Source organism: Alteromonas naphthalenivorans (genome assembly GCF_000213655.1).
GTDB classification, from domain to species: domain Bacteria; phylum Pseudomonadota; class Gammaproteobacteria; order Enterobacterales; family Alteromonadaceae; genus Alteromonas; species Alteromonas naphthalenivorans.
In genome coordinates this window covers 4,440,710-4,498,380 of sequence record NC_015554.1, presented here as the reverse complement: position 1 = coordinate 4,498,380, position 57,671 = coordinate 4,440,710, and the positions used below count along the sequence as shown (strand labels likewise).

56 protein-coding genes (1 of these 56 cut by a window edge) are annotated in these 57,671 nt (G+C 44.6%); 38 read left to right on the top strand and 18 right to left on the bottom strand.

Annotated features, from left to right (window positions below; genetic code table 11):
* Positions 1–657, top strand: the 3' end of a protein-coding gene (locus AMBT_RS19620) for a methyl-accepting chemotaxis protein (protein WP_013786401.1). 924 nt of this gene lie to the left of the window's left edge; only the last 657 of its 1,581 coding nucleotides appear in the window; its start codon lies off the left edge, out of view; the stop codon is at positions 655–657.
* Between the two features lie 88 nt (positions 658–745).
* On the opposite strand, the gene AMBT_RS19615 is transcribed toward AMBT_RS19620, so the two are convergent.
* Positions 746–1,033 carry a YebG family protein gene (locus tag AMBT_RS19615; protein ID WP_013786400.1) on the bottom strand — a complete coding sequence of 96 codons (288 nt, stop codon included), beginning with the start codon at positions 1,031–1,033 and terminating at the stop codon, positions 746–748.
* A gap of 344 nt (positions 1,034–1,377) precedes the next feature.
* Here AMBT_RS19615 and AMBT_RS19610 point away from each other — a divergent pair, with 344 nt between their 5' ends.
* From AMBT_RS19610 to AMBT_RS19585, 6 genes are all read left to right on the top strand, one after another.
* Positions 1,378–2,550 carry a GAF domain-containing sensor histidine kinase gene (locus AMBT_RS19610; protein ID WP_013786399.1) on the top strand — a complete coding sequence of 391 codons (1,173 nt, stop codon included), beginning with the start codon at positions 1,378–1,380 and terminating at the stop codon, positions 2,548–2,550.
* A gap of 242 nt (positions 2,551–2,792) precedes the next feature.
* A complete protein-coding gene (gene rpsF, locus AMBT_RS19605; RefSeq protein WP_013786398.1) occupies positions 2,793–3,191 on the top strand; it encodes a 30S ribosomal protein S6 in 399 nt (132 codons plus the stop codon).
* Between the two features lie 11 nt (positions 3,192–3,202).
* A complete protein-coding gene (rpsR, locus tag AMBT_RS19600; protein WP_013786397.1) occupies positions 3,203–3,430 on the top strand; it encodes a 30S ribosomal protein S18 in 228 nt (75 codons plus the stop codon).
* 26 nt (positions 3,431–3,456) lie between these two features.
* On the top strand, positions 3,457–3,909 hold the full coding sequence (rplI, locus tag AMBT_RS19595) for a 50S ribosomal protein L9 (RefSeq protein ID WP_013786396.1): 453 nt from the start codon (positions 3,457–3,459) through the stop codon (positions 3,907–3,909).
* Positions 3,910–4,323: 414 nt separating this feature from the next.
* Positions 4,324–7,464 (top strand): efflux RND transporter permease subunit, encoded by a 3,141-nt coding sequence (locus AMBT_RS19590; RefSeq protein WP_013786395.1) that lies wholly within the window; start codon positions 4,324–4,326, stop codon positions 7,462–7,464.
* A 14-nt stretch (positions 7,465–7,478) separates the two neighbouring features.
* Positions 7,479–8,555: an efflux RND transporter periplasmic adaptor subunit gene (locus AMBT_RS19585; protein ID WP_013786394.1), complete on the top strand. Its 1,077-nt coding sequence runs from the start codon at positions 7,479–7,481 to the stop codon at positions 8,553–8,555.
* Here AMBT_RS19585 and AMBT_RS19580 read toward each other — a convergent pair.
* A complete protein-coding gene (locus AMBT_RS19580) occupies positions 8,552–9,193 on the bottom strand; it encodes an MOSC domain-containing protein (RefSeq protein ID WP_013786393.1) in 642 nt (213 codons plus the stop codon). The two genes, AMBT_RS19585 and AMBT_RS19580, sit on opposite strands and share 4 nt — an antisense overlap.
* 130 nt (positions 9,194–9,323) lie before the next feature.
* Between AMBT_RS19580 and AMBT_RS19575 the strand changes: the two genes are divergently transcribed.
* From AMBT_RS19575 to dnaB, 5 genes are all read left to right on the top strand, one after another.
* A complete protein-coding gene (locus AMBT_RS19575; protein WP_013786392.1) occupies positions 9,324–9,899 on the top strand; it encodes an RNA polymerase sigma factor in 576 nt (191 codons plus the stop codon).
* On the top strand, positions 9,892–10,467 hold the full coding sequence (locus tag AMBT_RS19570; RefSeq protein WP_013786391.1) for a hypothetical protein: 576 nt from the start codon (positions 9,892–9,894) through the stop codon (positions 10,465–10,467). Before AMBT_RS19575 ends, AMBT_RS19570 begins: the two co-directional genes overlap by 8 nt.
* Before the next feature lie 11 nt (positions 10,468–10,478).
* A complete protein-coding gene (locus AMBT_RS19565; RefSeq protein WP_013786390.1) occupies positions 10,479–11,459 on the top strand; it encodes a DUF4097 family beta strand repeat-containing protein in 981 nt (326 codons plus the stop codon).
* 282 nt (positions 11,460–11,741) lie between these two features.
* On the top strand, positions 11,742–12,212 hold the full coding sequence (locus AMBT_RS19560; protein WP_013786389.1) for a hypothetical protein: 471 nt from the start codon (positions 11,742–11,744) through the stop codon (positions 12,210–12,212).
* 189 nt (positions 12,213–12,401) lie between these two features.
* The gene (dnaB, locus tag AMBT_RS19555; RefSeq protein ID WP_013786388.1) at positions 12,402–13,787 is read left to right on the top strand and encodes a replicative DNA helicase; all 1,386 of its coding nucleotides are present in this window, start codon (positions 12,402–12,404) and stop codon (positions 13,785–13,787) included.
* 117 nt (positions 13,788–13,904) lie between these two features.
* Here the strand turns inward: dnaB and AMBT_RS19550 are convergent, their stop codons facing one another.
* From AMBT_RS19550 to rsd, 5 genes are all read right to left on the bottom strand, one after another.
* On the bottom strand, positions 13,905–15,086 hold the full coding sequence (locus AMBT_RS19550; protein ID WP_013786387.1) for an OmpA family protein: 1,182 nt from the start codon (positions 15,084–15,086) through the stop codon (positions 13,905–13,907).
* Positions 15,087–15,176: 90 nt separating this feature from the next.
* Entirely contained in the window at positions 15,177–15,623 is a 447-nt protein-coding gene (locus AMBT_RS19545) for a secondary thiamine-phosphate synthase enzyme YjbQ (RefSeq protein WP_013786386.1), read from the bottom strand.
* Positions 15,613–16,077, bottom strand: coding sequence for a chemotaxis protein CheX (locus tag AMBT_RS19540; RefSeq protein ID WP_013786385.1), 465 nt, complete (start codon positions 16,075–16,077; stop codon positions 15,613–15,615). Before AMBT_RS19540 ends, AMBT_RS19545 begins: the two co-directional genes overlap by 11 nt.
* The gene (locus AMBT_RS19535; protein WP_013786384.1) at positions 16,067–16,540 is read right to left on the bottom strand and encodes a transcriptional repressor; all 474 of its coding nucleotides are present in this window, start codon (positions 16,538–16,540) and stop codon (positions 16,067–16,069) included. The genes AMBT_RS19540 and AMBT_RS19535 overlap by 11 nt, the downstream gene beginning before the upstream one ends.
* 74 nt (positions 16,541–16,614) lie before the next feature.
* Positions 16,615–17,061 (bottom strand): sigma D regulator, encoded by a 447-nt coding sequence (gene rsd, locus AMBT_RS19530; protein ID WP_013786383.1) that lies wholly within the window; start codon positions 17,059–17,061, stop codon positions 16,615–16,617.
* A gap of 171 nt (positions 17,062–17,232) precedes the next feature.
* On the opposite strand from rsd, the gene nudC reads away from it, so the two are divergent.
* From nudC to AMBT_RS19515, 3 genes are all read left to right on the top strand, one after another.
* Positions 17,233–18,066: an NAD(+) diphosphatase gene (gene nudC / locus AMBT_RS19525; protein ID WP_013786382.1), complete on the top strand. Its 834-nt coding sequence runs from the start codon at positions 17,233–17,235 to the stop codon at positions 18,064–18,066.
* A gap of 243 nt (positions 18,067–18,309) precedes the next feature.
* The gene (gene hemE, locus AMBT_RS19520) at positions 18,310–19,401 is read left to right on the top strand and encodes a uroporphyrinogen decarboxylase (protein ID WP_013786381.1); all 1,092 of its coding nucleotides are present in this window, start codon (positions 18,310–18,312) and stop codon (positions 19,399–19,401) included.
* 56 nt (positions 19,402–19,457) lie between these two features.
* On the top strand, positions 19,458–19,988 hold the full coding sequence (locus AMBT_RS19515) for a hypothetical protein (protein WP_013786380.1): 531 nt from the start codon (positions 19,458–19,460) through the stop codon (positions 19,986–19,988).
* A 46-nt stretch (positions 19,989–20,034) separates the two neighbouring features.
* Here the strand turns inward: AMBT_RS19515 and queG are convergent, their stop codons facing one another.
* Entirely contained in the window at positions 20,035–21,186 is a 1,152-nt protein-coding gene (gene queG, locus AMBT_RS19510; protein WP_013786379.1) for a tRNA epoxyqueuosine(34) reductase QueG, read from the bottom strand.
* Between the two features lie 6 nt (positions 21,187–21,192).
* On the opposite strand from queG, the gene AMBT_RS19505 reads away from it, so the two are divergent.
* The 14 genes from AMBT_RS19505 to AMBT_RS19440 all read left to right on the top strand — a co-directional run bounded on the left by AMBT_RS19505 (position 21,193) and on the right by AMBT_RS19440 (position 37,982).
* On the top strand, positions 21,193–22,692 hold the full coding sequence (locus AMBT_RS19505) for a bifunctional ADP-dependent NAD(P)H-hydrate dehydratase/NAD(P)H-hydrate epimerase (protein ID WP_013786378.1): 1,500 nt from the start codon (positions 21,193–21,195) through the stop codon (positions 22,690–22,692).
* A gap of 74 nt (positions 22,693–22,766) precedes the next feature.
* Entirely contained in the window at positions 22,767–23,249 is a 483-nt protein-coding gene (gene tsaE / locus AMBT_RS19500) for a tRNA (adenosine(37)-N6)-threonylcarbamoyltransferase complex ATPase subunit type 1 TsaE (RefSeq protein WP_013786377.1), read from the top strand.
* Between the two features lie 65 nt (positions 23,250–23,314).
* The gene (locus tag AMBT_RS19495) at positions 23,315–24,694 is read left to right on the top strand and encodes an N-acetylmuramoyl-L-alanine amidase (RefSeq protein ID WP_013786376.1); all 1,380 of its coding nucleotides are present in this window, start codon (positions 23,315–23,317) and stop codon (positions 24,692–24,694) included.
* A gap of 35 nt (positions 24,695–24,729) precedes the next feature.
* Positions 24,730–26,499, top strand: a complete 1,770-nt coding sequence (mutL, locus tag AMBT_RS19490) for a DNA mismatch repair endonuclease MutL (protein WP_013786375.1) — start codon at positions 24,730–24,732, stop codon at positions 26,497–26,499.
* Positions 26,492–27,451 carry a tRNA (adenosine(37)-N6)-dimethylallyltransferase MiaA gene (gene miaA, locus AMBT_RS19485; RefSeq protein ID WP_013786374.1) on the top strand — a complete coding sequence of 320 codons (960 nt, stop codon included), beginning with the start codon at positions 26,492–26,494 and terminating at the stop codon, positions 27,449–27,451. Before mutL ends, miaA begins: the two co-directional genes overlap by 8 nt.
* 74 nt (positions 27,452–27,525) lie before the next feature.
* Positions 27,526–27,777 carry an RNA chaperone Hfq gene (gene hfq, locus AMBT_RS19480; RefSeq protein WP_013786373.1) on the top strand — a complete coding sequence of 84 codons (252 nt, stop codon included), beginning with the start codon at positions 27,526–27,528 and terminating at the stop codon, positions 27,775–27,777.
* A gap of 17 nt (positions 27,778–27,794) precedes the next feature.
* Positions 27,795–29,084, top strand: coding sequence for a ribosome rescue GTPase HflX (hflX, locus tag AMBT_RS19475; protein ID WP_013786372.1), 1,290 nt, complete (start codon positions 27,795–27,797; stop codon positions 29,082–29,084).
* A 71-nt stretch (positions 29,085–29,155) separates the two neighbouring features.
* A complete protein-coding gene (gene hflK / locus AMBT_RS19470) occupies positions 29,156–30,307 on the top strand; it encodes an FtsH protease activity modulator HflK (RefSeq protein ID WP_013786371.1) in 1,152 nt (383 codons plus the stop codon).
* 5 nt (positions 30,308–30,312) lie between these two features.
* The gene (gene hflC / locus AMBT_RS19465) at positions 30,313–31,194 is read left to right on the top strand and encodes a protease modulator HflC (RefSeq protein WP_013786370.1); all 882 of its coding nucleotides are present in this window, start codon (positions 30,313–30,315) and stop codon (positions 31,192–31,194) included.
* A gap of 287 nt (positions 31,195–31,481) precedes the next feature.
* Positions 31,482–33,083, top strand: a complete 1,602-nt coding sequence (locus AMBT_RS19460) for an AbgT family transporter (protein WP_013786369.1) — start codon at positions 31,482–31,484, stop codon at positions 33,081–33,083.
* Between the two features lie 157 nt (positions 33,084–33,240).
* A complete protein-coding gene (gene hemH / locus AMBT_RS19455; protein ID WP_013786368.1) occupies positions 33,241–34,320 on the top strand; it encodes a ferrochelatase in 1,080 nt (359 codons plus the stop codon).
* A gap of 36 nt (positions 34,321–34,356) precedes the next feature.
* Complete coding sequence (locus AMBT_RS19450) at positions 34,357–34,770, top strand: DUF4112 domain-containing protein (protein WP_013786367.1); 414 nt, start codon at positions 34,357–34,359, stop codon at positions 34,768–34,770.
* Positions 34,771–34,901: 131 nt separating this feature from the next.
* Positions 34,902–36,542, top strand: a complete 1,641-nt coding sequence (locus tag AMBT_RS19445) for an acetolactate synthase large subunit (RefSeq protein WP_013786366.1) — start codon at positions 34,902–34,904, stop codon at positions 36,540–36,542.
* 9 nt (positions 36,543–36,551) lie between these two features.
* Positions 36,552–37,982 carry an aldehyde dehydrogenase family protein gene (locus AMBT_RS19440; RefSeq protein ID WP_013786365.1) on the top strand — a complete coding sequence of 477 codons (1,431 nt, stop codon included), beginning with the start codon at positions 36,552–36,554 and terminating at the stop codon, positions 37,980–37,982.
* A 76-nt stretch (positions 37,983–38,058) separates the two neighbouring features.
* On the opposite strand, the gene AMBT_RS19435 is transcribed toward AMBT_RS19440, so the two are convergent.
* Positions 38,059–38,418: a DUF2237 family protein gene (locus AMBT_RS19435; protein WP_041452628.1), complete on the bottom strand. Its 360-nt coding sequence runs from the start codon at positions 38,416–38,418 to the stop codon at positions 38,059–38,061.
* A gap of 168 nt (positions 38,419–38,586) precedes the next feature.
* On the opposite strand from AMBT_RS19435, the gene ubiG reads away from it, so the two are divergent.
* The 5 genes from ubiG to AMBT_RS19410 all read left to right on the top strand — a co-directional run bounded on the left by ubiG (position 38,587) and on the right by AMBT_RS19410 (position 43,045).
* Entirely contained in the window at positions 38,587–39,396 is an 810-nt protein-coding gene (gene ubiG, locus AMBT_RS19430) for a bifunctional 2-polyprenyl-6-hydroxyphenol methylase/3-demethylubiquinol 3-O-methyltransferase UbiG (protein ID WP_013786363.1), read from the top strand.
* Between the two features lie 316 nt (positions 39,397–39,712).
* Complete coding sequence (locus AMBT_RS19425) at positions 39,713–40,654, top strand: esterase/lipase family protein (protein WP_013786362.1); 942 nt, start codon at positions 39,713–39,715, stop codon at positions 40,652–40,654.
* 17 nt (positions 40,655–40,671) lie between these two features.
* A complete protein-coding gene (locus AMBT_RS19420; protein ID WP_013786361.1) occupies positions 40,672–41,655 on the top strand; it encodes a lipase chaperone family protein in 984 nt (327 codons plus the stop codon).
* Positions 41,656–41,768: 113 nt separating this feature from the next.
* The gene (locus AMBT_RS19415; RefSeq protein ID WP_013786360.1) at positions 41,769–42,386 is read left to right on the top strand and encodes a glutathione S-transferase family protein; all 618 of its coding nucleotides are present in this window, start codon (positions 41,769–41,771) and stop codon (positions 42,384–42,386) included.
* Entirely contained in the window at positions 42,386–43,045 is a 660-nt protein-coding gene (locus AMBT_RS19410; protein WP_013786359.1) for a glutathione S-transferase family protein, read from the top strand. The genes AMBT_RS19415 and AMBT_RS19410 overlap by 1 nt, the downstream gene beginning before the upstream one ends.
* A gap of 39 nt (positions 43,046–43,084) precedes the next feature.
* Here the strand turns inward: AMBT_RS19410 and AMBT_RS19405 are convergent, their stop codons facing one another.
* Positions 43,085–44,035 (bottom strand): homocysteine S-methyltransferase family protein, encoded by a 951-nt coding sequence (locus AMBT_RS19405; protein WP_013786358.1) that lies wholly within the window; start codon positions 44,033–44,035, stop codon positions 43,085–43,087.
* 31 nt (positions 44,036–44,066) lie between these two features.
* Positions 44,067–45,290 carry an ROK family transcriptional regulator gene (locus tag AMBT_RS19400; protein WP_013786357.1) on the bottom strand — a complete coding sequence of 408 codons (1,224 nt, stop codon included), beginning with the start codon at positions 45,288–45,290 and terminating at the stop codon, positions 44,067–44,069.
* 340 nt (positions 45,291–45,630) lie between these two features.
* Here AMBT_RS19400 and AMBT_RS19395 point away from each other — a divergent pair, with 340 nt between their 5' ends.
* Positions 45,631–46,596: a carbohydrate kinase family protein gene (locus tag AMBT_RS19395; protein ID WP_013786356.1), complete on the top strand. Its 966-nt coding sequence runs from the start codon at positions 45,631–45,633 to the stop codon at positions 46,594–46,596.
* A gap of 107 nt (positions 46,597–46,703) precedes the next feature.
* Here AMBT_RS19395 and AMBT_RS19390 read toward each other — a convergent pair whose 3' ends face one another.
* The 3 genes from AMBT_RS19390 to AMBT_RS19380 all read right to left on the bottom strand — a co-directional run bounded on the left by AMBT_RS19390 (position 46,704) and on the right by AMBT_RS19380 (position 50,355).
* Entirely contained in the window at positions 46,704–47,498 is a 795-nt protein-coding gene (locus tag AMBT_RS19390) for a metallopeptidase domain-containing protein (RefSeq protein WP_013786355.1), read from the bottom strand.
* Positions 47,499–47,653: 155 nt separating this feature from the next.
* Entirely contained in the window at positions 47,654–49,255 is a 1,602-nt protein-coding gene (locus tag AMBT_RS19385; RefSeq protein WP_013786354.1) for a cisplatin damage response ATP-dependent DNA ligase, read from the bottom strand.
* Between the two features lie 2 nt (positions 49,256–49,257).
* Positions 49,258–50,355 carry a ligase-associated DNA damage response exonuclease gene (locus tag AMBT_RS19380; protein WP_013786353.1) on the bottom strand — a complete coding sequence of 366 codons (1,098 nt, stop codon included), beginning with the start codon at positions 50,353–50,355 and terminating at the stop codon, positions 49,258–49,260.
* 192 nt (positions 50,356–50,547) lie between these two features.
* On the opposite strand from AMBT_RS19380, the gene AMBT_RS19375 reads away from it, so the two are divergent.
* Positions 50,548–53,061 carry a ligase-associated DNA damage response DEXH box helicase gene (locus tag AMBT_RS19375; RefSeq protein ID WP_013786352.1) on the top strand — a complete coding sequence of 838 codons (2,514 nt, stop codon included), beginning with the start codon at positions 50,548–50,550 and terminating at the stop codon, positions 53,059–53,061.
* Between the two features lie 5 nt (positions 53,062–53,066).
* Here AMBT_RS19375 and AMBT_RS22515 read toward each other — a convergent pair whose 3' ends face one another.
* Complete coding sequence (locus AMBT_RS22515) at positions 53,067–53,270, bottom strand: hypothetical protein (RefSeq protein ID WP_126873289.1); 204 nt, start codon at positions 53,268–53,270, stop codon at positions 53,067–53,069.
* Positions 53,271–53,359: 89 nt separating this feature from the next.
* On the opposite strand from AMBT_RS22515, the gene pdeM reads away from it, so the two are divergent.
* Positions 53,360–54,094: a ligase-associated DNA damage response endonuclease PdeM gene (gene pdeM, locus AMBT_RS19370; protein WP_013786351.1), complete on the top strand. Its 735-nt coding sequence runs from the start codon at positions 53,360–53,362 to the stop codon at positions 54,092–54,094.
* 101 nt (positions 54,095–54,195) lie between these two features.
* Here the strand turns inward: pdeM and AMBT_RS19365 are convergent, their stop codons facing one another.
* Complete coding sequence (locus AMBT_RS19365; protein ID WP_013786350.1) at positions 54,196–55,089, bottom strand: carbon-nitrogen hydrolase; 894 nt, start codon at positions 55,087–55,089, stop codon at positions 54,196–54,198.
* Positions 55,076–56,140, bottom strand: a complete 1,065-nt coding sequence (locus tag AMBT_RS19360) for an agmatine deiminase family protein (protein ID WP_013786349.1) — start codon at positions 56,138–56,140, stop codon at positions 55,076–55,078. The genes AMBT_RS19365 and AMBT_RS19360 overlap by 14 nt, the downstream gene beginning before the upstream one ends.
* Before the next feature lie 471 nt (positions 56,141–56,611).
* On the opposite strand from AMBT_RS19360, the gene folE reads away from it, so the two are divergent.
* Entirely contained in the window at positions 56,612–57,295 is a 684-nt protein-coding gene (gene folE, locus AMBT_RS19355) for a GTP cyclohydrolase I FolE (RefSeq protein WP_013786348.1), read from the top strand.
* 79 nt (positions 57,296–57,374) lie between these two features.
* Here folE and AMBT_RS19350 read toward each other — a convergent pair whose 3' ends face one another.
* The gene (locus AMBT_RS19350) at positions 57,375–57,563 is read right to left on the bottom strand and encodes a CPXCG motif-containing cysteine-rich protein (protein WP_013786347.1); all 189 of its coding nucleotides are present in this window, start codon (positions 57,561–57,563) and stop codon (positions 57,375–57,377) included.
* Positions 57,564–57,671 lie beyond the last annotated feature (108 nt).

Here is a 57,671-nt window from a genome sequence, read left to right as displayed (position 1 = left end):
GCCGCAACTAACGTACAAATGGGTAACGACAAAGCTGAAGAAGCGATGCAGGCTATACTGTCATTAAAAGGCGCGGTGGAGTCGATTTCCGATACGGTTACCGAGCTTGCCCAATCCACCAGTGATATAGGCGAAGCCGCTAGCATCATTTCTAGCATCGCTGATCAAACAAACCTGCTAGCACTTAATGCCGCTATAGAAGCCGCCCGCGCTGGCGAGCAGGGACGCGGTTTTGCTGTTGTTGCCGATGAAGTTCGTACCTTGGCTTCTAAAACCCGGGTGTCCACCGATAAAATTCACAATATCATTCAAGAACTTGTTGATAGAACAGAACGGGCCGTAAAGGTATCTTCAGAAGGGTTGGTGTCTGCTGAACACGGTAGTGCCATTGTTGAAGAAACCCGAGGCGCGCTACAAGAAATCAATAATGCGGTAAGTGGTATTGCCTCAGCTACCGTAGAAATGTCTTCTGCTGTAGAAGAACAAAGTACCGTGGCTGAGCATATTAATCAGCAGCTGGTCGATGTTGCTGATAGTGCAGAAGAAACGCAGAAGTCTTCAGAAGCCTCGCTCAAAGTGGGTCGAGATCTTCGTGACACCGTAAATCAAGTTAACGGGTTAATTGCTCGTTTTAACACGGATAAACGCACAGGATAATCTGTGCTGTTTATTTTTTAGCGTGCTTTGAACCATTTTCTATTTACGTTCGTTCCACTTAAAAGCACGCCGAGCTTTTCTGCTATGCTTATCCGTTGGCTTTAAGCTTTACTACGTCGGCACTCTCATCTTCTAGTACACTCTGTGCTGTCGCGCCTTTAAAAATCTTGCTCACCTTGTCTTTATTTTTCGACAACATAATTGTGAGTTCTTCAACAATGCTATCGTCAATGCCTAAGCCCTTTGCTTGAATGTATTCAGCAAGGTTGTCGGCAGCGTCGAGCATCTTATCGTACTGATCTGCTTCTTTTTTATCGGTAGTTACCAATTTTTCTACCCCTTTGTGCGTGACAACATACTGTGTGGTAATGGCCATGGTAGGTCCCCTTAAATGAATAGACAATAAAACTGTACAATATTTAACTGGATAAATAAACAGTATTTAAAGTTTTTTGATATTATTTTTTTACAACTTAAGTATAGTGACCAAGTACGCTTGGATGTATTTTAAAACGTACGTTGGAAAACAGCTTTCACATCGTCATGTCTATATTCAAAAATTTACCGGTTTCGTTCACATTGGTTGCAGCCTGTAGCTAGTTAAACAGCCACGAAGAACAGTAAATTTATCACTAGGCACAAGAGTCTTTCTTGCTAGAGCGGGAAATCGAGTGCCGACAGTCGGCGTGATATGGGTGACTTAGATACAAAGAGGAAGTAATGAGTTCTTCAATTGAGCGTGATATTCGCACTATTCAATCGATAGAAGCTGTACCACATATAATGAAAATGTTATCAGATGTCACTGGTCTTCGCTTTATCTGCGTAGCCAGAGTGACAGAAGATAACTGGACAATGTGCGCAGTATATGACCAAGTGAACTTCAATTTAATTCCGGGCGATCAACTCGATATCAAAACAACGTTTTGTAGCCAAGTCAGAAAATCTACAAAAGCCATCGTCATTGAACACGCAAAGAAAGATGATGTTTATCGCCAAAGTGAAATTCCTAAGATGTATGGCTTTGAAAGTTACTTTTCATTTCCCATTTACAACCAAAACGGCGATTTTTTTGGAACATTATGCGGCTTAGATCCACGTCCTGCAGTTTTAAAAACAGATAAGATTGAAAGTCAAATTAAGTCGTTTGCTGAGTTAATATCGAGGCAAATGGAAGTTGACGATCGTTTAGCTGCGGTTGAAACCGATCTCATCAGCGAGCAAGCTGCCGCTAAATTGCGAGAGCAATATATCGCCATTTTAGGCCACGATTTAAGAACACCTTTGTCGGCACTTAAAATGGGGGTCGACTTTCTTGTTGATCACGCCAGCGATGCGACTTCCCAAAAAGTACTGGCCCGAATGGATAATAGCGCTAAACGTATGACGCGGCTCATTAGTGGCGTGATGGACTTTACGCATGGTCAAATGGGCAAAGGTATTCAATTAAACGTTAAACCAGCAAGTGATTTAAAAAGTGTACTAGTACACACCGTAAGTGAACTTTCGGGCCTGCATCCAGACCGAGAGATACTTGCGGATATCATTATAGACGGCACATTTTCATGTGACCCAGAGCGTATCAGCCAGTTGCTGTCTAACTTGCTGATTAATGCGATAGTGCATGGCGATGCAGCGCAACCTATCAAAGTCATGGCGAATATCGAAGAAGAAACACTGACATTAAGCGTATCTAACGGAGGCACTCCAATAAGTGCGGATGTCATAGATAAGCTATTTCATCCATTTTGGCGAAACGAAAAAAACAAAAAGACCGGTGGATTAGGTCTAGGATTGTTTATCGCCTCGCAAATTGCGGAAGCCCATAAGGGGAGTCTGATGGTGCATTCAGATGAAAATGAAACCGTGTTTTCATTTAAGGCAGCATTGTAAGCATGAAGGTTAAGCCTCGCGCTTAGCCTTTTTTAACGTCCATGAACCCCGCTACCCCATCATTTAGCGTATCTAGCTAAATTTCATCAAAACACGTACAAATGTAAAATTTTCCGGTGATTAATGCTTGTACAAAAGCGGGTATGTGCGTATAATCCGCGCCCTTACAGCCACCCTAACTAGGTTCCTTGTCTCTATACAGTCTGGCTGTACTGTCGAGGCTACAACCGTAAGGAGCAATAATGCGTCATTACGAAATCGTATTTATGGTTCACCCTGATCAGAGTGAACAAGTACCTGGTATGATCGAACGTTATACCACTATTCTTAAGCAAAACGATGGTCAGATTCATCGTTTAGAAGATTGGGGCCGTCGTCAATTGGCATACCCAATTGAAAAGCTGCACAAAGCCCACTATGTATTGATCAATGCTGAAGCGACTGCTGAAGCTGTTGACGAGCTGGAAAATGCTTTCCGCTACAACGACGTTATCTTACGTAACATGGTAATGCGCACTAAAAACGCTGTAACCGAGCCTTCTCCTATGACTAAAGAAGAGCGTCGTGAGCGTCGTGACGATTCTGCACCTCGTACAGAGCGCGCAGAAAGAAGACCTGAATCCACTGAAGATAACGCTTAAGGAGATCACCCATGGCTCGTTTTTTCAGACGTCGTAAATTCTGCCGTTTCACTGCAGATGGTGTGACTGAAATCGATTATAAAGATATCGCTACTCTTAAGAATTATATCACAGAGAGCGGTAAGATTGTCCCTAGCCGTATCACTGGTACAAGCGCAAAATATCAGCGTCAGCTGTCTTCTGCGATTAAGCGCGCACGTTTTCTTGCGTTGCTTCCGTACACTGATTCACACAAGTAATTTGGCGTAATTAAGGGGTAGTTAAGATGAACATCATCCTACTAGATAAAGTCGCCAATCTTGGCGGTCTGGGCGACCAAGTAGCTGTTAAAGCTGGTTACGCTCGTAATTTCCTGTTTCCACAGGGTAAAGCAGTTCCTGCAACTAAAGCGAACGTTGAAAAGTTTGAAGCACGTCGTGCTGAACTTGAAGCGAAAATCGCTGAGCAGCTTGATGCTGCTAATGCACGTGCTGAAAAACTAAATGAACTTGCAGAAGTAACTCTTGCGGCGCCAGCTGGCGACGAAGGTAAACTTTTCGGTTCTATCGGTACGCGTGACATTGCTGATGCAATCACTGCAGCTGGTGTTGAAGTAGCTAAAGCGGAAGTTAAACTTCCTACTGGCACACTTCGCGACACTGGCGAATATGACATCGACTTACAACTTCATTCTGATGTAACCACTTCTATTAAAGTGATCATCATTGCTGAAGCATAAGCGCTGACGTATACGAAAAACCGCTCTTATGAGCGGTTTTTTTATATCTGCACGTTTTATATCTACATGCACTTCAACGCTATTCATACCGTATACTTTTTTTTGTAAAAACTCACCGTACTTTTCATGTTTACCATATTTGTCGTTTTCAAGATTTGCTACGTCTTCCACGTTTTATCTTTTTCACCAATATGATCTTCACCCACATCCTTTGATAAAATGTAACTATTTGTTATTTTTTTCGTTAAATTAATGATAAATCACGACCGTTGGTCGTCGACAAGCTGCTGTTTTTTTCAGCATTCAGCGAAAATGTCGGTTAACCCATAAATTGTTCTTAATATAGCTTTAAACTTTTCCTGTCATCCTTGCGACCTATAGTAATCCAAACAACAAAAAGCATAGTGCTTCATTATGGACATTACACGTGCAGCAATAAAAAATGCGTCTGGGGTGGGAATTGGCATCGCAATATTGGTTTTTCTTGGGCTATATAGCTTATTCAATTTGCCAGTTCAGCTTTTCCCAGACATTGAACGCCCTAATATCAATATTCAAACTTCTTGGCGAGCTGCGTCTCCTCAAGAAATTGAGTCGGAAATAATAGAGCCACAAGAAGAAGTGCTTCAGGGGATCCCTGGGTTGGTCTCGATGAATGCGTGGTCGAATCAAGGGAATGCATGGATAAATCTCGAATTTAGTTTGGGTACAGACATGCAGAGAACCCTTATTGAAGTGATAAGCCGCATGAACAGAGTGCCGCCATTACCTAGAGATGCACTGTCGCCCAATATTATGCTGGCAGGCAGTGGGGGTGATGCCCCTGCGCTAACTTACTTTTTCATGCAGCGTCTGCCTGGCAATCCCAACGAAATAAACACCTACGTTACTTACTTCTCAGATGTAATTAAACCTCAGCTTGAGTCTATCCCCGGCGTCGCCCGAGCAAGGATGGAAAGTGGAGTAGGTGGCGAAGAGGAATTCCAAATTGTTTTCGACCCTTTTAAGGCCGCTCAACTTGGTATTGATTTAACTGCAATCACTACCGCATTGGGGCAAGCTAACGATGTTTCTGGCGGGTTTGTGGATGTAGGGCGCCGCCGATATACGCTGCGTTTTGAGGGGCGTTACGAGCCGCAAAAAATGGGCGAAATGATTTTAGAGTGGCGAGATGGCAGCCCCATTACCCTAAGTGATATTGCAGAGATTACAATTACCCGCGCAGATGGGGCTAATTTTAGCGTGCAAAACGGCAACCCTGCTATTTCTATTCGCGTTGATAGACGTAACGACGCCAATGTTCTCGCCACCTTAGATGCGGTAAAGAAAAAAGTCGCCGAGATAAACAAAACCCACCTTGAAGCAGAGCAACTGGTAATGGTTCAGTCCTTTGATGCTTCTATATTCATTAAGCGCGCGGTGCAATTGGTGACCAGTAATCTGTTCATCGGGGTTATGCTAGCTATCGGCATCTTGTGGTTGTTTATGCGCCAACTTAAAGCCACGCTCATTGTCGCCCTTGCTATTCCTATTTCTTTACTTAGCACGTTTGTTGTACTTCAAATCACGGGGCGTTCGCTGAACATTATTTCTCTTGCGGGCTTAGCCTTTGCTGTAGGAATGGTATTGGATGCCGCCATTGTGGTGCTAGAGAATATTGTTCGCTTGAACAAAAAGGCTATGTGTAGGCAGGAAAGTGCTTATATAGCTACTAAAGAAGTCTTCGGGGCCTTAATGGCATCGACAGCCACCACGGTTGCTATTTTTATTCCTGTGATGTTTTTAAATGATGTTGAAGGGCAGCTTTTTGCAGATTTAGCCTTAACCATCGCTATTGCTGTATGTATGTCATTAGTGGTGGCGGTAACGGTTTTACCTGTTGTGGCTAGCCGTTGGCTTACAGAAGATGTACCCGAAGACAAATTATTGCCAGTGTGGAAAGCCATCACAGATAAAATTATGACCTTATCATCAACAGGTATACGTCGAATTATAGTGATGGTGGCTTTGATGGGTGTGCCTATCACAGGCAGTTATTTGCTTATGCCATCTATGGATTATTTACCACCTGTTAAACGAGATGCGGTAGATGCTTTCTTAATGCTACCCGCAGGTGCGAGTGAAAATTTTGTCGCTGAAGAGGTATTGCCAGTTATTGTTAAGCGATTAAAACCCTACATGGAGGGCGAAAAACTCCCTGCGCTTAAAAACTACTACATCATCACATGGCCCAATGGCGGCACCTTAGGGGTAAGGGCGAAAGATCAGTCTCAAGTAAAAGCATTAGAAGCTATTGTCCGCGATGAGGTACTTAAAGATTTACCCGATACTCAAGCCTTCGCGCAACAAGGTAACTTGTTTGGTGGCTTTGGTAACGGACGCTCTATTGATATTCATTTACAGGGTACTAACCAAGCCATGCTGAGCGTAGCGGCGCAAGCGGGCATTGATAAATTAAGAGATATTTTCCCCACCGCCAATGCGCGGGCAAATCCTCCGTTAGAACAGTCTGAGCCTGAACTGCAATTTTATCCCAACGACAGCCGATTAGTCGAAGTAGGGTTAAGTCGCGGGAGTATGGCGGGCCTAGTGCGCGCAATGGGCGATGGAATGTATGTGGGCGAGTACTTTAATGGTACAAAGCGGATGAATATTATTTTTCGCTCAGAACCATGGTCAACCCCAGAAGAGTTAAGTGCTACGCCAATAATGACCCCCATGGGTGAAGTGGTGCAATTAGGTGAGCTTGTCGAGATGAAGCGAGCAGTAGGGCCTAGTCGCATTCAGCGTATTGATGGTAAGCGCACCCTTACGCTCAATTTTAATCCGCCTGACGGTATGAGTTTAGAAGATGCCATGACAGTGATAAAAGCCGATGTTGAACCGGCGATTATGGCGATGATGCCAACTGATGGGGCAATTCACTATGGCGGCAGTGCGGATAGCTTAAAAGGGGCAATTGCCTCAATGGCAGATAACTTCTTGTTTGCCATGTTGTTGCTCCTTTTGTTAATGGCAGGGCTATTTAAATCGCTTAAAGACAGTGTCTTAGTCGTGTTGTCTATTCCACTGGCCACAGTGGGCGGTGTAGCAGCCATTAAAATCATGAACAGTTTTACCTTTCAGCCGATGGATTTACTGACCATGATTGGTTTCATTATTCTGCTTGGGCTTGTGGTGAATAATGCCATTTTGTTAGTGCATCAAACCCGGTTGGGTCAAGCCAATGGTCTTAACCGCAACGACGCGGTAGAGCAGGCTATTCAGTTACGACTTCGTCCTATTTTTATGAGCACACTCACGTCTATTTTCGGCATGCTCCCTCTTTTATTACTTCCTGGCGCTGGCAGTGTTATCTATCGCGGGTTAGCAGCGGTCATTGTAGGGGGCATGTCTATTAGTACGGTGTTTACCTTAGTATTGCTGCCCACTCTGCTTAGAATGACAAGAGCCGACTTTGGCTTCAAAGAAAAAGCAAAAGTCTCCCTAGTTGGAACACCAGGCGGCTTACCAACAAAAACCGTAAAGCTAAGCAAGTTTTCAGATCTACATTAAAGGATGCAACCACCATGAATAAAAAAATAGGTCTAGTAGGCATAAGCGTGTGTTGTTTGTCGCTGAATCTTGCTGCACAAGAAGTCGACAAAACGCCTCCTCCTATCTTGGTTCAAGTTGACGAAGCCAAAGAAGAGGCGATAACAGCATTAACCTGGGTGCCTGGCACCGTAATGAGTCAAACTGATTCAGATGTCGCCTCTGAGGTTGATGGCCGAATCACGTGGATGGCGAATGTAGGAGATAGTGTCGCTGCGGGTGAGGTTTTAGCAAAAATTGATGATACCCGATTGCAAATCACGCTGAGTCAAAATCAATCTAATATTGCTCGGTGGCGTGCTCAGGTAACTTTATTTGAAAAGCGCTTGGCCCGTTATGAAAACTTGGAAGCCAGTAAAAATACGTCGCGGGGCGAGCTGGAAACCGTAGTGGCTGATTTAGAGAACGCGCGTCAGGAGCTAGAGCAAGCCACGTTGGCAAAAAATTTAACCGAATATCACATTCGCCAAAGTAGTGTAAAAGCCCCCTTTACCGCCTTGGTGGTCGACCGCATACAAGCCCCTGGAGAATACACCAGTATTGGCCAAACCCTGATTAGAGTAGTTAACCCTAACAATATAGAGGTGCAGGTAAAGGCGCCGCTTTCCGTATTGCCTTTCATTGAGAGTGGAATGCAGGTTAATGTGCTAAGTAAAACCCACGGGGTAATGGAGTCGGTGCGGGCTATCGTTCCTGTGGGCAATGAAAATTCTCGCATGATGGAAATGCGTATCGCGCTAAAGCCTGGAGACTTTCCTATTGGAAGTGCAGTAAGGGTGGCAGTGCCTAGCAGTGAAGAGCACGGTGGCGTGACCATTCCTAGGGATGCTCTCGTTTTGAGAAAATCCGGTACGTATATTTATCAACTCAATCAAGATAATGAGGCCCAGCAGGTTAAAGTTGAAACGGGGGTAGGTATGGGGAGTAGAATTGAAGTATTTGGTGAAGTAGACCCCACGCAACTGGTTGTTGTTCGTGGGGCAGAACGTTTAAAGCAAGGACAAAAGGTGCGTCACGAGTGGACGGGGGATAGCCTGACAGCGCTCAACTAGCCTTTTCGGCTTATTCGTGCGCACTTATCCCGCCATTCATCATCGATAATGGCTAAGTGTGACAGTTTGGTCGCTAATTCGACATCGGTTTTAGTATGTGCGCAGCGCATAAGTGTATGCACATTAACGGTGTCGTCCTCTCTGCTAACCAAGGTTACCGAATCGCCTACACTAATTACACCGGTTTCAAGCACGCGGTAATACCAACCCGTTATCCCTCGCTCGCCAACAAACCTGTCTAGGTTTTTAATATTAAAACGTTGGGATATTTTACTGCAGGGTGCTCGCGGCGCACTGACTTGCAGTACAACCTCACCGAACTTCCATACATCTCCAATATAAACCGTGGCATCATCCATACCATCCACGCTGATATTTTCACCAATACTGCCAGGCTCAAACTCACCGTCTGGAAAATGCTTACGTAGCGTAAAGTAATGAAGGGGGCTAAATTGATGCAAAACCTTTTCGGGGCCGCCATGAAGTTTCTTGTTTGATTGTTGATCTTCGTCGGTACAATCAAGGTGGACGGTTAGCTGTGAAACTGCGCTTTTTACAATACTACTCGGCGCACCTCGTGGGCCAAGTGGTTGGGGCTGCCCTGCGAATAACGCGTCAACTTTTAAGGGGGAAGACATACAAACTCCAAAAATAAGTTTTGCTAATTTAAACCTTTATCACATAGGGTACGACTAACCTTTTAAGAATAACAAGATGGTAAACCAAAAATGTTGAAAAAATCGGTTTACGAAAAAAAATGAGATTGTGATGGAGCGCACTTTAGCAAAGGTTTCCAACCTGACTAGCGATGATGAAAGCCAGCGTGAAGCCGCGGTGATTCTCGCAGCTAAGCAGGGTGATAAAGTGGCCTACAAAACCTTGTATCATAACCATGTCGGGCGAGTGTACGCATTATGCTTGCGTCTAACAGGCGACCGTGGTCTCGCCGAAGACGCCACACAAGAAGTATTTATTCAGTTATGGTCAAAGTTAGACAGATTCGATGGACAAAGTCAGTTTTCAACTTGGTTACATAGTGTGTCAGCCAATGTGACCGTGTCGTATTTGCGTAAACAGCGCAACTGGGTTCAACGTATGTTTAATATTGAAACCAGTCCAGCGATGGAAATGCCAGCAGAGGAAGACAGCGGCCAAGTCGATTTAGAAGCGTTAGTGGTTAGATTGCCACAAAGAGCTCGAATGGTATTCGTACTGCACGCTATTGAAGGCTATAGGCATGAAGAAATTGCACAAATGTTAGACATGGCAGTAGGCACCAGTAAAGCGCAATTTCATCGCGCTAAACAACTGCTAAAAACCTGGATGGGGTGTGAAGATGAATAAGTTTGATAAAGCCTTAGCGGCTGAGATTCAACGCCTACCTAAAACCCGTGAGCCTGAAAGAGATTTATGGCGGGGTATTGAATTGTCACTACACAGCCAAGTAAGCGGCAAAGCCGATGTAAATGGGCGACACGAAAATGGGCTACATAAGCAACCCTTAGGCCAAGAGAAGCGCGGCACAGTTGCTCGCTTATCTACCACACCATGGTTGGCCATGGCAGCGAGTGCCATGCTGGTCAGTGTTATTTGGTTTTTCTCGCCTGTTTTTACCAACGGTGAAACGAGCGGTGAGCAACCTAAGCTCGCAGGTTATGCGTTAGTTGATGCACTGAGTGAGCAGCAAGATGAACAGATGGCCACTTTGCTAGCGAGTTACGACAGTGCACCAGAATTAAGTGAAAACTGGCAAGCGCAATTAAAAGAATTAGACGACGCTGCTGTTGTGATAAAAGCAGCATTAAAAGATGATCCTAACAATCGAGCACTATTAAAGATGCTAAAACACGTATATCAACAGCAAATCACATTAATTGAGCGAGTGCACGCGCCCAAATGGCAACAAATTTAAGGAGTTTTATTATGACTATCATTCGCAAAACCTTAGCTAGTGTACTCTTTCATGGTGTACTTTTAAGTAGCACAATGCTGGCCTTTACCGCATATGCGGGCGAGAAAATAGACCGAACACTAGATGTCCCAAATAGCGTTAAAATTGATATAGAGCACGTCAACGGTGACGCTCAAATCAAAGGTTGGGATAAACCTCAAGTACACGTTACCGGTGAACTGGGTGAGAACACCGACGAGTTTGTCTTTGAACAACGTGGCAATGTTATCGTTATTCATGTTGAAGTGAAGCGTAGCGGCAAGCACTGGTGGAAAAACAAAGATGAAGGGGATGACCTGGTAATTTTTGTGCCTAAATCTAGCGATGTAAACTACACCGCGATTAATGCTGATGTGCAAATAAATGACATCGTCCAAAGTGTAAATGTTGAAGTGGTAAACGGAGATGTAGAGCTCACCAATATTGGTAATCGCGTTAAAGTAGAGTCGGTAAACGGTGACATTGCGTTGAACAATGTTAAAGGCAAACTTGATGTAGAAACAGTGAATGGCGATGTGGAAGCTGTTCATTCAGGAAAGGATGGTGTGTCTTTTGTTGCCGTTAATGGTGACCTGAGGTTAAGTACATCTAGCCCTGACGTAGCGGTTGAAACCGTTAATGGAGGCATTGATTTAACCCTAGAGAAAATAGATTCTCTTAGTGTGACCACTGTGAATGGTGCCACGAATGCGCGCTTGCACTTAAACGAGAACGGGCGACTGAAAGCCAGTTCGGTAGGTGGAAAGCTACGTTTTAGCTTTCAACCTAAAGTATCTGCACAATTTGACATTGAGACGCATGCAGGTGGCAAAATCATTAATAACGTAAGTAGCGATGCAGTTAAAAAGCCAAAATATGGCCCTAGCAGCTGGCTGCGATTTATCAACAATGGTGGTTCTGCGAATGTTGATATCTCAACGGTAAATGGGCGTATCACCTTAGATTCGCAGTAGTGACAAGGGTTGAGGAAATTTAAGCATTGGCGTTTTTGCTTGAAAAAAGCACTAACGCCCCTATATATAGATTAAGTTAGGGCAGGTTGTTATCACGTTTGTATAAGATTGTGACATGGCGTCACGCGCAAATTGCACATAATTAATACGCAACGAATCTGTCCGCCGCAGTTTTGTGTCTATTTACCCCACGCTAGTGAACGTAACGTTTCTCCCCACGTCGAAATAGCTAAGTCAATATCCGCAAATAGCGCTAAATAATCAATAATTAGGGAAAGAGCTTTGAATATTCTTAGCCATTTAAAACGCTTTTGGCGCTTTCACGGCCTGATAGCCGGCGCGATAAGCATTAGCGTATTAACATTAGGATGCGCAGTACAAGATCCGGCCTTCTTTGAAGGTACTTGGGTGGTAACTAAAGCGTACCAGCCTGGAATCTCAGCACAAAGCGCCACAGAAGCTAAAGAGGTATTAGGTAGTTCATTGGTTTACCATTCAGATAGTGCGCAACTGAATCAACAGGCATGTGAGTCTCCTACGTATACAGAGAAGAAAGTCGATTCCGACGAACTAGCTGCTAGCTTTAAAATAGCGGGAAACGCGTTAGGTTTCGATGACGGTAAAATTACGCAGGTAGAGCTTTCTTGTGCAAATGGCCCTCAGGCGTTAGGTTCAGTACTGTTGTTTCAAGAGCATAAGGTTGCTTATACCGTTTTTGATGGCACCTTTTTTCGCATTGAAAAAACGCTATAAGTCAACCGTATTGTGGTGAAGTGGTTGGAGTAGCCCTTACAAGATAAGCGCTTCACGAAGGTTTGCATTCCGCGAGTCGTTAATAATTTTTATTAACCTTCATTTATGATCTCATCCTCCATTGTTCAACGATGCGCAAAAGCGCATAATAGTGGGCCGTGCTTCAAGTAAACAGAGTAGGTAGTGTAAGTGGTATCCCCTCCAAAAGGCGATAATAATGTAGAGAAGTTGAAAGTTCCTCCTCATAGTATTGAGGCCGAACAGTCTGTTCTTGGCAGTATGCTTATTGATCCAGAAAGTTGGGACAAAGTAGCGGAGCTTGTTACTGATACCGACTTTTACAACCGCTCGCATCAAACCATTTATAGCGCCATTACGCGTTTGCTAAATAGAAGCGCACCGGTCGACCTCATCACCGTTTCAGAAGAGCTTGAAAAGCACGATGAACTTGAAAACGCTGGTGGTTTCGCTTATCTCGGTGAACTCGCTAAAAATACGCCAAGTTCTGCGAACGTGGTGTCATATGCACAGATTATAAGTGAACGTGCAATTACACGGGAGCTTATTGGTGTAGCTCATGAAATCGCAGAAGTTGGGTATAATCCCGAAGGCCGTGACAGTGCAGACATTCTCGACTTAGCTGAAAGCAAAGTATTTGAAATTGCAGAGCGTCGCACCGGTGAAAATGAAGGCCCCCGGGATGTAGAAGCGGTGCTGGGTAAAACCATCGACCGTCTTGAAGTCTTGGTTAAAACCAATAAAGAAGTGACCGGTGTTACTACAGGTTTCACCGACTTGGATAAAAAGACCAGTGGTCTACAGCCTTCAGATTTAATTATCGTGGCGGCTCGTCCCTCAATGGGTAAAACCACCTTTGCGATGAACTTGGTTGAAAATGCCATGATGTCCGAGGAAAAGCCGGTCTTAGTGTTTAGTTTAGAGATGCCTTCTGAACAAATCATGATGCGTATGCTGGCATCGCTTAGTCGAGTGGATCAAACCAAAATTCGTACCGCTCAGTTGGATGACGAAGATTGGGCACGCATTTCCAACACCATGGCGATGCTCAAAGACAAAGACAGATTATTTGTTGATGATTCATCTGGCCTTACCCCCATGGATGTGAGAAGCCGAGCGCGTAAACTCGCTCGCGAACGTGGTGGTATAAGCTTGATCATGATTGATTACCTTCAACTTATGCGTGTGCCCTCACTCAGTGACAACAGAACCTTGGAAATTGCTGAAATTTCCCGCTCACTCAAAGCATTGGCAAAAGAATTAGAAGTGCCAGTAGTTGCCCTATCGCAGCTTAACCGAAGTCTAGAGCAACGAGCAGATAAACGCCCAGTAAACTCAGACTTGCGTGAGTCGGGCTCTATCGAGCAGGATGCCGACCTTATTATGTTTATCTATCGTGATGAGGTTTATCATGAGAACAGTGAAGAGAAGGGCGTAGCAGAGATTATTATAGGTAAACAGCGTAATGGTCCTATCGGAACCAGTCGCCTTACCTTCCAAGGTCAGTTCTCTCGTTTTGACAATTATGCCGGTCCAGCAATGCCTGACGAATATTAAGCGCATATAAGCGTTTGCTATCCATTCGCGGTGATAAAGCTAAGTGTTGAAGTGAGCAGAAATAACGAGCAATAAAAAAGGCGCCAATCAGGCGCCTTTTTCGTGTCTGAAAGAAGCTTACTTCTCTTCAGGAACCTTAACAGTATCTTTAACAGTCACAGAGATGCGACGGTTAACACGATGTGCTTCGGCATTTTTAGCTGTATCTAGTAAACGAGTCTCACCGTAACCAACAGTTTCTAAACGGCTAGCGTCGATATCGTACATGTCTACCATTACTTCTTTGAAAGATGCAGCACGGTCTTCTGAAAGATCCATGTTGTATGCTTCAGAACCTGGTGCAGAAGTGTGACCTTCAATTACCGCAGTAGTGTTAGTGTACTGCTTCATGAATTCAGCAAATTCAGAGATTTCTGGGTCACGAGGCGCTTTAACAACAGAGCTCTCGTTGTCGAAAAGAACGCGTAGTGTAATTTCTACTGTTTCTTCGTCAAACACTGTACAACCTTTAGCGTCAACTTTAACGCCTGCAGCTGTGTCTGGGCACATGTCTTTCGCATCTACAACACCGTCGTTGTCGGCATCTTTAAGTGCACAACCTTTAGCATCAACAACAGTACCTGCTGGAGTATTAGGGCACTGGTCTACACTGTTAAGCACGCCATCGTTGTCGTTATCAATGCTACAACCAGTTGCATCAACACGAACACCAGCTGGAGTCATAGGACACTGGTCTTTGCTATCGATTACGCCATCATTGTCACCGTCTTTAGGTGCAGAAGGAGTAGATTTACCGAAAGGAATCGCTAAACCAAGTTTTACGCTGTAATCGTTATAGTCTTCACCAAAGTCATGGTAAGTAGCAATCTCTGTAACAATCTTAACAGATTCAGCGATATCCCAGTGTTTACCAATACCGATGTTACCTAGCGTGGTTGATTCGCCTACTGATTGACGTTTAACACCACCGAATAAGTACCATGCATCGTTAGGCATGAAGTAAAGTGCATCAACACCTACCATTTCGCCATCATCGCTAGAACCACCAACGTAGTCTAGTTCTAAAGCAGTGAATTCAACACGTGCTGCCCAGCTTTGAGTGAAGCGGAATCCGTACTCGAATGATACGCCTTGGCCGTCATCTAGTACTTCAGTAGTAGGACGTTCAACGTCAGTATTGTAATAAAGACCAGAAATACCAAACCAGTTTTTATATTCTGGCTCAGAAGAATCTTGTGCAAAGGCAGTTGATGAAAGTACGGCAAGCGAAAGTGCCGCTAATTTAAAGTGTTTTTTCATAGTCACATCCTGTTAAACGTTGAGTGATTATCGATTTATGATAATTCTAGCTTGTGCTTAGTTGTTCTAAGCAATTAATATGCCATTTTGTTATATGGGCGATGTCGCTAGCCCTTGTAATGTGGCAATAATCGTTCGTTGGCCGCCAATATCTCGGTGCTCGCCTAGCATGATGCCCTGCCAAGTACCAAGTTGTAGCCTCCCTTTCTCCACCGGTATTGAAACCTGACACCCCAGCAGACTTGATTTCAAGTGAGCCGGCATATCATCACTACCTTCGTAAGTATGCCGGAAAAAGGGCAAGTTTTCTTTTACACTATAGTTAAAGAAGGCCTCCATATCCGACCTGACAGTCGGATCTGCATTTTCATTTATTGTAAGGCTAGCACTGGTGTGCTTAAGCCATAAATGAAGAAGACCTACCTCAATGTGTTGCAGCATGGGTAAAGCGCTAATTATATACTCTGTTACTAGATGAAAGCCACGAGGAAATTCAGGTAGTGTAATTTTTTCAGAGTACCAGGAATTATTTGTCAAAGCAGATCTCTAAATGCGCCAATCCTTCATCGCACATAAACGGAAGGATGATTTTCGCGCCGCTGACCTGATGGCTAATGGTATGCTGCTTACCAGACACAACAATAGGTGTCGCCATTCCAAATTCAAATCCGCGATCTGCAAGGTCGCGTTTTGCCGCTCCGCATATCATGTTAGTGACTTCGCCAACCATATCTCCAACTTCTGCATCAAGTTTTTCAGGGCGTTCGCCAACCATGCGTTCCATAATGGTAAGGGCAAGAGATTCTTCAAAGGTAATGGACATAGAGCCACGCACACTTGGGCCTACCATGCCAATCAACCCAGACACATCGCCTTTAGCTACATCGCCTTGCTTGCGTTTGGGTTTACCAGGCGTAAGTTTGGTTTGCGCCATGGTTTCTAATACATTGAGTAAACCAGAAATAAACGGATTAACGAACTCAGCATTCATGAGTGTGCTCCTTTGCAACGGTATTTTCCGTTTGTTGACAATCAGCACAAAGACCATGCGCCTCTATTGTTTGTTTAGATACTTTGAAGCCATTGGCCTCTGCCTGACTATCTAATGTTTCTTTCAAACCTTCAGACTGTATCTCTGCAACGTCACCACAACTGTCGCAAATAAGAAACTGTACAGGGTGGTTGCAACCAAAATGATAACAGGCTACGAATGCATTGGTCGACTCAAGGCGATGAATAAAACCGAAATCGAGTAAAAAATCGAGGGCTCGGTAAACGGTGGCAGGTTTTGCACCGGATTCAGTCTCTTTTAGCGCATCTAGCAATTCATAGGCCCCCATTGGGCCGTGCTTAGCGACTAATATTTCGTACACTTTCTCTCGAAGAGGGGTAAATCTAGCGCCTCTTTGCTCGCAGTATGCGCGAGCTTTGTGGATAAGCGTGGCTTTATTCATTTATTGCTACCGTGGCTATTTTACTAATTATATTGGTAATGACGTCATTAATGACAGATGTTTACCCGCTTTATTTACTCTACGTTGGCGTACATGTGTGCAATTAATTGGTCCTCTAAAGCAAAGCGCTCTTCAAGAGTTTCACCAATATTCGCAAGCTCACTGTCAAAAACGGCCGCTTGTTCAATAGTAAATGCCTCTGCGAATTTATCATTAAATTGTAAGGCTGAGTCAGTGGTTTGCGTAAGTTTTGGGTAAAGACGCTGCTTTAACGCTTTACCTTCTGCTTCATCGTCAACCAACATATCAAAGACCTCGAAGTGCCCAGCGGAAAGGTAATCCATTAGGTTTTCACAAAAATTAGCGATGTCATTTGCTTCAGGTAATGACTCGCCTTGCTGGTCTAAACCGGCTAAATGGCAATAGGACACAAGCAGCGACTGTCTGGCTAACAGCCAATTATCGACAGTGTCACTTTTGCCACCCCATTTAACTTTTACCTTCTCTAACTGCTGTAACATTTCATGATCCTTTCAATCAGCGCTTTCTATTAATCCAGCACCTGCTATTTTCCAGCATTCCATCCTAGTATAACACTCAGCCTATACGACACAAATTGAACCCACTGAGTTGTCGTAATTAAATATATGTTATCTTATCTTGTATATCTTTAATGGGTGGATAACAGTTTTATGATGATAAAGCGCAGCGATTGTGAAATCGAGACTGAGATTGGACAGTGGATCATTTTTACCAAAGGTCGGATTGTCATTCGTAAAGGCGAAATAAATGTTCCTTTAGCGCATATTAATGAATTTACCTTTCTCGAAAATTATCGCGAAGAGGTTCATCAACTTCCCCCACTACATGAATCTGCCCAGAAAAGCCCCCCCGTCTTTGTCGTCGATCTCGGTGCTGAAACAATAGAAGACGAACAATGGGACTCGGTGTCATTACGCCATTTATTGTTCGAACAACAAGATATCGGTTTTTCAGTCGTAGGTAGGGCTTGGCAATATGTCCATTTTTTAAGAACGCATCAGTTTTGTGGCCAATGTGGTTCGCATACCGAAAGAGTAAATTGGGAAATGGCCGTGCATTGCCATCGCTGCCATCACAGAAGTTATCCCCGTGTATCGCCTTGCATTATTGTTTCAATACACAACAATGAAAAGTTGCTATTGGCAAAAGGGGTTAGGCACAAAGAAGCAAATATGTATTCTACTCTTGCTGGATTTGTCGAAAGCGGCGAAAGCTTAGAAGAAGCCGTCCATCGGGAAGTATTTGAAGAGGTGGGGGTAAAAGTAAAGAACTTACGTTACATCGATAGCCAGCCCTGGCCATTCCCGCATTCTATAATGGTTGGCTTTATTGCTGAATATGAAAGTGGTGAAATTCGGTGTCAGGAGAATGAAATTGATGATGCTCAGTGGTTTAGTGTGGATGCACTGCCAACCATTCCACCGCCATTTTCGATTGCAGGGCAACTCATCGCCAAAACCCTGTCGCAATTAGCAGACAAATAAAAAACCCTGCCGAAGCAGGGTTTCAATGAGTTTAGCACGGTCCCTTTGCGGGCTTCTTTGTCGTAGCTGTATATATTAGTAGCAAACACTTACTAGTAGCGCAAGCCCCTTTTTCAAGTATTGTTCGTCGTATTATTAGGTGTAAGTATCGCAAGTTGCCAAATTAAGACAGCTTTTTAGCACAAAATGAAACGAATGCTGGTATAATTTCGCCGTTTTATTTTTCTAATTTCAGGTGAATATATGTCGCAAAAAGCTACCAGTGCTGCTAAACCCGCTTTAAAGAATGATCGTTACCTACGGGCGTTATCAAAGCAACCTGTCGATGTCACACCTGTATGGATGATGCGACAAGCTGGCCGCTATTTACCTGAATACAAAGCAACCCGTGCCGTTGCTGGCGACTTTATGTCTTTGTGCAAAAATGCCGAGCTTGCCTGTGAGGTTACTTTACAGCCGCTTCGTCGTTTTCCCTTAGATGCTGCTATTTTATTTTCAGACATTCTAACGATTCCTGATGCAATGGGCTTAGAGCTTTATTTTGAAACCGGCGAAGGCCCGCGTTTTAAAAAGCCGATTACGTGCAAAGCCGACGTAGATAAAATTGGTTTGCCAGACCCAGAAGGCGAGCTGCAGTATGTAATGAATGCAGTGCGCACCATCCGTCGTGAACTAAATGGCGACGTGCCGTTAATTGGTTTTTCTGGGAGCCCATGGACGCTCGCTACTTATATGGTAGAAGGTGGCTCGAGTAAGGCCTTTACTAAAATCAAAAAAATGGCGTTTGCTGAACCCGCTATATTGCATGCTCTATTAGAGAAGCTGGCCGATTCCGTAACGGAATACCTTAATGCCCAAATAGCTGCAGGTGCGCAATCAGTCATGATTTTCGATACTTGGGGCGGTGTGTTGTCACCACGTGATTATAAAGACTTTTCATTGCAATATATGGCGCGTATTGTTGATGGACTTACCCGTGAAGCCGATGGCAGAAAAGTACCGGTTACTTTGTTTACTAAAAACGGCGGCATGTGGTTAGAGTCAATTGCGGCTACTGGTTGCGATGCAGTAGGCCTTGATTGGACTATTGATATCGCAGAAGCCCGCGCGCGCATTGGCGACAAGGTAGCGTTACAAGGCAATATGGACCCTTCCATGCTTTATGCCTCGCCTGAAAGAATTCGTGAAGAAGTTGGCACTATCTTATCGGGCTATGGCGAAGGATCTGGCCATGTATTCAATCTAGGTCATGGTATTCACTTAGATGTACCACCAGAAAATGCAGGTGTGTTTGTGAATTCAGTTCACGAACTCAGTGCGCCTTATCATAAGTAGTCATATTCGTAGCTAAATAATTAGCTACGACTCGCCAGCAAGCTGGTAAGGAAATCATGAAACCCTGGGTTGTTATTGTACTCATCCTCTTTATTGCCGTGACAGGTTATCAGTTCGGCTTTTACCACGGTAAGTTGGCTAGTTCCAACGTGGAAAAAGAGCGTTTGAATACTGTGCTGGAGCGTTCGCGCACCACTGCAAGTAGCAACCTCAGGGTGATTAAAGCTACCCCTCAAATGTCTGGTGAAGCACACGTACAGACCTCTGACGGTGCTCACACACTTACTACGAATGAAGCACTTTCAGACCTTCAGGTTCAAAACGAAATAACGGAATTTTTAGCGTTTCACCCGAGTGGGCAAAAACTTACCCTGAATACGTTTGAATGCACGCAAACAGAATGTGAGTTTACTGGGGAATACTCTGGCAGTCATGCGGGGTTCAAACGAATGCTTAACGACTTAAAAGCGCAGTCGTGGTGGCATTTTGGTGAAATGCTTGAAGTGAGCAATATCGAAGAGGGAAACCCCCAAATTGGTGTTAAGTTTTCTTCTAGGCCCGTGCTTATCAGCGATGCAACGACCTAGTCAGATCTAATAAACTAGGCTTTATTTAACGAGTACTTTGGTTTTGTTAAGCGTCTCGTGGTAACCCTTTCTCTACTGCTCGGGTTAATCTTTTTTGTTGTCTGTTTGCTTTCTCTTCTAATGCTAAGCCCGCTTTTTTATTTTCTTGTTGTGCTAATGCCCACGAAATGTGTCGGTCCACTTTATCGCTCACTTTTCCAAGGTTTGTCTGAAGGGCATTAACAGTTTGTTCGCTGTAGTTGGCATTTCCCAATGCGACGGCAATATTACGTTGCCATTTTTCAAATCCAATCCGGCGAATAGGCGACCCTTCTGTGTTGTTCAAAAAGGTAGCTTCGTCCCATGAAAAGAGCGTTGTTAGGCTCTGTCCATGCAAAACCTTTCTGGGGTGAAAGTCTTCTTCTTCAGTAATATCAGCATAACGATTCCATGGGCAAATAAGCTGGCAATCGTCGCAACCATAAATTCGATTACCCATTAAAGGGCGAAGATCCTCGGGAATATCTTTATCTGATTCAATAGTAAGATAAGAAATACAGCGTCTAGCATCTACTTTGTAGGGGGCAACGATGGCGTTGGTTGGGCATATAGTCAAACATGCCGTACACGTACCGCAGCCCTCTTCTAGGGGTGAATCAATCGGTAAGGGTAAGTTAATAAAAAGCTCACCTAAAAAGAACCAAGACCCAGCCTCTTTATTAATGGTCAAACTGTGTTTACCAGTCCAACCTATTCCTGCTTTTTCTGCAATAGCGTGCTCTAAAACAGGCGCTGAATCGACAAAAGGGCGGTATTCAGTGTTGCTCAGCGCGCCGGTGATTTTTTCACCCAGTTGCTTCAATCGCTTTCGCAGCACCTTATGATAATCGCGACCAAGTGCATAACGACTGATATAACCTGTGTCTGGTTGACTTAGATGTTTTGCGAAAGAGGCATCAGGCGGAAGGTAGTTCATACGCACACTAATTACGCGCAGTGTGCCTGGCACAAGTTCATCGGGGCGGGCGCGCTTCATGCCATGGTTAGCCATAAAAGCCATGTCGCCGTGATAGTCGTTCTCTAACCATTGCGTTAAATGGGCTTCATGCTGATGTAAATCAATATCACTAATACCAACTTGTTGAAAGCCTAGCGCGCGGCCCCAAGCCTTGATATCTTGGGTTAATTGAATTAGGTCGATAGAATTAATAGTGGACATGTACTTATGCTAGATACTCAACTCACCTCAAGTTTATCATACAAACTGTTTCGGGCCGATCAGGTCAGAGAAAATGAAGCCGAAGCGGCTGCTCAGTCTGGCTGTGACATGTTCACGTTAATGCAACGCGCCGGTGGTGCTGTATTTGAGCAGTGCCAGAGTTTGTTCGCTAACTCTGATGTGTATTTAATTCTACTAGGCCAAGGTAACAATGCTGGCGACGGTTACATTACCGCATTAAATGCAAAAAAAGCAGGTAAAAAAGTGCATGTTTGCGCGATTGAGCCAGACCGTTTGTTAGACGGCGACGCGGGCACTGCACAAAAGCAGTGGGTAGATGCTGGTGGTAGTATAAAACCTTTCGATGTTGCCTTGATTGAAAAAGCCGACGTAGTAATCGATGCGCTATTAGGTACAGGAATTAACAGCTACATTCGCAATGAGTTCGCCGACGTTATCGATGCCATCAATGATTCATCAACCCCCGTGGTCAGTATTGATGTACCTTCAGGGTTAGATGCGAACACAGGCCAGAGTTTAGGACGCTGCGTACAAGCGGATGTTACCGTTACTTTTGTGGGTATCAAACCGGGTTTGGTTACCGGTGCAGGTAAACAGTCTTGCGGTAAATTAGTGTATGCAGATTTGGGGGTAGGAAAGGCCTTTCAAACACTAGCAAAAGCCAGCGCGACTTTATTGAATATTGATCATTTCAAGGGTATGGGCCCCCGCGATGTGCACAGCCATAAAGGCACCTATGGAAGGTTGTTATGTGTGGGAGGGAATCGGGGAACGGCCGGTGCTATTAGGCTAGCCGGCGAAGCGGCTCTACGAAGTGGTGCCGGAATGGTACGAGTTTATACCCACGAGGCGTCTACTATTCAAGTGAGTGCAGGCCGCCCTGAATTGATGGTGACATCAAGCCATTTAGATGATGCTTTAGCCTGGTCGTCATGCGTAGTCATTGGCCCTGGACTTGGTCAGGATGAGTGGTCAGAAAGCGTATTTACCGCTGTACTAAAACACTGCCAAAGTGAAAACAAACCTATAGTCATTGATGCTGATGCACTAAATCTTTTATGCAAGCAGTCAACTGCATATACACTGGAACACTGCGTACTCACTCCTCATGCGGGAGAGGCTGGCCGATTGCTGGGCGTGTCGGTTGATGATGTAGAAAGCGACCGATTCAATTACGCTAGGCAATGTTCGCAGCGCTACCATGCAGTATGTGTTTTAAAAGGGGCCGGTACGCTTATCGACAACGAAAAGAAAACGTGGGTTTGTCGCCATGGTAACCCTGGTATGGCAACCGCGGGCAGTGGTGATGTACTAAGCGGCATATTAGGAGCGCTAATGGCGCAAGGCCTTAGTGTTGATATTGCTGCTAAGTACGGTGTGGTGCTGCATGCTAAAGCGGGCGATGATATTGCCCAGCTTTATGGACAACGTGGTATGATAGCCAGCGATCTATTTGATGCCGTACGTGCGTTAATTAATCAGTAAATCTATTGGTATGGGCTGTGTAGGCTTAATGCCAATTTCAGCCTTTTAGTTTGAACATGTGGAACGTTAAAAAGATGTCTTACCCACACTCTTCATTTTTTGCTGCAACGCCTGAAGATACGTCATCAATGGCAAAGGATTTGGCGAATGCCGTAGCGGCTCAGCAGCCAATAGATGCCGTGATATTTTTAAACGGCGATTTGGGCGCAGGAAAGACCACCTTCAGCCGGTATTTCATTCAAGCATTAGGGCACGACGGAAATGTCAAAAGCCCTACCTATACCTTGGTGGAACCTTACGAATTAGAGAATGTCTCAATTTATCATTTTGACTTGTATCGTTTAGCCGACCCAGAAGAGCTTGAGTTCATGGGTATTCGAGATTATTTCGGCACAGGAAACATTGCCCTTATAGAATGGTCAGAAAATGGCGCTGAATACTTGGCATCACCAGACATAGTGATTAGTATAAATATTGTGCCAACTGGTCGTCAGTTCAGTGTAGAAGCGACAAGCGTGAAAGGCGCAAAGATACTGCAAGGTTGTAAAACGCTATAAATAATGAGCTTTGATAAACAATAACGACTATAAGCTTGTAGCAACAAGCAAAATAAAGGCGAAGCATGGTACGTAAAATTCTATCGGTTATGTGCATTTGGGTTGTAGTACAAACTGTCCATGCTGCACAAAATCAAATTGATGGGTTAAGAATTTGGCCCTCACCAGACAACACGCGAATTGTACTCGATATGTCGTCTGCGCCTGAATTCACTTACTTCCCCCTTAAAAATCCACATCGCCTCGTTATCGATTTATCAAATACGAGTGATAGCAAGACCTTATCCCTACAGTCTGATTCTGGCGATTTAGTGCGCAAGGTGCGCTACTCTACACCGAAAAATAAACAATCTGCGCGGGTGGTTATAGAATTAAATCGTGCAGCATCGCCGTCTTTATTTGCAATGACACCCACCAAACCTTACGGTCACAGGCTAGTTATTGATTTGAAAGACAGTGGTGCGCCAGCTGCGAGCCCAAGCAGTTCAGGTACTTCCGCATCTAGCAAGTCACCGTCAAGTGCTTCGACGTCTTCTGTCGTAATGGATGGTTCGAGTAGCCATAGAAACCGAGACATTATTGTTGCCATTGATGCGGGCCACGGTGGTGAAGATCCAGGTTCCATAGGGCCCGCCGGTACATATGAAAAGCACATTACATTAAGCATAGCCAAAAAACTTGAAGCCATGATTAATGGTGAGCGTGGTATGCGGGCCATAATGACTCGCAGCGGTGATTACTATGTATCGCCAAACAAGCGCCCAGAACTCGCTCGCAAGCAAAAAGCCGATTTATTAATATCTATTCACGCCGACGCATTTAGCCAACCACAACCTAAAGGGGGCTCTGTGTGGGTGCTGTCGATGCGCCGTGCCGATACAGAACTAGGTCGCTGGCTAGAAAAATCAGAACGTCACTCTGAATTACTTGGTGGTGCTGCGGAAGTGATCAGTGATAAATCGAACGAGCGTTATCTGGCGGAAACCATTCTTGGTTTATCGATGGATCACAGTATGGCCACCAGTCATGACTTAGGCAATAAAGTGATTGAGGAAATGAAGCAGGTAACTTCTTTGCATAAGCGTGCACCTCAAGCAGCCAGTTTTGCTGTACTCACAGCGCCAGATATTCCATCCATCTTGGTTGAAGTCGGGTTCATTTCAAACCCGCAAGAAGAGAAAAACCTTAACTGGGGTAAACACAGAGAAAAGCTGGCGAAAGCCATGTTTACCGCAGCAAAACGCTATTTTAAGCAAGTTCCCCCAGATGGTACATTATGGGCACTTGAACGTGCTGATAGTCGAACCCATACTGTAAGAAGTGGAGAGTCACTTTCGCTCCTTGCTCAGCGCTACAATGTGAACGTTAGCCGCTTAAAAGCTGCCAATAATTTAAATAGTGATGTGGTGAGAATAGGGCAAGTACTTACTATTCCAAGATCCTAACATCGCGTTAATCAAATTCTACCTACGAGTTTCTTTTGTCTATACAATTATTATCGCCACAATTGGCCAACCAGATTGCCGCAGGGGAAGTGGTTGAACGCCCTGCGTCTGTGGTTAAAGAGTTACTAGAAAATAGCCTAGATGCAGGCGCAGATAAAATAGAAATAGATATTGAGAAAGGTGGCCATAAGCGCATTCGTTTAAAAGACAACGGCGGTGGCATTGCTAAAGACGAATTACAGCTTGCGTTAAGCCGTCACGCCACTAGTAAAATATCAACATTAGATGATTTAGAGCGAATCTTATCTTTAGGCTTTCGTGGGGAAGCGCTCGCGAGTATCAGTTCGGTTAGCCGTTTAACGCTAACCTCTAAAACCGAATCACAAAACGAAGCGTGGCAGGCCTACTGCGAAGGTCGGGAAATGGCCGTTAATATTCAGCCAGCTGCTCATCCCAAAGGAACCACCATTGATGTAGCTGACCTTTTTTACAATACGCCGGCAAGGCGCAAGTTTCTGCGCGCCGAAAAAACAGAGTTTCAACACATTGAAGATGTGGTGAAGCGCATAGCCCTTAGTTACCCCCATGCTAGTTTTATTCTTAAACATAACGGCAAGACGACTAAGCGCTATATTGCCGATAAACATGGCTCACTTGCCCCTCGTATTGCCGCTGTAGTAGGGCAAAAATTCATTGATAACGCTGTACATATCAATGTGGAATACGAAGGGATTACCATGAATGCGTGGCTAGGCAGCGAAGTAATGCTGCGCAGCAGTAACGATTGCCAGTTTAGCTTTGTAAATGGGCGCGGTATGCGCGATAAGTTAATTATGCACGCTATTAGGCAAGCTTACGAAAGTGTATGGGGCGTACTAGAGCAGCCTTCTTTTGTTGTTTATCTGACACTCGATCCCAAAGACGTGGACGTGAACGTACATCCGGCAAAGCACGAAGTTCGCTTTCAGCAAGGGCGCTTGGTACATGATTTTATTTGTAAGACAGTATGTGATGCATTGCACTCAATTACCAATGAGAGTGAAACTCAACACCACGGTGATGCTGAGCGCTTTGATGAACCAGTGAAATTTAATCCACCGCAGCAAAGTCATGACTATATACGTCCTTTAAGTCATTCTCCGGCCTCGTCATCGCAATCGGGTTTAGGTGCCTCAGGTGGCGCTTCTTTATCGGGTTTATCGGGGCATAGACAATCGAAAGCGCCAACCGCCGCTTATCAATCTAATTTTAATCGTTTGATGACGCCAAATAGCGACACGCTATCGTCAACAGAGCATGAGCAAAGTCAGCATATTGCACTAAACTCATATTGTAGAATTTACGTACGCAATGAAAATGTTTACCTGCTGGATGTAAAATTTTTCGCGGACGTGTATTTACAAGATGTATTTGAAACGGCTGAACATTCACAACCTTTGCTAATGCCAGTGGCGCTTGAAGTTGCCCACGTAGAGCCTGAAAAAATTGAGGTGCTTAACGCGCTTAACTTTGAAATTAATCAAGTGGCTGGCAAGTACAGATTGCAGCAGGTACCCGCAGGAACAAGGCACTTCCCTTGGATACGTTGGTTTGAAAGGCTGTTAGAGAGTGACGTTGCAGATGATGATAAGCGCTATGAATTAGTTTTATCTGACGACCAAGATTTGGACGAAATATTATGCGCACAATTGTGGCACTGGTTGGATGAGAAAAACGACGTGAAACAATGGGAATGTATAGAGCGATTTGGTAAAGTGCGCTCGTTAGAAGGCCTGATTTCAACATGGGGTAATAACCATGGTTGATGGCATAAAATCTGCATCGTCTCAGCATAAGTCTCAATTACCTGTTATTTCCATAATGGGGCCGACGGCGTCAGGTAAGACGGGTTTGTCACTGTCGCTGGCTGAAAAAATGGACTGTGAAATTATCAGCGTCGATTCAGCTTTGGTCTACACTAATATGGATATAGGTACGGCGAAACCTACGGCTGCTGAGAAATCGTTAGTTCCTCATCATCTTATTGATATTATTGACCCAGCAGAAAGTTACTCTGTTTCACAGTTTTGTAACGATGCGGTTAGGCTTATAGAAGAGATTCATAGTCGAAATAGGGTACCAATATTGGCTGGGGGTACAATGATGTACTTTAATGCCTTGATAAATGGAATTTCGCCACTACCTAAGTCAGATGAAAAGATACGCAGCGAAATAGCCAGTGAAGCAGAAGCTTCCGGTTGGCAAAAATTGCACGACGAACTTTGCCGAGTGGATCCCATTAGTGGTGACAGAATTCACCCTAACGACCCTCAAAGATTAACCAGAGCTTTAGAAGTATTTCGTGGAACGGGCAAAACGCTAACAGACTGGCAAAACGAGAAAGGCAGTCCTTGCCCCTACGATATTAGCCAATTTGCTATTGCTCCAGAAGATAGAAGCGTCTTGCATGAGCGAATTGCTCAGCGATTTGACATGATGCTAGAAGATGGATTTGAACAAGAAGTTAGACGACTGTTTGAGCGGGGCGATCTTCACGAAGATTTACCGTCAATTCGTTCGGTTGGCTATAGGCAAATGTGGCAATACTTAGAGGGCCAATTGTCCTACGAGCAAATGCGCGAAAGGGGCATTATCGCTACTAGGCAACTTGCTAAGCGGCAGCTTACGTGGCTTAGGGGGTGGGAAAATCTCACTTGGCTAGACACATTTTGTAAAGATAATTTGACTAAAATTACAGCGAAAGTCACACTTGAATAAGTTGAGTGTGGTATACATTAGACGTGCAGTGGCCATGAGTAAGGGCCACTAATAATAAAAACTAAGGATATCAAATGGCTAAAGGGCAGTCTTTACAAGACCCATTCTTAAATGCATTACGCAAGGAGCGTATTCCAGTATCTATTTATCTGGTAAACGGCATTAAATTACAGGGACAAGTTGAATCATTTGATCAGTTCGTGATTCTACTTAAAAATACAGTAAGCCAAATGGTGTATAAGCACGCTATTTCCACCGTTGTTCCCGCTCGCGCTATTACTATGCCGAGTGCTACAGGAGAATCTGAAAATACTAAAGCTGAATAAATTAAAAGGTAACGCGCTTGTTTGACCGTTATGAAGCCGGTGAACAGGCTGTACTAGTTCATGTTAATTTTACTGATGAAAACAGCAAAGAAGATTTAGCCGAGCTCGAATTGCTTGTGTCTTCTGCGGGTGTAAACGCGGTAGAAGTTATCACAACTTCACGAAGTGCACCCCAAGCTAAATTCTTTGTGGGTTCGGGTAAAGCGGAAGAAATCGCAGCAGCAGTTAAAGCGCACGACGCTAATGTCGTCATCTTTAACCATAGTTTGTCGCCCTCTCAAGAGCGAAACTTAGAAGCGGTTTGTCAATGTAGAGTGCTAGATAGAACCGGGCTTATTCTCGATATATTTGCGCAAAGAGCAAGAACACATGAAGGTAAGCTTCAGGTTGAACTCGCTCAATTGCGTCACATCTCTACCCGCCTTATTCGAGGTTGGACTCACTTAGAGCGCCAAAAAGGTGGAATAGGTTTACGTGGGCCGGGTGAAACTCAGCTTGAAACTGACCGCCGATTACTTCGTGGGCGCATAAAAGCTATTCTTCGTCGTTTAGAAAAAGTACAAAAGCAGCGCGAACAAGGACGTAGGTCTAGAAAGCGTGCTGAAATTCCCACAGTATCCTTAGTGGGCTATACCAATGCTGGTAAGTCTACCCTTTTCAATACTATTACCGATGCGCACGTATATGCGGCAGACCAATTGTTTGCTACGTTAGACCCTACGCTTAGAAAAATAGATTTGAAAGATGTAGGTCCTGCTATTTTAGCCGATACGGTAGGCTTTATTAGGCATCTCCCACACGACCTTGTGGCGGCATTTAAAGCCACGCTTCAGGAAACTCAAGAAGCAGATCTTTTGCTCCATGTGGTGGATATTGCAGACGCGAAATATCGTGAAACCATCGATGAAGTTAACGATGTGTTGGAAGAAATCGACGCTAATGAGATTCAACAATTACTAATATGTAATAAGATTGATAAACTAGATGACATAAAACCTCGTATTGAAAGAAACGAGGATGGTGTTCCTACCCGTGTATGGCTATCAGCACAAACCGGCGAAGGCACCGAATTGCTTGGGCAAGCGTTAACAGAGTGCTTGAGTAAAAGTATGGTTAACTACACGCTTAAAATACCCCCAGCACAAAGTAGTCTGCGTGGTGTACTATTTGAATTAAATTGTATATCTAGTGAAGAATACGACAATCAAGGTGATTGGGTGGTAGATGTTCGAATGCCAATGGCAGATTGGAACAGACTTGAAAAGCGTTTAGAAAACGGAATATCAGAGTATGTTGTGCGACATTAACCGCTGCTAATTTTTAGCACGGCAATGCATGCGAATTTCAAAAATAAAACTGTAATCTATGGAGTATCAGCATGGCTTGGAATGAGCCGGGTGGCAATAATAACGACCCGTGGAAAAATCGCGGCGGACGTGATCAAGGTCCACCCGATTTAGATGATGTATTCAAGAACTTATTCGGTAAGTTCGGAAAATCTGGCGGCGGTAGCGGAGGCTCAGGTAAGAGCTTGGGCGGTATCGGTGCTGGTATTTTAATTGGCTTGGTAGTGATCATTTGGGCTGTAAGCGGTTTTTACACCATTCGTGAAGCTGAGCGAGGCGTAGTATTACGTTTCGGTGAGTACGCTAAGCAAGTTGAACCTGGATTACGTTGGGCACCAACGTTTATCGACAGAGTTATTCCTGTTGATGTGCAATCTATTCGCGACCAATCATCGTCAGGCTCTATGCTAACGGAAGACGAGAACGTGGTTAGCGTACAGATGGAAATGCAATTTCGCGTTGTAGATCCGTACCGCTGGACGTTTGCTGTTGAAAGCCCAGAAACGAGCTTAAGCCAGTCTTTAGACAGTGCAATTCGCTACGTGGTAGGTCATTCTACAATGGATGATGTGCTTACCGACGGTCGTGAAGTGGCTCGCCAACGTGTTTGGGAAGAGCTTCAAGCTATTATTGAACCGTACAACATGGGGGTGTCGATTATCGACATGAACTTCCGTGATGCACGCCCACCTGAGCAAGTGAAAGACGCATTTGATGATGCAATTTCAGCACAGGAAGATGAACAGCGTTTCATTCGAGAAGCCGAAGCCTACGCACGTGAGATTGAACCTCGTGCTCGTGGTCAAGTTAATCGTATGAACGAAGAAGCGCAGGCATATAAAGAGCGTGTAACGCTTGAAGCGCAGGGTGAAGTTGCTCGCTTTGAAGCGTTATTGCCTCAATACGAAAAAGCACCTGTGGTAACACGGGAGCGTATTTACATAGAGACAATGGAAGAAGTATTGGGTAGTACCAGTAAAATCCTTGTGGATAGTAAAGGTGGCAACAACATGATGTATCTTCCTTTAGATAAGATCATGGAACGCCAGCAAGGCAGTTCAACGCCTCGTTCACGCAGCACCTTAGAAGGCTTACAAATGCCAGTGGCTGACGAAGGCCAAAACAGCCGTAATTCATCATCCACCTCTGGTGTGCGTGGTGACAGCTACAGAGAGGGGAGATAATCATTATGAAGAATTTAGCTATTGCAGTATTAGTACTTCTAGTGGTTCTTGCTTCGGGCTCTTTGTTCGTAGTAACGGAAGGTGAACGTGCCATTGTTATTCAATTTGGTAAGGTTCAACGAGATGATGCCACAGGCGATACAAAAGTATTCGAACCTGGTCTTCATTTCAAATTGCCATTCATTGACTCTGTGCGTCACCTAGACGCACGTGTACAAACATTGGATGACACGCCTGACCGTTTCGTTACCAGCGAAAAGAAAGACTTAATAGTTGATTCATACGTGAAGTGGCGCATTGATGACTTTGCCCGTTATTACCTTTCAACAGGTGGTAATAAGTTGCAAGCTGAAGCGCTATTGAAGCAAAAAGTGAATAACGGATTACGTTCTGAATTTGGTACTCGTACTATTGCACAGATTGTATCTGGTGAGCGTTCAGCATTAATGAACCAAGCAATGGAGCAGGCTTCAACGTCTTCTGATGAACTTGGTATTGAAATTGTTGATGTACGTGTTAAGCAAATCAACCTGCCTACGGAAGTGAGTAACTCAATCTTCCAACGTATGCGTGCTGAGCGTGCTGCAGTGGCAAGAGAACACCGTTCAGAAGGTCAAGAGCAAGCTGAAGTTATCCGCGCTGATATAGACGCAAAGGTAACGGTAATGCTTGCTGATGCTGAACGTAATGCTCGTCAGCTTAAAGGTGAAGGTGATGCCTTAGCAGCAGAAATCTATGCAGATGTTTATTCTAAAAATGCTGATTTTTACAGCTTCTTAAGAAGTATGGATGCATACAAAGCCAGCTTTAATAATAAGCAAGATGTGATGGTGATCGCGCCTGATAGCGACTTTTTCCGCTACATGAACGCATCTAAAGGTAATTAATACCTAACATCGTTTTTCTGTTAAAAAGCCAGTCTTTAGACTGGCTTTTTTGTGCCTGCTGTAAAGTGCGTAATTATCTGAAAGTTATGCGGTTTACTGAATTTTTTCGGCGTTTTACAAAGGTTTTAAATTGTTCAATTTACCCACCTACTGCCAAAATTGCTCAAAATACGTTAAAATAAGCGCGAATTTATTATTATAAAACGCAGCATTATTGAACTACATGGCAGATATCACTGCTGCTTAGTGGGTAATGACTGGGTAATAAAAACGACAGAGGGAATGTTTTGATTCCGGAAAATACAAAAGATAAATCTGCCCAAAACCAGGGCGGACAGGGTGGTTTATTCTCCCGATTCCTCGCTACTGTGGAATTTCTTGGAAATTTACTGCCACACCCCGTGACTTTATTCGCGATGTTAGCCTGCTTTATCGTGGTGTTAAGCGGTATTCTTGGCTATTTCGATTTAGCGGTAGTTGACCCTCGCCCAGAAGGTGCAAAAGGTCGAGAAGCTGATGGCATGATTGAAGTTATCTCGTTAATGAGCGCGGAAGGCTTGCAGCGTATTGTTACTGGCCTAGTAACTAACTTTACCGGCTTTGCCCCTCTTGGCACCGTATTGGTTGCATTACTTGGTGTATCAGTAGCTGAGCACTCAGGCTTGTTGTCAGCCACCATGCGCTCATTAGTAATGAATGCTTCAAAGCGTACAGTTACTTTTGCTGTCGTGTTTGCAGGTATTATTTCAAATACCGCCTCAGAGCTTGGGTATGTGGTGTTAATACCGCTTGCTGCTATGATATTTCATTCGTTAGGTCGCCACCCTCTCGCGGGTCTTGCAGCCGCCTTCGCCGGTGTATCCGCAGGTTACAGTGCTAACTTGTTACTTGGTACGGTAGACCCCTTGCTCTCAGGCATTACCGAAGCCGCTGCTCACATGATTGATCCTGATTACGTGGTAGGCCCAGAAGTTAACTGGTATTTCATGTTTATCAGTACCTTTGTGGTGGCCACTATGGGTGCTCTGGTGACCGAAAAAGTGGTAGAGCCTCGACTCGGTAAGTTCGACGAATCAGAAGCTTCTGTAGATTTAAGTAAGCAATCAATGGATGCTCCTTCTGCTATTGAGAAGAAAGGACTTCGTTGGGCGGGTATCGCCTTTGTAGTGGTATGCGGTATTTTGGCGCTCACTATTGTGCCTGAAAACGGTATTCTGCGTCACCCTGAAACCGGCGCGGTAGCGGGTTCGCCTTTCTTAAAAGGCATAGTTGCCTTTATCTTTGTTTCTTTTGCTGTGCCTGGCTTTGTTTATGGTCGTGTTACAGGCTCGATGAAAAACGATCGTGATGTGATTGATGCAATGGCAAAAAGTATGGGCGCAATGGGGTTGTATATTACCCTAGTCTTTTTTGCTGCGCAGTTTGTGGCGTTCTTTAAATGGACTAATTTAGGCACAGTGTTAGCCGTTAAAGGCGCAGCGCTTCTACAAGCGGCTGGTCTAGATGGCCCGTCAGTGTTTATTTTGTTCATCTTAATGTGTGGTGTGGTTAACTTATCGTTAGGTAGCGCCTCGGCGCAGTGGGCAGTAACTGCGCCTATTTTTGTGCCTATGCTGATGTTGATAGGCTATTCACCAGAGGTTATTCAGGCGGCGTATCGTATCGGAGATTCAGTAACCAATGTTATTGCGCCAATGATGAGCTACTTCGGTCTTATCTTAGCCATGGCAGCAAGGTATAAAAAAGATCTCGGTATGGGCACCTTAATTGCGATGATGCTGCCTTATTCCATGGTGTTTATCGTGGGTTGGACCATACTGTTTTATCTGTGGGTCTTTGTATTGGGTATGCCTGTAGGGCCAGGTGCAGCCACCTACTATCAGCCTTAACTGGTTGAAAATATTAAGACTAAAAAGGTGGCTAAGGCCACCTTTTTTAATCGCTAAATTTAATTGCATCAATCGTGCTAAATTTGTGGTCTATTCGCCCAAAATTGCCGTAAATTCAGTATACTAGTTATAGTGTTTTTTTAACGCGGAATAATTGATGAAGTTCAAAAGCAATCAGGGTTTTACTCACAGTCAATCAGACAAAATAGGCGTGTTGGTTACTAATTTAGGTACACCAGAAAGCCCAACTGCGGCGGCCCTGCGCCCCTATCTAAAAGAGTTTCTTTCAGACCCGCGAGTAGTAGAGATCCCTCGTGCGCTTTGGTGGTTCATTTTAAACATCATCATATTAAATACTCGCCCTAAGCGTTCAGCTGAAGCTTACAAAACTGTTTGGACGGAAGAAGGTTCACCGTTGCTAACAATTACCAAATCGCAAGCAAAGGCAGTAGAGGCGCGCTGCAAAGCAGAATATGGCGATGATGTCGTTGTCGATTTTGCAATGCGTTACGGTAACCCTGCTATTAGTGACACTATTGAACGCATGTTGTCGCAGGGCGTAAGAAAGTTAGTAGTCTTGCCTTTGTACCCTCAGTATAGCGCCTCTACTACGGCGTCTACTTTTGATGCTATTGCTAAAGACTTTACTAAACGCCGCTGGTTACCAGAACTACGTTTTGTGAATCATTACAACGACAGGCCTGATTATATTAAAGCTCTGGCAAATAAAGTACGTGCATACTGGGAAGAACACGGTAAAGCGGATAAGCTTATTCTTTCTTACCACGGTATTCCAAAGCGCTACTTATTAAATGGCGACCCCTATCACTGCGAATGCCATAAAACATCACGCTTGTTGGCCGAAGAACTTGGGTTAACTCATGAGCAGTACATGACCACCTTCCAGTCTCGTTTTGGTAAAGCTGAGTGGTTAAAACCCTATACTGACGAAACGATGAAGTCGTTGCCTGGCAATGGGGTGAAGTCGATACAAGTGATGTGCCCCGGTTTTTCTGCAGACTGCTTAGAAACTATCGAAGAAATTGGCGAAGAAAATCGTGAATACTTCATGGAAGCGGGTGGTGAAAAGTACGAATATATTCCAGCATTAAACAGTGACGAAGCACATATTGATATGTTGTTCGATTTGGTAAAAGAAAATCTACATGGTTGGACTGTGAATAAAGATACAGCATTACGAGCTGGCTTAGCTCGCGCGTTAGGCGCTGACAAATAGCCAGTAAATGTTATTACGTTAATAAGGTAGCTAAACATGGATAGTAAAGCCCCTAAGGCACTGTTAAAAGCACAAAAGTTAGCAAATTTACTTGATACGGCTGTTAAGTTACCGATTATTCCGATTCGGATAGGCCTCGACTCTATCGTTGGCCTTATCCCAGGCGCGGGTGATGCACTAATGCTGCTCGTTTCTTTACGTATTGTGTGGTTGGGGAAATCATTGGGAATGCCCAGTGCATTGGTTGCGCAAATGGTAAAAAATTCCGCTATCGATTTTGGCCTAGGCTTTGTCCCCTTCATTGGCGATATTGTGGATGTATTTTATAAAGCGAATCAAAAAAACGTGCGCTTAATGGAAAAGTGGTGGATAAGCGAAAATAAAGCCGACGTAGATGCCCAAACTCAGAAAAAGTTAACGGAATGGGAAAAGAAATTAGACCAGCAATAAGCGCCAAAAGGTAGGTGTTGTTGAATAGTTTCACAAAACCACATTAATCGTTATCTATACTCTTTGCGTAGCAACCTTTACTAATACGCGTTTGCCGCGTGAATACTAACGTAAAATGGAGTGTAGGATTAATGAAAGCGTCTGACCTTTTCGTAAAAGCGTTGGAGGCTGAAGGTGTAGAATACATCTTTGGCATTCCTGGCGAAGAAAACCTCGACTTGCTTGAGTCGTTAAGAACCTCCTCAATTAAACTTGTACTTACCCGCCATGAACAAGGTGCGGGTTTTATGGCTGCCACTTACGGAAGACTAACCGGTAAAGTTGGCGTGTGCCTATCTACCCTTGGCCCAGGTGCGACCAATCTAGTTACCCCTGCTGCGTATGCGCAACTTGGGGCTATGCCCATGTTAATGATCACAGGGCAAAAGCCCATTAAAACCAGCAAACAAGGCCGATTTCAGGTTATCGATATTGTCGATATGATGCGCCCCATCACTAAATTTACCACGCAAGTGGTCAGCGGCGATCGTATTCCCTCAGTCGTACGCGAAGCATTTCGGTTAGCATCGGAAGAGCGCCCAGGTGCTGTCCATATAGAGCTTCCTGAAGATATTGCTGATGAGCACACCTCAGTACCCTTATTAACACCAAGTACATCAAGACGGCCTATTGCAGAATACAAAGCGATTTCATCAGCCATTTCAATGATTGAAGAGGCCACCTCTCCGTTGTTGCTAATTGGCGCGGGAGCAAATAGAAAACTAACCGCAAAAATGTTGCGGGAATTTGTTGATAAAACCTGCATACCCTTTGTTACCACGCAGATGGGTAAAGGGGTGCTAAACGAAAGCGACCCAAGGTTTGCGGGGAATACTGCTTTATCAGATAACGACTTTGTTCATAGAGCGATAGAAAGAGCCGACCTTATTATTAATGTTGGGCATGACGTGGTGGAAAAGCCACCTTTCTTTATGCATGACAATGGCAAAAAAGTCATTCACATGAACTTTGAGTCAGCTGCTGTCGACCCCGTGTACTTTCCACAACTTGAGGTAGTAGGAGACATTGCCAATAGTATTTGGCAAATAAAAGAAGGCATTACGCCGCAAGAGGGTTGGAAACTCGATTTCTATAAGGACGTACACGATGCCTATGAAAAACACAGAGCGGAAGCGGAAAACGACAACCGATTCCCGATATTACCAGAACGATTTGTTCGCGATATTCGAAAAGTTATGCCAGATGATGGCATAGTCACCTTAGATAACGGTGTATATAAAATTTGGTTTGCGCGAAATTATCCCGCTTATCATCCTAATACCTTGCTGCTAGACAATGCGCTGGCGTCAATGGGTGCAGGTTTACCCTCGGCAATAGCTGCAAAACTAGTGAAGCCGGATGTGCCGGTAATGAGTGTGTGCGGAGACGGCGGTTTCATGATGAACAGTCAAGAGATTGAAACGGCGGTTCGTCTCAAACTTGACCTTATTGTGATCATACTGCGTGACGATGCGTATGGAATGATTAAATGGAAACAAGCCAATATGCAGTTTGATGAGTTCGGTTTGGATTACGGTAATCCAGATTTTGTGAAGTACGCAAAAAGCTACGGTGCCCATGGTTGGCGCGTAGACAGTACCGAGTTGCTAATCCCTATGGTAGAAAGTTGTTTAAATACGCCTGGCGTTCACGTTATCGACTGCCCCGTAGACTACAGCATGAATGACGAAACACTTAACCATACGATTGCCGAACTAAGCGCAAAATTATAAGGAGTGAACATGTTAAAAGACAACTATCCCTATTACCTTGCAAGCGAACCTTGTTTTGCTAATACCGATTTAGACGTTACCAATAAATACACGGGTGAAGTGGCCACAAAAGTGGCGTTAGCCGATGCACAAGTGATTGATAAAGCTATAGCCGCTGCTGAAAAGGCACAACCTGCAATGACAGCGCTCGCACCTTACGAGCGCCAAGCAATATTAGAGCATTGCGTTAAGCGCTTTACAGAGCGTGCAGACGAATTAGGTAAGGCGTTGTGTATTGAGGCGGGTAAGCCTATTAAGGACGCTAAAGGCGAAGTAGGCCGGTTGATTGATACGTTTAAAATTGCGGCAGAAGAATCGGTAAGAATTAATGGTGAAGTGGTTAATTTAGAAATTTCTGCCCGCGCCAAAGGATACCAAGGTATGACGAAAAAAGTGCCTATTGGCCCTTGTTCGTTTATCTCACCGTTTAACTTCCCGCTGAACCTAGCTGCACACAAAGTGGCACCGGCTATTGCCGCGGGTTGCACGTTTGTACTTAAGCCTGCTTCTCGCACGCCTATCGGTGCGTTGATTATTGGTGAAGTGTTAGCAGAATGCGAGCTAATGCCAAAAGGCGCATTTTCAATTCTTCCTTGTAGCCGCGATGGCGCCGATTTATTTACCACCGATGAGAGATTGAAGCTACTAAGCTTTACTGGCTCACCTGATGTGGGCTGGGCGTTAAAAGCGAAAGCTGGCAAAAAACCTGTGGTGTTAGAGCTAGGCGGTAACGCCGCTTGTATAGTAGATGAAGACGCTGACATTAGTGACGCTATCGACCGAATTATCGTTGGAGCCTACTACCAATCAGGGCAAAGCTGTATTTCTGTGCAGCGCTTATTGGTGCATTCTGCTATTTACGATGAATTTAAGTCTCGCTATGTAGAACGAGTTGAAGCGTTAGTGTCTGGCGATCCTAGCGATGAAGATACTTTCATTGGCCCCATGATTTCAGAAGGTGAGGCCAAGCGTTTGGAAGGTTGGATTAAAGATGCCAAAGAGGCTGGCGCAAGTGTGCTATGCGGCGGCGAAAGAGACGGTGCCATGTTGCAAGCGACGGTAATGGAGAACGTATCAAAAGATTGTGATGCAAGTGCTGAGGAAGCATTTGGTCCGCTATCTATATTACAGCCGTTCGACGATTACGATAGTGCATTAGAGGAAGTGAATAACAGTCGTTATGGGCTGCAAGCCGGTATCTTCACTCGTGATATCTATAAAGCACATAAAGCATGGGATGTGCTTGAAGTAGGTGGTGTAGTCATCGGCGACGTGCCTAGCTGGCGTGTAGATAACATGCCCTATGGCGGCGTAAAAGATTCAGGCCTTGGCCGTGAAGGCATTCGTTATGCCATAGAAGACATGACAGAAACACGACTTATGGTTATTCGAACGCCTTAGGGCTCAAAACGACCTAGCGTTCAAATAGACTAGACAGTTTAAAGGCGGGTACTTCCAATTGAAGTCACCCGTTTTCTTATTCTGCAGCAAAAGCTTCAAGGGTGGCCAGAGGGATAATATCTAGCGCCCGTTCATGAGTCGCTTCTAATCGCACTTTGGGAGCAACGCCTGCTTCATAAGCTTGTAACCATCTGGCGGCACATAAGCACCACCTGTCGCCCGCCAGTAAGCCAGCAAAGTCCATACTAGGCCAAGGTGTAATCAAGTCGTTGCCTTGACGTAATGAAAATTGTAGAAATTCATCGGTAACTACCGCACACACACTGTGGTTTCCTACATCTGCATCGGGCACATAGCAAAAGCCTTCCCGGGTGTAACCTGTGTTACCACAACATAGTTGTAGTGGTCTTCCATAGACATTTTTAGCATTGGCCAAAACAAATACCTCTTTTTGCGCGTATAAGCATTGATTGTATACCTATTATTCATAAAACTCAGGCATCTGTTAACCGCGGGCAACACAATACCCCATAGGGTTTTCTTACGGGAAGCTAGCGTAGATAGATTTGAGTGACTTACCTATTTTACAAACTGGTGTTAGTGCATGTTAGATAAAAGCCAAAAATCAGCGCCCATTAATTTTTCAAAACAGGAAATCGACCGCTTTGATGCGCTGGCTGAAAGCTGGTGGGATCCCAATGGAAATTATAAAACGGCATTAGATTTCAATCGTGCACGGTTATCTGTCATTGAATCTCAAATAACCAGCCACTTTATGAAAAGCGAGCAAGCGCAGCGCGTTGTTCAAAAGGTGTCTAAAACAAACTTCCAAGCGAACCCTATGGATAAAACCAAGCCTTTCTCTGGGCTCTCAATCGTAGATATTGGTTGCGGGGGAGGACTAATCAGTGAACCGCTGGCGTTGAAGGGGGCGGATGTTACCGGTATAGATGCAAGCGCTATGAGTATTGAAGTGGCGAAGCGGCATGCAAAGCAAAGCAATGTGGAAGTGAACTACATGCATGGGCTTTCGTCCGATTTAGTAAGCCAAGAGCGTCAATTTGATATAGTGATTAATGCGGAAGTCGTTGAACATGTACCTGATCAAGCGCAGCTAATAAAAGAGTGTGCAAGCTTAGTGAAGCCCGGCGGCTTATTGGTGCTTGCTACATTAAATAGAACTATAAAGAGTTATATTATCGCGATTGTAGGCGCTGAATATGTCATGCGATATTTACCTGTCGGTACTCACGACTGGCAAAAATTTGTTAAACCCACTGAACTCAACCATTGGGTAGGTGAAGGGTTTACGCTTAACCATGAGACCGGCATGGCATTAAATCCATTCACTAAAGTATGGAAGCTTACTCCCAGCCTAAGCGTCAATTACCTACAGGTTTACCATCGGAAGTAATTAAGCCAAATAGCCGGCGCATATGACTCTCGATTGCATAGGTCGGTTAACATCTTCCCTAGCTATAACCTCTCCCTATTCTCTTTATTCGTTTATTAAATAGTATAAAGGCTTATACCCTATTTTCAGGGTAGCCTTCTGAATATAAAGCGTTTTACTTTTTTCTTTCCTTAATAACCCTGACTATGTGTAAAGCCTCTAAGTAATTGCATAGAGGGTCGTTCTCTTATTTATCTTGTTATTTACATTAAATTAACATAAAAATAACTCAGGTCTGGCCTCAGACCACTAATGTTTATAATTCAGGGAACATGCAATGAAACTAAGAACGAAAATAACAACGCTCATGCTGTTTTTGCTTGTCGCAGTATTGCCAGCTCAATCTTGGGCAGGCAACTATGCTAAAACACAATATCCTATTGTACTGGTTCACGGTCTCTTCGGTTTTGATGACATCTTGTTTGTAGATTACTTTTACAAGGTGCCACAAAAACTATCTCGAAACGGCGCAGTAGTTTATATCGCAGAAGTGTCTCCTTCTAACTCTACTGAAGTGAGGGGAGAGCAGTTACTTAACTATATTGATGAGGTACTTGCACTTTCTGGAGCCCAGAAGGTTAATCTAATTGGCCATAGCCATGGGGGCCCAACAGCAAGGTATGCCGCGAGCGTAGCGCCAAGTAAAGTGGCGTCAGTTACATCGGTAGCTGGTGTGAACTGGGGAAGCGCTGTGGCAGATGTATTGAAAAGTGGGCTTACGGAAGGGTCTGTACAAGAAGGAACTGTGGGGTTGATCACTGACGCTTTTGCTAATCTTATCGAACTTGCTTCAGGCTCAGACCCTCGAGATAAACCTACCGACTCTGTGGCTGCGCTAACCTCGCTATCAACTTCTGGTTCAATTGCGTTCAACGCACGCTACCCCGAAGGCATGCCCTCGGCCTACTGCCGCAATGACGGCAAACAGTTAGGTGAGAATGGTGTGTACTATTATTCTTGGAGTGGTGGTAGAACTTACACAAATGCGCTGGACGTGGTCGACCCTTTTCTTGCCATCACTGGAATAGCATTTGGTGAAACCAATGATGGGCTGGTGTCTTCTTGCAGCTCTCATTTAGGTAAAGTGCTTAAAGATAACTACAAGATGAATCACCTTGATGAAGTTAACCAAAGCTTTGGCATCACCCATTGGTTTGAAACCAATCCAGTGGATGTATTTATTGACCAAGCCAACCGTCTGAAAAACCAAGGCTTATAATGTGCCGGTGGGTATTAATGGGAGGGGGCGCCGCCCTCTTTTTCGTATTCGTAGTTATTATTCCATTAAGCGAGAGTCGGATTGTCGGTGATGGGGAGATACGTGAAAATCGCCAACTTTCAACGTCAGCATTACCCAATAAAGATGCGACAGAAACTGAAATTAAAAAAGCGGTTCAGCCAGTCAAAAGTGTAGGCTCTGACCTACCAATTTTCACCTTATATTTTGGCGTAAAGGACAATTTCGATCGCTTTATATTTACTAATAAGGGCGCTTCAGATAACGAAGTTACTGCACGGTTTAGTGTGAATGCTACAGACATGTATGAGGCTAGATCGGCTATGTACGCCGCTGATGTATTCACGCGATATATTGAATATAAAGTAGCATTGGCAAATACCGATGCTGAAATTGACAAGGTGCTCACCGTATCAAACGAGAGCACCGTCACCGACATCACTTATGCTGGTATTTCGTTAAGTGACGTTGAACAAAAGCTAGCAACAAGAGATACGCTGCGTCTTAGTTACTTTTCTCAAGAAGAGTATGAGTACTTGTTTTCTGCCGATGCGGCCATTGACGCAAGGGCTCTTGCTCGCCTTGCTATTGCTCAAGATCGTGAGCTCTCAAGAGAACAAAAACGAAATGAGATCTTTGGTCAATTAAATGCACTGGATGAACAGGAAAAAGTGGCTTTTCAACCTACCTTAGACATGGAAAAAATTAACCAAATTAAGCAAAGGTATGCAGATTCAGAGTCTCGTTACCAGGCTATTGCCGCTGAGTTTGGTCATCAAGTAGCTGAGCGTTTTTCGGTATTATGGGGGGCGCAGGCACTATGGCAACAACGTATAGATGCCTACCGCAAATACCAGCAACATATAAGCGTTAGTGGGATGATAGAGGATGCACGGCAAGATGCCTTGTCAACGTACAGGCACACTCACTTCTCGAATACCGAACAAAAGCGGCTGCGTGTGTTAGTCGATACAAATTCGTGAACAGGTATAACCATTCAACCTTTTAATAGTTGTACCCCAATGGAATATGATTTGAACCCACGCGCAAGCAGCACTAGTCTGGCTGTTAACATTCCAACAATACAATATTGCCTATGAAAATTTACGAGACCAAAACAGCGCCTAATCCTCGACGTGTTCGCATGTTCCTTGCTGAAAAAGGGATAGATGAGTCACAAGTAGAGTATGTACAAGTAGATATTCAAAAGGGTGAAAATTTAAGCGCTGAAATGCGTGCGAAAAACCCACTAGGTAAAATTCCTATTTTAGAGTTGGACGACGGTACCTGCATTGCTGAAACCGACGCGATTTGTACTTACTTTGAAGCCATTCATCCAGAACCTTCCTTGTTAGGCTCTACGCCTATTGAAAAAGCCACCATCTCGATGTGGCAGCGGCAAGTTGAAATGGCGCTAATGTTACAAGTAGGCATGTGCTTTCAACACACCACAGGTTACTTCAAAGACAGAATGGTACCTGTGCCAGAATACGGCAAAGAAGCCGGTATCAATGCTTCGAAGTACTTTAATATTCTCGAACGCCGACTCGAACTAAACGAGTTTATAGCGGGAGACACCTTTTCTATTGCGGATATTACTGCGCTATGTGCCATCGATTTTGCACGGGTGGTCGATATTCGAATTAAAGATGAACAAACGAATCTTCAGCGTTGGTACGACAATGTTAGCAGCAGAGCGAGTGCAAAAGCCTAATGATTGATTTATACACCGCAGCAACACCCAATGGCTGGAAAGCCTCAGTAGCACTAGAAGAAATGGAACTCGACTATACCGTGCACGGGGTAAACTTAATGAAAGGCGAGCAAAAAACCGCTGAGTTCCTCGCCATGAACCCAAATGGCAGGATTCCCGTTATTGTGGACAAAAGCGAAGGCGACCATGTGGTTTTCGAATCTGGCGCCATCATGCTTTATTTAGCTGAGAAGACAGGTAAGTTTTTACCAACAGATGCCAAAGGCCGCAGCCAAGTAATGCAATGGGTTATGTTTCAAATGGGCGGGGTTGGGCCAATGATGGGACAGGCGAATGTGTTCCATCGCTATTTAGAAGAAAAAATTCCTATTGCTATCGACCGTTATCAAAATGAAGTACGCCGATTGTTTACAGTGCTAGATGGGCGACTAGAAGACAACGAATATTTAGCAGGTGATTACAGTATTGCCGATATGGCGAACTGGTGCTGGGTTCGAACCTACGAATGGTCGGGCGTGAGCATTGAAGGGCTAGATAACTTAACTCGCTGGAAAAACAGTATCGAGGCACGCCCTGCGGCGCGCCGTGGTGTTGAAGTGCCCAATAAAATCGATAAGGAAGCGTTAATAAAAGGCGCTAAAAACGTGGTCACGCGTTAGTCGCTGGTAGGGGCAAAATAGCAGGTGATTGATTGCAAATCAGTCTGCTATTTTTGAATGGTTAGCTAACCCTTGCGCCAAGGCTTTTATATGGTCAGGGCCTATGCCGCAACATCCACCTACAATTGTAGCGCCAGCGTTCACCCACGTTTGTGCGTACGCTAGGTATTTCTCAGGGGTGACATCTTCACGCAACGTAGACAGCATTTCGTTAGCATCATGCTTTCTAACATGCTCTGAAAAGCTATTGGCATAAACACCGATGTGCATATCGGTATTATGCAGGTGTGTGAACGTAATGGCTGCTTCCATCTCTTCAGGTTGCGAGCAGTTAAACAACACGGCATCCAAGTTGTCTAGTGTGGGCAGTATAGCATTCAGTGACTCACCAGACCGCAAGGTCACCGGGTTTGAAAAGTTATGACGATTACTGAGCGAGTAAGAAAGCCAAATTGGTTTAGATGAGTGCTCTTTTATTAAAGAGGTTACCGCGTTGGCTTCTTCTACCGAAGAAACAGTTTCTACAAGCCAAAAATCGATATAGGGTGTTTGTGCTTCAATCAAAGGCAGCAAAATAGAAGAGAGTTGCTCGGCACAGAATAGCTCAGGTTTGTAAGAGCCAAAAGCTGGAGGAATACAGCCAGCAACTGAGATATCATTCTTTTTAGCCACAGTACTGGCAATACTGGCCGCGCGCGCGGCAAGCGAAAATGCTTGTTCATCAAACTGTTTTTGCCCTATATGAAAAGGCACTAACGCGTAAGTGTTGGTGGTGATAATTTTTGCACCCGCATCCACGAAGTTTTGATGCACTTGGGCTACTAAATCGGGCGCTTCCATTAAAGACAAAGCAGACCATTCAGGTTGCCGGAAGGGAGCCCCAACTCGTTCTAATTCTCTGCCTAACCCACCATCAAGAATTAAAACATTTGACGATGCGGTAGTTGATGAAGCGCTAGCGGTCTTGCCTGTGAGTGTAGTTGTAACCACGTTACCCCTGCTTTTATTTAACATATATAAACTAATAGTAGTTCGCGATAAGTGACAAATTAGCGCTGCCGATAGACTGCGCTTTACTCCCTACGTTACCGGCACTAATACTACCTTGAGTAATGCCCCGAAAATCAGCATCTTTTAACGCGTTTTGCACGCAGGTAACCAATTCATGTTTTATATTCTGCGGCATTGCACCGTCGATGATAATGCCATCGAGGTCGAGCATGCTAAATGCGCAGTGTGTGGCAAAGGCAATCCCCTGGGCGGCCTGTTCCATCCACACTTGAACGATGCGCATAAATTCTGAATTAGTTTTTAAGCCAGACCAGTGTTCAGGAGCTTCATACAATTTATTACCATCAAGCCCCGCATCATTCAGCTGCTTTTCTAGCAAGTATAGTGATGATTGGGTGATGAGTTGTTGCTGTTGGTTATGGGCGTTAGACAAGAAAGGCAAGGAACCAATTGCACCGGCATTACCCGATTTCCCTGTAAATAGCTGATTGTTAATAACCAAGCCACCGCCAAGAAAAGTGCCAACAAAAACATAGAGGAAGTGGTTAAATCGATGTGGATTACCAAAGGCCATTTCTGCACTGCACGCCGCCGTCGCATCGTTACTCACATAGATGGGTAAGTCTAGTAGTTCAAATAGCGCAGTCTGAATATCAAGGTTTTTCCATGCTTCTAACGCAGCAGCAGGGGCCCCAGCTTCTTCTACCCAATTCCAAATTTCAAACGGCATGGCGATGCCTAGTCCGCGAATACGAGTGCGCTGCTCGTTACTGAGTTGTTGTGTTAGTACAGACACACCGCGCTGTGTAAATGACAATAAATGATCAACGGTGGGGTAGGCTACTTTTTCGTGAAGCGAAGCTTTCACATTGCCAGCCAAATCTAGCAAGGTCATATCAAAACTGCGGCGGCCAATTTTTAAGCCTAACCCAAATGCACCATCTGCATTCAAGCCAAAAGGAACTTTAGGCTGCCCCACACCACCGCGAACTGGCGGCAGTCGCTTAACAAGGGCTTCGGACTCTAGTTTCTTAATAATGACTGTGGCCGACTGTGCAGATAAACCCGTACGTTGAGCAATATCTGCTTTCGGAATAGCGCCATCATGACGAATCAGGGTGAGGATATCCCGTTCATTTTGAGTACGGTTATCTAGTAAGGCAGTTGCACCGTGGTGCGAGTCTATTTCTGATGCGCTCTGTGATGAAACCGAGTGCTCGTGGGATTTTGTCATTTACAGTGTACCTGAATCATTATGAAATGAATGTTATAACAAACAGCACCACTAAGTCATGGATAGATACTAATTCAATATATTTAACATAATTAACCAAGAGCAGTTTCTCTCTACCAATCAAGCCGATAGATTACATATTCAATAGTCAGTCTTTAATGATGATAAAATATTAAATCAACAAGGTTGATTTATTTGTTTTGCTAGTTAATACTGTGCCCCAATTAATTAACTATAATTTAACGTGCCCGGACGGAAGGTCCTTCGGCTACGCTTATTATCCATGACTACAGCGGTATAAATACGAAGTTATCGCTGTTAGCTTCAGCCAGAGGTGTTTATGAAAATTTTATGTTTAGGCGAAGTACTTATCGATATGTTAAGTGCGGGTGCGGCGGACCAAAGTGAAATGCCAGCAATGAATTCATTTCAGCCTTATGCTGGTGGTGCGCCGGCGAATGTAGCGGTTGCTGTTGCTAAGCTTGGTGGGCAAGGCGCTATGGTGTCTAAAGTAGGTGATGATACCTTTGGCCGTTTTCTTCAAGACATGCTTAGCTATCACAAGGTAAATACTGATTATGTTTGGAGTACGAAAGACGCCAATACGGCACTAGCATTTGTTAACCTAGATAAAGACGGTGAACGTTCTTTCGACTTCTATGTTGATAACGCTGCACATAAGCACATTGGTGAAGAAGACTTAGCCAAGGTTGCTTGTGATGATACTAGCGTGCTGCATTTTTGCTCTGGGTCTATTTCAGGTCCAGAGTTGTTACCTGGCACCGACTATATTCTAAATAAAGCCAAGCAAGAAAATATGCTTGTCTGTTTAGATATTAACTACCGTCCAGCGTTTTGGGATGACACCGCTAATGCCCCAGTCCGAATTGACGACGTGGCTAAGAAAGTGAGTATCTTAAAAGCAAGCCGAGAAGAGTTAGCAGAGCTTTACGGTGAAGAAAATGCTCAGGCTCATGTACAACAGTGGTTAGATAGCGGCGTTAAAGTGGTATTAGTGACTGATGGCGGCGAACCTATACAGTACATAACAAAAGATTTCAGCGGCACCTTGGCCTCGCCAAAAGTAAGCGTGAAAGATACCACTGCCGCTGGCGACTCATTTATTGGCGGATTTTTGTATTTCTTATCCACCAAAGTGGCTAACAGCGCAGAATTCGACAAGTGGGCAAGTAGCTTTGAAAACGTAAGCGAAGCCACTGAATTTGCTATTCGCTGTGGTGCATACACGGTAACGCAATACGGCGCGTTTAGTGCACTGCCTACTATGGAACATATTGCGAAATAGGCAATATATTGGCGCATAACCTGTATTGATATGAGTTTAGGTGTATTAATGAAAGCAAGGCGAGTATGCCTTGCTTTTTTATTGCTGAGAATACATAGCGATACAATTTATGCGAAGAGACTAGGGCCTCTTACCTCTATACTGTTTCGCCTAGACTTAGTTTTGATGGAAAGAGCCATACAAATCGAAAGTAGCAAAATGGCTAATGAATTTGGCTCAGGAACGAAATAGTTGTCTACGCCACTGTCGGCAACTAACGCTAGAGAAGCGACGCCCGAATTAACTTGTGCCCACTCTAAAAAAGCATCGAAGTGATCGGTGCGAGGTGAGGATAGATTCCTGCCCATTATGCTGTTATTCCTAATAAGCCCGTCTGGATTGAGTGCACCGCCATTGTATTCATCGAATAAGCCAATCATGTGGCCAAATTCATGAGCAGCTATTGTCCCCTGACGATTAAACGAATAACCTGATGGCCTACCCGTGTACCATTGAGTCAAGTTCACATTTCCATTACCTTCATTGACAGTAACTGTATGGTCAGCGCCCACGCTAGTGCTCAGCCAATCCACATTAAATACGGTGTCGTAAAAATAGGTGCCGTCAGATAAGTCAAAGGCATTACTCCAAATGGATTCAATACCATCTTCCCAAATGTCTCTAAGTGCACTGCCGGGTTCATCACCCCTTAAATAAACATCGACATCAATAAGTAAATCTTGATTGACAAAGCTAATATCGTAGCTAGCTGTCCACCCGAAGTTACCCCAAGGATTTTGAGATAAAATACTGTATCTGACCGTTTCAGTCGCAATATTAGTAATTAGGCCAGCATTACTCGCTGTGGAAAAAAGGAGAAGGAAACCAATAAGGCAATGTTTGAACGATCGCGAAAACAACATTTTTTTGTCCTTGGCGCAGCATTAACTTATGCAGGCGCACTTAAAAATTTTTCTGTAATTTCTTTTCTAACAGTAGGTTAGATGGAACAGAAAAAGCTAATATACTTTAAGTGTAAGCTAAAAACAGGGTTTGTAAAAAAAATGTTTCATTAAGATTATGATTCGATAAGTGCCTTCACGTTGATAAGTGTATCTGCCTCGTTCGCAGGCTTATCCCAGCGGATACGGTGTATACGAGGAAATCGTAGCGCTACGCCTGATTTATGACGGTTGGAGGGATGAACTGCATCGAAAGCCACTTCTAGTACCAGCTCTTTTTTAACTTCACGCACTGGCCCGAAACGGCCTATGGCGTTTCGTCTTACCCAGTTATCTAGCTTCTTAAGCTCTTCATCGGTGAAGCCCGAATAAGCGTTGCCAATAGGCAGCAATTGCTCATCTTGCCATGCACCAAAGGTGTAGTCGGAATAAAAACTCGAGCGCTTACCGTGGCCTCGCTGGGCATACATCATTACCGCATCGACCACCAGTGGGTCGCGTTTCCATTTATACCATTGTCCCTTTGGTCTACCTGGCACATAAGGGCTGCTTAAACGTTTTATCATGAGCCCTTCTACAGCACGGTTTTTACACACGTTTTTATGTAGAGTACGAAGCCCTTTTGGTGAATCGGCAGATAAGCACTCAGATAAATGCAGTCGTGAATCATTGTCGTGTTCCTGAATGCCATTTTTGTCAAACCACGTTTCTAGCGCTTCACGTCGGGTAGTAAGGGGGTAGTCGGTTAATTGCTTACCGTCTAGCACCAGTGCATCGTAAACAATTAGCCCCGCAGGGTTGGTTGCCATTAATGCAGCAGTAGGCTTTTTCTTATTAAGCCTTTGTTGTAGTGCGTTGAAAGTATCTACTTCTTGGTTATGCATCACCAACAGTTCACCGTCTAGCACCATATTGCCGCTGACACTATCGAGTAGGTCGGGGAAAGCATGGCTAATGTCATCTCCAGTGCGAGAAAATAGCGCCTTTTCAGGCTCTTCTTTTGTGGTATTGCAAACGAGTTGCACCCGAATACCGTCAAACTTATGTTCTATTTGCCATTGTTCTGGAGCAAAGTCATCGACATCATCTTGCGCGATGGGGTGAGATAGCATGACAGGATGAAAGGTAACCGCGTTACTGATATCCGGTTTAGATCCGTTACCTTCAAGCCATTCGAGAAGGTCGGTATAAGGCGGCGCGACGCCATGCCACAGTTTCTCTATTTCGGTGATGTCTTTATTGCCATATTCCGCCAAAATTTGTTTGATAGAGCGAGCAGACACACCAATTCTAAGCCCCCTAGTACCAAGTTTTAAGAGTGCCCAGCGCTGAGATGGGGTCATTATGGTGAGGTAATTCGCTAACGTTACTGCGACTTTTGGTTTACTGATATTGGCAAATGTATCTACCACTTCAGACAAGCTAGGCAATGCTTTATCAGGCGTAAACTCGGGCCATAAGTGGGCTACCGTTTCACTCACTTCCCCCACATAATCATAGCTCATTGCAAATAGTTCTGGGTCTACCCGTTCGGTAATCAGTTTTTTTACCGTATTGCGCTTAAAAAAATCAAACTTGAGCGTGCCTGCCATAGCAGCAATGGCCCAGCCACGATCGGGGTCTGGCGTAGTAGCAAGGTAATGCAGAATAAGCTGCGCTTTGGCTTTGGTTCCGGCGGTATAGTAAAGCTGTTCAAGTAAGTCACTAAATGCCTGCATTGCTATTCCTCCTGCGCCGCTTCATCGTAACCTACCAGCGATAATGCTCGCGCTTTAAACCCCATCTTTTGTGCTTGATACATAAGGGCATCTTCACGGCCATGGGTCACCCATACCTCGCTAGGGTTCACTTCAGTAAGGGTTTGCAATAACTCAGGCCAATCGCAGTGATCTGAAATAATAAGTGGTAGCTCGGCGTTGCGCTGCTTAGCTCGCGCGCGAATTTGCATCCAACCAGACGCCAACACAGCGCGAACATGTGGCAAGCTTCTCGACCACCTGTCGGCTAATGCAGAGGGGGGAGCCAACACTATTTCACCGGCTAATAATGCTTTATCTTCTACCTCGCTAACTGGAATAATATCGCCTAAAGCTATGCCTTCTCGTTCGTACAAATCACACAGTTTTAGTAGTGCACCGTGTAAATAGATAGGTTTGGTATAGCCAGCTTCTCGAAGCGCTAAAATAACCCGTTGGCATTTGCCTAATGCGTAGGTTCCTACTAAATGACAACGTGTAGGAAACACGTCAAGGGAGTGAAGAAGCTTTTGGATTTCTTTTTCGATTGGCGGGTGGGCAAATACCGGTAAACCGAAAGTGGCCTCGGTAATAAGTACATCGCAAGGTACTACTTCAAACGGCGGACAAGTGGGATCGTGCCTACGTTTGTAATCGCCAGATATCACTAGCCGATAACCCGCATACTCAATAAGCAATTGTGACGAACCTAGTATATGGCCAGCAGGGTAAAAAGTGACTTTTATCTTGCGTTGCTCCTGTTCAGTTGAGGCACTGTTACTATCAGTAGTGATTACCTCATCAAACTCTACGCTCTCGCGATAGGGCACTGGTATTTGTACTTCAGCCATATCGTCGCCATAACGGGTGGTCATAATTGCCATGGTTTGCGGGTGGGCGAACACTCGTTTGTGGCCGGCTCTAGCATGGTCAGCATGGCCGTGGGTAACAAGCGCGGTTGCTACAGGCTGCATGGGGTCTATATAAAAATCGCCCGGCACACAATACAAACCAGCGTCGTCCGTTTTCATCCACTTTGAGGGGTGTATTGCATTTTCAGCCACCATATAAAAAAACCACATGCTGTTAGTTAGCGTTTCATATGACTACGGTGGTTTTACGCAATTGGTTGAGCGTAGAGGAAAATTAAACCCTTCTGGTGAATTAACGTATATCTACTATTGCTTACAATTGAACTAGCGGCGGTTGGGATAGTTATGGTGAAGAATTTATTGCGATTACAAAAACGGCTAAAGGTTTAGTTGTCATCCTCTATGCCTGAAGAAAAAGCCGCACCTAAGAAAAAGCCTCAAACCGAAAGTAACATTCTACCTTTGGTTTTTACTCAATGGTTTAAAAATAAAGGGTGGGAGCTACGAGATTACCAGAGGAAAATACTTGAACAGAGTATTAAGCAAACTGCTGGCCGTAAAAGGAAAACTTACAACACCACTTTGCTCATTGCCCCAACAGGCGCAGGTAAAACTTTATCGGGCTTTCTACCTAGCTTAGTCGAGTTAGCTCAATCGCCACAGCAAGGGCTTCACACCTTATACATTTCGCCACTTAAAGCACTAACCCAAGATATTCATCGCAACTTATTGCAACCTATTGAAGAAATGGACCTGCCGATAACGGCGGAAACCCGTACAGGCGATACACCTTCACATAAACGGCAGCGCCAACGAAAAAAACCGCCAAATTTGCTGCTTACTACCCCAGAATCACTCATGTTAATGCTGAGCTATGCTGATGCTGACAAACTATTTGGAAAACTAAAGCGAGTGATTATTGATGAAACCCATAGCCTAGTAGCAAACAAGCGAGGAGACTTTTTGTCATTAGCGCTAGCACGGCTTTCAGTATTGTCACCCGAGATGAAGCGGGTAGGGTTGTCGGCCACGGTAGCTTACCCAGAAACGCTAGGTGCATGGCTAGCTGGCACAGAAGGCACCGCTAATATCATCAGCGTGAAAGCGGGTGAAAAACCGAAAGTAGAAATGCTGCAATCTGAAAACCGCATGCCATTCGGTGGTTTTATGGCGCGCTATGCCATTACCGATATATATAAGGCCATTGAAGACGCAAAAACCACTTTGGTGTTCGTGAATACCCGGGCCCAATCCGAACTGATTTTTCAAATGCTGTGGGAACATAACACCGCTGCCTTACCCATAGCCTTATATCACGGCAGTTTAAGTAAAGAGCAGCGGCGTAAAACAGAAGCCATGATGTCTAGCGGATTGTTACGGGCAGTAGTGTGTACCTCGGCGCTAGAACTAGGTATTGATTGGGGCGATGTAGATAAGGTAATACAAGTTGGAGCCCCAAAAGGGGTAAGTCGATTGCTGCAACGTATAGGGCGATCAAATCATAGGTTAGACGAACCCAGCGAAGCTTTGCTGGTGCCAGCTAATCGCTTTGAAGCCCTTGAATGCCAAGCCGCTATTAATGCAATTAACAAAGGCGAACTAGATGGCGATGCCCCACAGCCGGGGGCATTGGATATTATCCCCCAGTTTATTGTGAACTGCCTTTGCAGTAATGCCGACACGCCAGATACCCTTTACGAGCAAATCCTTCTAGCATCGCCCTATCAAGGGCTGGATAAAAGTGATTTTGAGAAGTTATGGCAGTTCGCATTGGATGGCGGGAGTGCGCTTAATGCCTACGAGCGTTATCAGCGCCTAATGCAGAACGAGGACGGCACTTTTTCGCCTGCCAACAGGCGGGTAATACAAAGGCATCGGCAGAACATAGGCACTATTGTTGAAGCGGGTAGGCTAAAAGTAAAACGTATTCGCCGTGGTAATCAGGGCAAAATTATTGGTGAAGTGGAAGAGTACTTTGCCCAGCAACTTACCCCAGGCGACACCTTTTATTTTGCCGGTGAAGTGCTTAAGTACGAAGCCATTCGCGATATGCAACTACATGCTCGCCCCGCGAAAGCAAAAGAGCCAAAAATACCCAGTTATTCCGGTGGCCAAATGCCACTGTCGACGTATCTGGCTGATGGGGTTCGAGCAATATTAGCGAATCCCAAGAGTTGGCGTAAATTACCCGCGCAAGTACGAGAATGGTTGAATTTACAACAACAGTTCTCACAGCTTCCTGAGCCCGAAAAGGTATTGGTGGAGCAGTTTCCTTTTCGTAATGTAAACCATACGTTGTACTACACCTTTGAAGGACGAAAAGCGAACCAAACCTTGGGCATGCTGGTTACCCGTAGAATGGAAAAAATAGGAATAAAGCCATTGAGTTTCAGCGTTACCGACTATGGTTTATCGATAAGTGCGGTTAAACAAATTACCGATACTCAACTGCAGCAACTGTTTCAGCCAGATATATTAGGCGATGAACTACAAGACTGGATGCTACAAGCGCCTATGTTAAAGCGTTCTTTCAGGCAGGTGGCAGTAGTAAGCGGCTTAACGGAACAGCGTTATCATGCTAGTCAGAAAACCATGAAGCAGGTAACGTTTTCAACTGATTTAATTTACGACACGCTGCGTGAGCACGACCCAGATCATATCCTTTTAGCGGTCGCGCGGGCGGATGCTGAGCGGGAGTTGTTGGACTTGCAGCGCTTGGCGAATTTGCTCATCCGCTTTGTTGATAAAACCACGTTAGTAAACTTAGAAAAAGTATCGCCCATGGCCATCCCTATCGTGCTGAACATGCGAAGTGAACAAATAAAAGGAGCGGGGGCGCAAGCGATACTCGAGCAAGCCGATTTATATGCTGAAGCAGAAAATATGCTAGATGAAGTACGGGCATTGTTGTCTTGAGAATATTAAGTTTGGTCGAGCAGTATTAGCCCCAGAAACACGCCGTAAATACATCCATGTAGGCTCTGCCGCAGCATCCATGCTGCGGAAGGTTTCCAGTGCCAATACTGCTCACCCAGTCTAATTCTATTGGTGTTAAAGTGAGTGAATATGAATTGAATACATCCATGTAGGCTCTGATGCAGCATCCATGCTGCATAAGGTTCCATACCCAACCGCACTCCACCGCTATAGGAGAGTTCGTTTGGGAGTTTGGAGGTGGTGGGATGGCGTTAAATATTATGAAAGAGGTTAATCAGTGGCAATAAGTGAGCAGTGGCTATCTTCACAGGTGGCGTTGCGTAGTATTAGTATTGTGAAGTTTGCAGAGCTGCTTTGGTTGCTAGATGCCAGAGGTGTGGCGTATTTGCCTGCGCTTGATTGGCTGGTGGTATCTGATTTACACCTTGAAAAAGGCAGTTATTTACGTAGTTATGGTAATCCGCTGCCAAGTGTTGATTCTGTTGCTACGCTTAAACGCCTGCAGCACATTATTCACGATTATAATCCTGCTCGGGTGATTAGCTTAGGTGACAGTTTCCACGATAAATACAGTATGTCTCGTATGACCGATGAAGACAGAAACCTCTTATGTGAGATTATAAATAGCGTTCCTGATTGGGATTGGGTGGAAGGTAATCATGACCCTGATTTACCCGAAGGAATTCCCGGTAATCCATGCCATGAAATAGTGCAAAATAATGTGGTGTTTCGCCATGAGCCAGAGATGCACGGAATCGAGCTAAGTACGAAGGGCAAGGTTCAAATCAAGCAGCAAGTTATTGGCCATTACCACCCTAAAATACGTAAGACTATTTCTCGTCGGCGATTTTCAGGCAAGTGCTTCGTTGTCACAGAAGACCTATTTATCATGCCAGCTTTTGGGCAATTCACAGGGGGCTTAGATGTGGATGAAGAGGTTATGCTAGCGTTAGCATCTAAAAAATCCCGTGCTTGTTATATGTTGTATGACGGAACGATTTTTAAAGCTTAATCGGCAAATTTTCATAATGCTGAGCGCCAAAAAAAAACGGGCATTTTAGTTGCCCGTTTTAAACTTTGATAAGCCCTTGTACAAGGGCATGAGGCGCTAGCCTAATCGCGCCAGCGCTTAGTTAGGTCTTCGTAAGCATCAATGCGACGGTCACGGAAATAAGGCCAAATGCGTTTTACCTTTTCAGTGCGGGTTAAATCTAGCTCTACCGAAAGGGTAGTTTCACCTTCAGCTTCTGCTTTCGCTAGAATTTCACCTTGCGGGCCCGTAATAAAGCTTTGCCCCCAAAACTGAATGCCTGGGTCGCCATCAACAGGTGATGCTTCGAAGCCTGTGCGGTTTGCTACGATGACCGGCACCGAGTTTGCTACCGCATGTGAGCGCTGAATGGTTTCCCACGCGCCATGTTGACGGCTACGTTCTTCTTCGGTATCTGTGCTATCCCAACCAATTGCAGTAGGATAAAACAGTAAGTCAGCCCCTGCCATTGCCATTAAGCGTGCCGCTTCTGGATACCATTGATCCCAACATACTAATACGCCCAATTTACCCACGCTAGTTTCAATTGGTGTAAAGCCCATGTCGCCCGGTGTGAAGTAAAACTTCTCGTAAAAGCCTGGGTCGTCAGGAATATGCATTTTGCGATATTTACCGGCAATTTCTTTGCTTCTATCAAATACCACAGCGGTATTGTGATAAAGGCCAGAGCCGCGCTTTTCAAATAAAGAGGTCACTAACACAATATTGTGTTTCTCAGCCAGTTCGCCAAAGAATTCTGTTGCAGGACCTGGAATAGGTTCGGCTAAATCAAAGGCGTCTGTATCTTCCTGCTGACAAAAGTAAAGGGTGCTATGAAGTTCTTGCAGCAAAATACACTCACAGCCTTCGGCGGCGAGTTTTGCAACTTGCTCAGCACTTTTATTCCAGTTAGTTGCTTTGTCGTTATCAGCAACAGACTGTTGTACCAAGCCTATCTTTAGCTTAGTTCGTTGCATGTACAGACACTCCTTTTGAGAAGGTGGAAATAACAGATTCTTTCAACGTATTTGTGGGTACCTGCATGGAAATACAATGCAAGCTGCCAAATTGCTTTACCAACACCGAGCAATCTATAGGCTCGATAATATGGTCGGGGTAAGCCAGCTGCATTTGGCTAATCGCCGCTTCATCTTCAGGTTGCCCGTAAATAGGTAAGAGCACCGCACGATTACAGATCAAAAAATTGGCGTACGATGCGGGCAAACGCTCGCCCTCGTCGTTAACAATATTAGGTAGTGGCAATCGATATTGTTCGTGCTCAGGCATTGCACTGGCGCACTCATCGCAAAGTGCACTTAACCCTGCATAATGACTGTCGTCTTTGCGATTATCAGCCGCTTGGATAACCAAGCCTTTATTGGGCGTGAAACGCACAAGGGTATCTACATGCCCGTCAGTATCGTCACCTTCAAGGTGACCATGTTCTAGCACCGTAAACGTATTGCAGCCTAACATGTCATTAAAGGTTTCAGCGTAATCATTGATAGTCATATCACCGTTGCGCTTAGGGTTTAATAGACACTGAGAGGTGCTAAGCAAGTGGCCTAGGTCATCAATTTCTAACGCGCCACCCTCAGCCACCACTGGGCTACTTCGAAGGGGCAATTTACACAATGAAGCAAGGTAGCGTTGGTTAGCCATATTGTCTTCACTGGCATCAAACTTTTCACCCCAGCCATTGAAGCGAAACTCTACTGGCGCCCCAAAACCTTCTGAATCACGACAGGTCAAAAAACCGTAGTCACGCACCCAAGTGTCGTTATAAGACGCAGGCAGAATGAGTACACGTGAGTGATCGCCTAAACGCGATTGCACATTATCAACATCGTCAGGGGCACACAGCAATATCACACCCGCATGATAACGGTTGACCGCTGCAATCACGTTCAAATAGGTTTCACGGGCTTCTTCTAGCCATGGCGCCCAGTCGGTTTCTGCATGCGGCCACGCCAGCATTACAGCATCAACGGTTTCCCATTCAGGAACCAGTTTACGACTACCTTGCATGTTTATTCTCGATAGAAATAAATAATGCGTTGATTATAACTATCCTACTCACGCCAACCAATAGCAAACTTGATGAAATTCTTTTCTTGTCACGAACAGTGTCACAATTAGAATGACGACGTGATAGAAAAGGCGCGATTTGTAGTAGCGGTATTTAACGTTTATTTTTTGATCTCATTTACTTTAATGACCGTTTTATCTCAATAAAAATAAAACATGCCTTTAATAGCATTTACAGATTAGGCTAATCTCAGCATTTGCTCGATCAATAGCCGCTAGAATGCTAAAATATAACCATTAGAAGTCGCCAAACCTTTGCCAAAGCGTAGTTATATGCCTTGGCCGTAATCATGCTATTCAGTAGTCTTGCGTTGGCTTTCAGGCGGTATTGTCATTTGCATCTTGGTATCAAGTTAGCCTTAATCGTGTCGATTACGTTTAAGGGTAAAGAAGTATTTACGGATAGGGTTAATGTTAGCAAAAGAAGCGGTCATTGTGCGTGATGCACTAGAGCCATCAATTTCTGAATCGGCACAACGTGTTAGAGCAGCGCTTGAAGAAAAAGGGCTGGAAACACCTATGGTGGCGAACGGTTTGTCCGACGAGCAAAAACGTCAGAAGATTGAAATTGCAATGCGTGATGTGATGAATACGCTTGGGCTCGATCTTAACGATGATAGTTTGCACGACACGCCAACCCGTATTGCGAAAATGTACGTGAACGAAGTGTTTGGCGGTTTGGATTATCGTAATTTTCCTAAAATAACCCAAATCGAAAATAAGATGCTTCTTGATCAGCCTGTTCAAGTGTCTGATATTAGTTTAACGAGTACGTGCGAACACCACTTTGTGACTATTGATGGCCTCGCTACCGTATCTTATATTCCTAACGATACTATTATCGGTTTGTCGAAATTAAACCGCTTAGTGAGTTTCTTTGCACAGCGCCCTCAAGTGCAAGAGCGGCTAACACAGCAAGTGCTAGTGGCCATTCAGACATTAGCCTCTACCGAAGATGTAGCGGTAAGCATTAATGCTACGCATTATTGTGTAAAAGCCAGAGGTATACGCGATACTAATTCGTACACGAAGACATCCGCGCTAGGTGGAAAATTCTTGTCCGATGTGGAATTGCGAAGAGCATTTTTTAGTTAATTACTTACGGAAAATGCTAACTGCTTTGGCCAATAAAAAACCGCTTTTAAAGCGGTTTTTTATTATGAATGGATTTTATTTATAGTTCGCTGATGACAAGGTTAATACGACCTTCTACCCCATTTGCTGCGGTAAGGCTTAAATTCTTTTTGCAACACCCACAAGTTTCAACTTGCTCTTGATACATATCGCGAATGGTGTCTTCAGAAAATTCATTGAAAGCGCCGCAATAGGGGCACATGTACTCTAGAGGTGTATCGGTCTTCATATGTTGTCCTTTTAAGCTTCATCCATATCCATATGGTGACTGCATATTTTAAGCTTCAGTGTTAAATGACAGAGTCTATTCGCACAGTAATACGATGCGTTTTAGCAA

What these genes read in the sequence shown, in the direction of transcription:
- AMBT_RS19515 (WP_013786380.1), top strand. Translation starts at nt 19,458, where the DNA reads ATGAAACCCTGGGTTGTTATTGTACTCATCCTCTTTATTGCCGTGACA.
- AMBT_RS19590 (WP_013786395.1), top strand. Translation starts at nt 4,324, where the DNA reads ATGGACATTACACGTGCAGCAATAAAAAATGCGTCTGGGGTGGGAATT.
- AMBT_RS19375 (WP_013786352.1), top strand. Translation starts at nt 50,548, where the DNA reads ATGCCTGAAGAAAAAGCCGCACCTAAGAAAAAGCCTCAAACCGAAAGT.
- folE (WP_013786348.1), top strand. Translation starts at nt 56,612, where the DNA reads ATGTTAGCAAAAGAAGCGGTCATTGTGCGTGATGCACTAGAGCCATCA.
- ubiG (WP_013786363.1), top strand. Translation starts at nt 38,587, where the DNA reads ATGTTAGATAAAAGCCAAAAATCAGCGCCCATTAATTTTTCAAAACAG.
- nudC (WP_013786382.1), top strand. Translation starts at nt 17,233, where the DNA reads ATGATGATAAAGCGCAGCGATTGTGAAATCGAGACTGAGATTGGACAG.
- AMBT_RS19505 (WP_013786378.1), top strand. Translation starts at nt 21,193, where the DNA reads ATGCTAGATACTCAACTCACCTCAAGTTTATCATACAAACTGTTTCGG.
- AMBT_RS19385 (WP_013786354.1), bottom strand. Translation starts at nt 49,255, where the DNA reads ATGCAGGCATTTAGTGACTTACTTGAACAGCTTTACTATACCGCCGGA.
- AMBT_RS19450 (WP_013786367.1), top strand. Translation starts at nt 34,357, where the DNA reads ATGGATAGTAAAGCCCCTAAGGCACTGTTAAAAGCACAAAAGTTAGCA.
- AMBT_RS19410 (WP_013786359.1), top strand. Translation starts at nt 42,386, where the DNA reads ATGATTGATTTATACACCGCAGCAACACCCAATGGCTGGAAAGCCTCA.
- hflC (WP_013786370.1), top strand. Translation starts at nt 30,313, where the DNA reads ATGAAGAATTTAGCTATTGCAGTATTAGTACTTCTAGTGGTTCTTGCT.
- hemH (WP_013786368.1), top strand. Translation starts at nt 33,241, where the DNA reads ATGAAGTTCAAAAGCAATCAGGGTTTTACTCACAGTCAATCAGACAAA.
- AMBT_RS19400 (WP_013786357.1), bottom strand. Translation starts at nt 45,290, where the DNA reads ATGACAAAATCCCACGAGCACTCGGTTTCATCACAGAGCGCATCAGAA.
- rplI (WP_013786396.1), top strand. Translation starts at nt 3,457, where the DNA reads ATGAACATCATCCTACTAGATAAAGTCGCCAATCTTGGCGGTCTGGGC.
- AMBT_RS19550 (WP_013786387.1), bottom strand. Translation starts at nt 15,086, where the DNA reads ATGAAAAAACACTTTAAATTAGCGGCACTTTCGCTTGCCGTACTTTCA.
- AMBT_RS19610 (WP_013786399.1), top strand. Translation starts at nt 1,378, where the DNA reads ATGAGTTCTTCAATTGAGCGTGATATTCGCACTATTCAATCGATAGAA.
- AMBT_RS19540 (WP_013786385.1), bottom strand. Translation starts at nt 16,077, where the DNA reads ATGAATGCTGAGTTCGTTAATCCGTTTATTTCTGGTTTACTCAATGTA.
- hfq (WP_013786373.1), top strand. Translation starts at nt 27,526, where the DNA reads ATGGCTAAAGGGCAGTCTTTACAAGACCCATTCTTAAATGCATTACGC.
- AMBT_RS19365 (WP_013786350.1), bottom strand. Translation starts at nt 55,089, where the DNA reads ATGCAACGAACTAAGCTAAAGATAGGCTTGGTACAACAGTCTGTTGCT.
- AMBT_RS19380 (WP_013786353.1), bottom strand. Translation starts at nt 50,355, where the DNA reads ATGTGGTTTTTTTATATGGTGGCTGAAAATGCAATACACCCCTCAAAG.
- miaA (WP_013786374.1), top strand. Translation starts at nt 26,492, where the DNA reads ATGGTTGATGGCATAAAATCTGCATCGTCTCAGCATAAGTCTCAATTA.
- queG (WP_013786379.1), bottom strand. Translation starts at nt 21,186, where the DNA reads ATGTCCACTATTAATTCTATCGACCTAATTCAATTAACCCAAGATATC.
- AMBT_RS19565 (WP_013786390.1), top strand. Translation starts at nt 10,479, where the DNA reads ATGACTATCATTCGCAAAACCTTAGCTAGTGTACTCTTTCATGGTGTA.
- rpsR (WP_013786397.1), top strand. Translation starts at nt 3,203, where the DNA reads ATGGCTCGTTTTTTCAGACGTCGTAAATTCTGCCGTTTCACTGCAGAT.
- AMBT_RS19575 (WP_013786392.1), top strand. Translation starts at nt 9,324, where the DNA reads ATGGAGCGCACTTTAGCAAAGGTTTCCAACCTGACTAGCGATGATGAA.
- AMBT_RS19535 (WP_013786384.1), bottom strand. Translation starts at nt 16,540, where the DNA reads ATGAATAAAGCCACGCTTATCCACAAAGCTCGCGCATACTGCGAGCAA.
- rpsF (WP_013786398.1), top strand. Translation starts at nt 2,793, where the DNA reads ATGCGTCATTACGAAATCGTATTTATGGTTCACCCTGATCAGAGTGAA.
- hflK (WP_013786371.1), top strand. Translation starts at nt 29,156, where the DNA reads ATGGCTTGGAATGAGCCGGGTGGCAATAATAACGACCCGTGGAAAAAT.
- rsd (WP_013786383.1), bottom strand. Translation starts at nt 17,061, where the DNA reads ATGTTACAGCAGTTAGAGAAGGTAAAAGTTAAATGGGGTGGCAAAAGT.
- AMBT_RS19570 (WP_013786391.1), top strand. Translation starts at nt 9,892, where the DNA reads ATGAATAAGTTTGATAAAGCCTTAGCGGCTGAGATTCAACGCCTACCT.
- AMBT_RS19420 (WP_013786361.1), top strand. Translation starts at nt 40,672, where the DNA reads ATGGGAGGGGGCGCCGCCCTCTTTTTCGTATTCGTAGTTATTATTCCA.
- AMBT_RS19360 (WP_013786349.1), bottom strand. Translation starts at nt 56,140, where the DNA reads ATGCAAGGTAGTCGTAAACTGGTTCCTGAATGGGAAACCGTTGATGCT.
- AMBT_RS19440 (WP_013786365.1), top strand. Translation starts at nt 36,552, where the DNA reads ATGTTAAAAGACAACTATCCCTATTACCTTGCAAGCGAACCTTGTTTT.
- AMBT_RS22515 (WP_126873289.1), bottom strand. Translation starts at nt 53,270, where the DNA reads ATGGAACCTTATGCAGCATGGATGCTGCATCAGAGCCTACATGGATGT.
- AMBT_RS19585 (WP_013786394.1), top strand. Translation starts at nt 7,479, where the DNA reads ATGAATAAAAAAATAGGTCTAGTAGGCATAAGCGTGTGTTGTTTGTCG.
- AMBT_RS19445 (WP_013786366.1), top strand. Translation starts at nt 34,902, where the DNA reads ATGAAAGCGTCTGACCTTTTCGTAAAAGCGTTGGAGGCTGAAGGTGTA.
- AMBT_RS19390 (WP_013786355.1), bottom strand. Translation starts at nt 47,498, where the DNA reads ATGTTGTTTTCGCGATCGTTCAAACATTGCCTTATTGGTTTCCTTCTC.
- AMBT_RS19580 (WP_013786393.1), bottom strand. Translation starts at nt 9,193, where the DNA reads ATGTCTTCCCCCTTAAAAGTTGACGCGTTATTCGCAGGGCAGCCCCAA.
- AMBT_RS19425 (WP_013786362.1), top strand. Translation starts at nt 39,713, where the DNA reads ATGAAACTAAGAACGAAAATAACAACGCTCATGCTGTTTTTGCTTGTC.
- AMBT_RS19395 (WP_013786356.1), top strand. Translation starts at nt 45,631, where the DNA reads ATGAAAATTTTATGTTTAGGCGAAGTACTTATCGATATGTTAAGTGCG.
- AMBT_RS19350 (WP_013786347.1), bottom strand. Translation starts at nt 57,563, where the DNA reads ATGAAGACCGATACACCTCTAGAGTACATGTGCCCCTATTGCGGCGCT.
- AMBT_RS19415 (WP_013786360.1), top strand. Translation starts at nt 41,769, where the DNA reads ATGAAAATTTACGAGACCAAAACAGCGCCTAATCCTCGACGTGTTCGC.
- hemE (WP_013786381.1), top strand. Translation starts at nt 18,310, where the DNA reads ATGTCGCAAAAAGCTACCAGTGCTGCTAAACCCGCTTTAAAGAATGAT.
- AMBT_RS19495 (WP_013786376.1), top strand. Translation starts at nt 23,315, where the DNA reads ATGGTACGTAAAATTCTATCGGTTATGTGCATTTGGGTTGTAGTACAA.
- AMBT_RS19615 (WP_013786400.1), bottom strand. Translation starts at nt 1,033, where the DNA reads ATGGCCATTACCACACAGTATGTTGTCACGCACAAAGGGGTAGAAAAA.
- tsaE (WP_013786377.1), top strand. Translation starts at nt 22,767, where the DNA reads ATGTCTTACCCACACTCTTCATTTTTTGCTGCAACGCCTGAAGATACG.